The sequence below is a fragment of the Amycolatopsis australiensis genome, assembly GCF_900119165.1.
Classification (GTDB): Bacteria; Actinomycetota; Actinomycetes; order Mycobacteriales; family Pseudonocardiaceae; genus Amycolatopsis; species Amycolatopsis australiensis.
In genome coordinates, this window is sequence record NZ_FPJG01000006.1 from 4,563,959 (window position 1) to 4,619,701 (window position 55,743).

The window sequence follows — 55,743 nt, forward strand, 5'->3', positions numbered from 1 at the left end:
CAACACCCGCCACGCCGAAAGCACCCCCTCCGGCAGCTCCTACCACGCCGGCGACCCCGACATGGGCGACCTGCCCCACCGCGTCCACCCGGACCCCGACGGGCGCTACACCGTTGACGTCCACGTCACCCCCGATGGCCACGCCCGCATCGGCGACCGCCTCTACACCCCCGAACAATTCGCCGACATCCTCCGCCGCAACGCCGACTACGACGGCCGGCCCATCCGGCTCATCGGCTGCGACGCCGGTTCCAACGACTTCGCCCACCGGCTCTCCCGGGAGCTGAACACCGAAGTCATGGCCCCGACGAAGCCGGCGTGGACCGACTCGCACGGCCGGGTCTTCTCCTCCGACTACGAGATCGGCCCGGACGGCAAGATGCGCCCCCGCATCCCGCCCGACGGCGAATGGGCCGTGCACCGCCCGGACGGCAGCACCCACGCCGCCGGTGAGCACGGCTTCGCTCCCGGGACCGATCACCACGACGTCGACGCCGGCAGTGCCCGGCACCGCGGTGACGACGACAACCCCCGGCAGCGCGACGCCCCGCCGCCCGATGCCGATCCCGACAACCCGCGCCGGCGCCACGCTCCGCCGCCCGACGCCGATCCCGACGCCCAGCCGCGGGTGCCCAAAGACCGGAACCCGCTTTCGCAGCGGCAGGAACAGGAACTCACCGATCCGCAGCGGCAGCTGGAAACCCGCCGCAACCCGCAGCACGGCGCCGACTTCGCGCCCGCCGGCGGCGAGCACGTCCCGATGGGGCCCGGCAGCACGCACCCCGACGCGCCGCGCCCGCCGCACCCGCACGAGCGGTTCCCGACCGACCAGAAGCTGCTGCCCCACCGCTCTTACCAGGTCGTCGACAGCCAGGGACGCCCGCGCGGGACCTACCACACCGACGCGAGCGGCCGGGTCACCCACATCGACACGGCTCACCCGAACGTGCCGCCGCGGATCAAGGTCAAGGGGCAGCCCGGGTACCAGCCGAACCCCGCCTACCACCCCAACCCCGACGTCCTGCGGCCGCACGCGAACACGACCTACCGGGTCGAGATCGACGGCCACCACCAGACCTTCCAGACCGACGCCGACGGCGTGCCGCACCCGTCGGTGCGGTTCCACCGGCCCGACTTCGAAGGCGACCCGGTCACCATCGACCGGACGCACCCGAGCGCGCCCCCGCCCGGCAAGTCGTTCGCCGAAGGCGGTCCCTACGAGCCGCACACCCGCTACGAGGTCACCGGCAAGGACGGTGTCCCGCGCGGCACCTTCTACACCGACGCGGAGGGGCACGTCCGCTGGGCCGACGTCGAGTCGGGCCGGATCGGCCGCACCAACCCGGACTGGAAGGCGATCAACGACCCGCGGCTGGTGCCGCCCGGCGCCGAAGTCCGCGTGCGCCAGCGGATCGACCCGGGCGCCCCGGTGCCGGACGTCGAAAACCCGGAGCGGTTCCGCGGTGCCCGGCGCCACGACGTCAAGCTGGCCAAGGACGAGTCCTTCCTGGACTCCGTGCCGAAGAACGCGGACGGGCGGCCGAAGCTCGAGCCGAACTCCAAGTACGTCGTGGAAAGCGACTACGGCACGAAGAAGAAGGCCGATCCGCACGCCCGGTCGGTTTTCTGGACCGACGAGCACGGCAACGTCGCGGTGGTCGAGACGTTCCGCCCGCACAACCCGGAGCTGAACAACCCGTCGCCGAACATGGTCTACCGCGTCGACGACGGCCGGTTCGAGTACCAGACCGGGCCCGGCTCGCACGGCGACACCGACACGGTGCACGGCCGGTCGAACAACCCGGCGCTGGCCGACAGCGGCGAGCTGCCCCGGCGCGACCCGAAGGCGCAGGAGCTGTCCGGGCAGCAAGGGCCGGGCGGGGTCTACGACGGCGGGCACATCGCGGGCAACCAGTTCCGCGGCCCCGGCGAGCTGCTCAACATGCTCGCGCAGTGGCGTCCGCAGAACCAGGGCTGGAAGGTGGTCGGGCGCGGGGACAGCTGGCTCGGGTTCGAGATGGACCTGGCCGATCACCTGCGCAAGGGCGGCCGGATCGAAGGGATCGACGTGTTCCCGTTGCGCCACGACGGTGATCCGGTGCCGCACACGATCCAGGTACGCTGGGTCGAACTGGACGCGGCCGGCAGGCCCATCGTCCACCTGCGAAGCTTCGGCAACATCGTGCCGGCGACATGAGGGAAACGGCCGTGATGACAAGGGAAAGGACCGGCAGGCATGCCTCGTGACTCGTCGCAGTGGCGGGAGCGGTCGTACGAGATCGGGTCCGCGCTGGCCGACGCCGCGCCCGCGGGGTGGCGGCGGATCGACCTGCGCTGCCGGGTGAACGTCGACGTCCAGGACTACACGCTGACGGTCGTGTCGGAAGACGGCGACCAGCTCGCGATGCCGCTTCCGGAGGCGGTCGCGCCTGCCGTGCAGGCCATCCGCGAGGCCTACCACCAGCCGGACGACGGCACCTGGTTTTCGATGCGGTACCTGCTCGACCCGCCGGGCCGGTTCCACCTCGCCTTCAACCTGGACTGGGATCCCGGGTGGGGGGCCGGGCTGGCCCCGGCGAGCTGGGCGCGCGACCTGAAGGTGTACCCGCGGCGCCCGGAGCACGTCCGGCCGTGGCTGCGGGCCAAGCTCGCCGAGGCCGGGGAGCCGGTCCCGGACGACGTGCCGTTCGCGCGGCCGGAGCCGCCGCTGGATCCGGAGGGCCAGAACTGGTACTGGCAGCAGATCGCCAACCTGGTCGTGCTGGCCGTGCCCGCCGACTGGCAGCAGGTGCTGCTCACCTACCGGGCGGCCGGCGACCACGCGGAGCTGCCGGTCATGATCCGCCGCGCCAGCGACGGCGGCCTCACGCTGTGGGAGCCCCCGGAGGAGGTCGCCGAGCTGCTGGCCGCGCTGCGGGCCGGCATGTACCGGCCGGGCCGCGGCACGTGGTTCCAGGTGGCCGCGCACATCGGGCTCGATTCGAGCGCGGAGTACCACTACACGTGGGACGACGAACCGGCCTGGGACGAGCCGCGGCCCGCGGCGGAGTTCCCCCGCGAGCTGGCCACGTTCCCGCGGGATCCGGAGCGCACGCCGGACTGGCTGGGCACGGCGGCGCCGGATCCCGCGGCCGCGACGGCGCAGGCGCTGCGCACGGCCGAAGACGCCGCGGCCGAGCTGGAGCTTTCGCCCGCCCGGTACCGCATCGGCGAGGCCGCCGACGGGGCGTGGTGCCTGGTGGAGGAGCAGGGCCGGTGGGCGGTCTTCCAGGCGGCCGCGGGGGACCGCCGGGACGAAGCCACGTTCGCCACGGCGGCCGAGGCGGTGCGGTACTTCGTCGGGCACCTGTACCTGAACCGCGCGGAATTCCGCGACGAGCTGCCGCCCGACGCCGGCCGCCCGACGGCGGACTGGCCCATCCAGCCGGTGGGCGGCGACGTCGGGCTCCAGATGTACGGCGGGAAACGGCTGGTCACCCTGCCGCCGGGCACGGAGATGGACCGCTACGGCGACCCGTCCGGCAACACGCTCTACGCGGCGCGCACGGAATGGCCGTACCGCTCCGAACCGGACGAGATCCGCGCGTTGCCGCTGCACGTCTACCGGCTGCGCCGCCCGGTCCGCGCGCTGACCGGCACCGCGATCGCGTGGTACGACCAGCCGGGCGGCGGAACGGTGTACGTCCTGGAGCGCCCGGTGGCGGACCTGCTGGCGGACGGGACGCTCGAAGAGCTCCCGCAGGCGACGACCCGGCCGCCGGCGTAGCGCGGCGGATTTCCGGTAACGCCGGACGGGCGGATCGTCGGCGCTCTACGGTGTGCGCATGTACGTGACGCCGCCGACGCCGCCCGTCACGCGTCCTGGTGCGGCGCCGGTCTGGTGGCAGGTGTTCGGACCCGCGTTCGCCGCGCTGATCGGGCTGTTCATGCTGACCGTGCTCTACCGGTTCGACGGCATGTCCGACATCCAGCGCGACCTCGGCCTGTCCAGCCAGGCCGTGCTGCTGTCCGGGCTGGTCGCCTACCTGGCCGGGGCGGCGCTCGCCGCGCCGGCCGGGCTGCTGCTCGGCGCCCGTTTCCCCACCGGGATGGCGATCCCCGCGATCGGCTTCCTGCTGCTGGGTGCCGTGCTCACCGCCTTCGCCGACGCGGGCGCCCTGCTGCTGGCCGGCCGCGCCCTGTCCGGGCTGGGCACGGGCGCCGCCGCCGGCGCGACGGTCGCCGTGATCCTCAGGCTGCGGGAACGGCGTGGCGTCATCGCCGGCGTGGCCGCCGCGCTCGCCGTGCTCGCCCTGGTGCTCGCACCGGTCATCGGCCGGGTGATCTCCGATGCGGCCGGGTTCCGGTGATCCAGCTGATCGCGATCCCGTTCCTGCTCCTCGCGCTCGTCGTCAGCGGTGTCATCGGCCTGGTCCGGCTCACCGCGGCCAAGCGCCCGGTGCCGCCCGTCCCGTACCCGCCGGCCGGTCCCGGGCCCACCGGCGACCCGTGGCGATCGGCAGGCGGCTGACCCTCACGCGAGCAGCGGGACGACGTCGCGGATGATCCGCTCGGCGTCGTCGGGCAGCACCGCCGGGCGCAGCCGGGCACCCGCCAGCCCGTGCTCGTCGCGCCAGCGCGCCAGGACCTCGGCGAGCCGGACCGGGGAGCCGGTGAAGACACCCGTGTCCGTCGTCCACCGCGCGCCGGCCGTGCGGTCCAGCTCGGCGTGCCGGTCGCGGGCGTGCTCGTCGGTGTCGCCCAGGATCACCGCGAGGTCGGCGTACACCTCGGTCGCGGTGGCGTCCGGGGTCAGCTTCTCGATCTCGCGGAACGCCGGCAGCACCACCGAAAGCGGCTGGTCGCCGGTCGGCGTGACGAACACCCGGTCGGCGACCGCGGCGGCGAGCCGGTAGGGCTCGACGGCGTGGTGGGCGAGCGCGGCCACCGGCGGCACGGAGAACACCGGGACGTTCAGCGGCCCGGCGGCCGGTGCCGGCCCGGGCAGCGCCCCGACCCGGGACGGCTGCCAGAACGTGTCTCCCGAGCCGAGACCGTCGGCGGGGAACGTCGTCCAGAGATCACGCACGCTCCGGACGAAGGTTTCCGCGTCACGGAACAAGTCCCGCAGGCGGCGTGCGATCCGCGTCGGGACGTAGATGTCGTCCGGCCGCAATTCGGGCGTGGGTGTCCCGCCGACCGCCGTGGCGTCCCGCGCGTTCGCCGACACCTGGGGACGCCACACCACCCGGCCCGGCCCGATCGCCGACAGTGAGGCGAGCTGGGTGGCGACGTGGAACGGGTTGGCGTGCGTGACGTTCCGCGTGACCACGACCTCCTCGACGTCGGAGGCCGACAGCAGGACCGCCGCGGCCACCACCGGGTCCAACCGGCCGCGGACGCGGCTTTCCGCGTCTGCGGGGACGGCGCCGAACTGTTCGGTCTGGGCCGTCAAGCCGTCTTCGAGCGTGACGAAGCCGATGCCGCCGGCGGCGCTCGCCCGGCCCCAGTCGGCCCAGTACCGGCCGCTGAACAGGGTGGCGGGCTCGGTCACCGGCGACCGTCGCCAGGCCGCCGGATGCCACCCCGCTCCGTCGAGCGCGAGGCCGATGCGGAACGGGCGGGCCGGATTCGTCGTCATGGGCCGATTACAGGACCTTCACACCAGTGTGAGGGTCAACCGTTCCCGTCAGGCGGGCGGGAGGACGACGACCTTGCCGTGCACCGTGCCTTCGGCGGCCCGGGCGTGCAGCGCCGCCAGCTCGGCCAGCGGCACCCGCTCCGCGACGTCGACGCGCAGCTCGCCGCGGTCGGCCAGCTCCACCAGCTTCGCCAGCTGGCGGGCGTCGCTGCGGACGAACAGGTCGATGCCGCGCACGCCGCGTTCCTCGTCGGACGGCGCCGGCATCCACACCGTGGTGTTCACGACGGCCCCGCCGGGACGCACCAGCGTGACCAGCGCGGCCAGTTCGGCCGGGTCGACCGGCGCGAGGTTGAGCACCAGGTCGACCGGCTCGGTCACCGCCGCGGTCACGCCGGTCGTGGTGTGGTCGACGACCTCGTCGGCGCCGGCCGCCCGCACCGCCTCGGCGCTGCGGGGGCTCGCGGTGGCGACGACGTGGGCACCGGCGCCCTTGGCGAGCTGCACGGCGTAGCCGCCGACCGCGCCACCCGCGCCGTTGACCAGCACGCGTTGCCCGGCGGTCAGCTTCCCGTGGTCGAACAACGCCTGGTACGCGGTGAGGCCCACCACCGGCAGCGCGGCGGCGTCGGCCGGCGGGACGCTCCGCGGTGCCGCGGTCAGCACCTCGGCCGGTGCGAGGACGTACTGCGCGGCGGCGCCGGGCTTGTCCATCGGCAGGAAGCCGATCACCCGGTCGCCGGCCGCGAAGCCGTCGACGCCTTCGCCGAGCGCGTCGACCGTGCCGGCGACGTCGAGGCCGGGAGTGTGGGGAAGCTCGACGGGGATCGGGCCCTGCATGAAGCCGCCGCGGATGTTTCCGTCGACGGAGTTGAACGACGTCGCGGCCACACGGATCCGGACCTGGCCGGCCGCGGGGACGGGCGGCTCGACGTCTTCGTAGCGCAGGACGCCGGGATCGCCGTACTCGTGGAAGCGCACTGCCTTCATGGGAACGCTCGCTTTCGATGTCGTGCTGCTTCGAATTTGAAGCAACTGAGGTCACGCTACAGCTGCTTCAAATTCGAAGCAAGTGAGCTGCGACACGCTTCTTTGAATTCGAAGCAGTAGGCTGCGGGCATGCCTGACTCGCCGCCGTCGCTCGATGCCGTGCAGCTCGGTGCCTACTTCGACCTCATCGAGGTGACCAGCCTGCTCCGGCACGCGGTCGAGCAGCAGCTGCGCGAGGCGGGCGATCTCAGCTACGTGCAGTTCCAGCTGCTGGCCCGGCTCGGGGACTCGCCGACGGGCAGCCACCGGATGACCGACCTGGCCGACGGCGTGGTCTACAGCCGCAGCGGCCTGACCTACCAGGCGGGGCTGCTCGAGAAGACCGGCCTGGTCGTGCGGGCGCCTTCGGCGGACGACGAGCGGGGCATCACGGTCACCATCACCGACGCCGGGCGCGCGCTGCTCGCGCGGGTGCTGCCCGGGCACATCGAGGTGGTCAAGGGCCTGCTGTTCGAGCCGCTCTCGCGCGACGACGTCAAGGCGCTCGCCACCCTGCTGGCGCCGGTGCGCGAGCACATGCGCTCGACGCCGCCTCGGTCGGCGGCGCCGCGGCGCCGCAAAGACCGAGGCTGACGACGGCGGTCAGGGCGTCCAGGGGCCGATGCGGTCCAGGCGGCGGCGCTGCTGCTGCGCGGCGGCGGCGTCGAGCCCCTCGCCGCGGGCGGTGAGACGGCCGGCGACCGCGGCGCGGTGCTCGACCGGCTTGTGGTCGTCGTACTTGAACTTGGCCAGCACCTCGGTGACGGCCAGCCGGAGCCCGCGGATGCCGGGCAGCATCCGGCCGTAGGGCGGCTCGCCCACGGTCACCGGCGCGTGGTCGCCGCCGGGCTGGAAGTGGGCGAGCTGGCGGCGCAGGAGCTCGGCCTTGGCCGCCGGGTCGTCGACGATCTCCGCCCGGCAGGTGAACTGGACGGCCGCGTAGTAGCTGGTGGGGACGCCGTCGGTGGCCGGGGTGCCGGCCTTCGCGCGCCAGGTGCCGGGAACGAAGGCGTAGTCGCCGATGACCGTGAGGACGACGTGCGGGTCGCGCTCGATCGCCGCCCACACCGGGTTGGGCCGGGCGAGGTGGACCAGCAGGTGGCGGCCGTCGGCCACGAAATGGGTCGGGACGACCGCGGGTGGCCTGCCGGGCAGCCCGTTGACGCTCAGCTGCCCGAAGTCGTGCCCCTCGGCGAGCCACGTCTGCCATTCGGCGTCGTCCAGGCCGGCGTCCCAGGGCTGGACCCACATGCGGTGCTCCTCGCCGTCGGTTTATCGGAACGACTGTACGGTACATTGTACCGACCAAGACGGAGGAGCGGGATGGTCGAGACGGCGGCGGCGCTGCGGACGGTCGCGCACAACGTCCGGGCCGCCCGCACCCGCGCGGGCCTGACCCTCGACGAGCTCAGCCGGCGCGCCCGGGTCAGCAAGGGGGCGCTGGTGGGCCTGGAGAAGGCCCAGGGCAACCCCAACCTCGCCACGCTCGTCCGCCTCGCGGACACGCTCGGCGTCTCGGTGTCCGCCCTGCTGCAGGGGCCGCCCGAAGGCCGGGTGCGGATCGTCGCCGCGTCCGCCGCCGCTCCACTGTGGACGGGTGAGCAGGGGAGCGAAGCCCGGCTCGTCCTGACGACCGCCGGCCCGGCACCCGCCGAGGTCTGGCGCTGGCGCCTGGAGCCGGGCGAGGAGTACCCCAGCCACCCGCACCAGGCCGGCGTGGTGGAGACCCTCAGCGTCACGGCCGGGCGGATGGTGCTGGTGGTCGACGGCGCCGAGTACGCCGTCGAAGCGGGGCAGACGGCCACGTTCGACGGCGACGCCCCGCACGCCTACCGCGGCGCGGGCACCGCGTCCTGCGACTTCGTCATGACGGTCCACCTCCCGCCGGGACCCGCTCCGGCGGGCTGAGCGCGTTCCGTCCGCGGCGACGGATTTCCGGGGGCCCGGGTGTCTCTACTCGGACGACAACCCGCGCCCGCGCCTGGAGGTGCCGATGACGGTCCCCGGAATCGAAGAATTCACCGAGCTCACCGGCCGCTACCGGCCCGAGCTGCTCGCGCACTGCTACCGCATGCTCGGCTCGCCGCACGAGGCCGAAGACCTCGTCCAGGAGACCTACCTGCGGGCCTGGCGCTACTACGACCGGTTCGAGGGCCGGTCGTCGGTCCGCCTCTGGCTCTACCAGATCGCGACCAGCGTCTGCCTGAACGCGATCCGGACGCGGAAGCGCCGTCCGCTGCCGTCGGGGCTGGGCGCCCCGGCCGAAACCGCCACCGGCACGCTCGCTCCGGCCGGTCCGGACGTCCCGTGGCGGCAACCGGCTCCGGACAGCCTGTTCACCGGCTCGACCGGCGGCCCCGCCACCGTCGTGGCCCGGCGTGACGGGCTGAGACTCGCGTTCGTCGCCGCGCTGCAGCACCTTTCCGCCCGGCAGCGCGCGGTGCTGATCCTGCGGGACGTCCTCGGCTGGAGCGCGAACGAGGTCGCCGAGATCCTGGACACCACCGGCACGGCCGTGCACAGCGCCCTGCAGCGCGCCCGCAGCCGGCTCGCGGACGTCAGCCCGAGCGAGGACGACCTCGCCGAGCCGCCGGCCCCCGAGCTGCGGAAGCTGCTCGACCGATACGTGTCGGCGTTCGAACGCGCCGACGTCGCCGCGCTCGCCGGCCTGCTCAGGCTCGACGTCGAACTGGAGATGCCGCCGGTGCCCACGTGGTTCACCGGCCGGGCCGCGGTCACCGAGTTCCTCGCCGGCGCGGTGCTGCACACCCCGGGCAGCCTGCGCCTGATCCCCGCTCGCGCCAACGCGTCGCCGGCCTTCGCGGTGTACGCCCGCGCCGACGACGGCAGCTTCCGGCCCTACGGCGTCCAGGTGCTGTCCCTGATCGGCGGCCGCGTCGCCCGCGTTTCCGCCTTCATCGACCCCGGCCTGGTCACGGTGTTCGGGCTGCCGGACAGTCTCGGCGCGCGTCCCGCCGGCCGGGCCTAGCGGCCCTTCCTGTTCCTTCCGAAAAAACCGAAAGAGGAGATCACACCATGGTGGAAATCGCGGGCAAGACCGTTCTGGTGACCGGCGCCAACCGGGGCATCGGACGCGCCTTGGTCGACGAAGCGGTGAGCCGGGGAGCGGCGCGGGTCTATGCCGCGTCCCGCACACCTCTCGGCTATTCCGGTCCGGCCATCACGCCCCTGACATTGGACGTCACGGACGCGGAACAGATCCGCACCGCGGCCGACGCCGTCGAATCCCTCGACATCCTCGTCAACAACGCCGGCATCGCGGCGTACGACGACTTGACCGACCGCGCCGTGATCGACCGGCACCTGGCGGTCAACGTTTTCGGGTTGTACGACGTCACGCGGGCTTTCCTGCCGCTGCTGACCCGGACGGGCGGTGCCGTGGTGAACAACCTTTCGGTGAACGCCTTCGCGCCCCTGCCGCTGATTCCGGCCTATTCGATCTCGAAGGCGGCGGCGTTTTCCCTCACGCAGTCGTGGCGGTCGATCCTGGCGCGCCAAGGCGTGCGCGTGCACGCCGTCCTCACCGGAATCGTGGACACCGACATGTCCCGCGGGGTGGACCTGCCCAAGGCGGCACCGGAATCCGTCGCGCGGAGCGTTTTCGACGGCGTCGAAAAAGGTGAGGACGACATCTTCCCCGACCCCATGGCCGCCACCCAGGCCGAAAGCTGGCTCGGCGGGGCGGCGAAGGAACTCGAACGGCAGTACGCGGCCGTCGCCGAAGGCGTGTGGCGGCAAGGGTGACGACCGCCGTCACGGCCGGTATTCGGCGGCGGCCGACCGAAGAGCCTGCACGAGCCCGGCGGGCGCCGACCGGGTGACCAGCGTCGTGGGCACGGTGATCGCCGGGTCCGGGCGCCGGAAGGCCACCCGGCGGGCCGGGGTGTGCGCGGCGACGTCGGCGTAGACCAGCGTCCAGCACCGCCCGCCGGCGACGGGCCCGGCCAGGAGGTCCTGCAGGTTCGTGAACGGCGGACCGGTGAGTGGCCGGAATCCCGCCCGGACACAGGCATCGGCGATCAGCCGCGCGACCCCGGCCGCCGTGCCGGCCGGGGCCAGCGCCGCCGGCAGGTCGGCGAGGACGGCCAGCGGCACCACGGACTCGGCCGCCGCGGGATGGCTCGCGGGCAACGCCACGACCAGATCGGCGTCCCACAACGGAAGCACGGACAGGCCGTCCGTGTCGCGCGGGGCCCGCACGAAGGCCGCGTCGAGGTCACCCCGGCGGACCGCGTCGAGCTTGTCGCCGGTGTTCGCGGCGCTGAGGTCGACGCGCGCTTCGGGATGCCGTTCGGCGAGGACCGCCAGGATGCCTTCGAGGTGCCGGCCCAGGCCTTCGCTGGTCCCGACGCGCAGCGTCCGCCGCTCGCCCGCCGCGAGATCGGCGGCGGCGCCGCGGGCCGCGGTCACGGCGGCGAGCACGGATCGGGCGTGCGGCAGGAAAGCGGCGCCCGCGCCGGTCAGTTCCACCTGGCGGGGACGGCGGTCGAACAGGATGAGGCCCAGCTCGCGTTCCAGCCGCTTGACCTGCTGGCTGATCGCGGACTGGACGATGTGCAACGTCTCGGCGGCGCGGGCGAAGCCGCCTTCGTCGACCACCGCGACGAAGTATTCCAGCTGCCGGAGCTCCACCCGCGGTCCTTTCCGTCCTATCGCGATCCAAGATAGCTGGCGTCGCGTTCCGGTCCTGGTTCGCGGCCGGGGCACCGGCTTGACTTCGAGGCAAACAACGGTGAACGAAGGAGAAAAGCCATGCGGGCCTTGATGATCGTCGACGGCGAAGCCGGGCGGCTGGCGATGCGGGACGTCGAGCCGCCCGAGCCCGCCGGCGGCGAGGCCCTCGTCGCGGTGGCCGCGTCCAGCGTCAACCGGGGCGAGCTGAGCCTGATCGCCCGGCGCCCGGCCGGCTGGCGGCCGGGCCAGGACGTGGCGGGCGTGGTGCTCGAGCCCGCGGCCGACGGCTCGGGACCGGCCGCCGGCACCCGCGTCGCCGGGCTGGCCGACCAGGGCGCGTGGTCGGCGCAGGTGGCCGTGCCCGCCGACCGGCTCGTCGAGCTGCCGCCGTCGGTGACCGCCGAGCAGGCCGTGACGCTGCCGCTCGCCGGGGTCACGGCGTTGCGGACGCTGCGGCTGGGCGGTCCGCTGGCGGGCCGTTCCGTGCTGGTCACCGGCGCCGCCGGCGGTCTCGGGACGCTCCAGGTGCAGCTGGCCGTGGCCGCCGGCGCGCACGTCACCGCCGTGTCGTCCCGGCCGGAAGCGGCGGCGGCACTGGCGGAACTGGGCGTGCCGGAGGTCGTCGCCGACATCGCCGACGCGACGGGACCGTACGACGTGATCGCCGAGTCGGTCGGCGGCCGCAGCCTCGCGGCCGCGATCCGGGCCGTGGCGCCCGGCGGCACGATCGTCGTGCTGGGCAACAGCTCGGGGGAGCCGACGCCGGTCAGCCTGTACGACTTCATCGGTCACGAGGACGCCCGGCTCCAGACCTACTTCAGCTACGCCGACCACGAAGGCGTGGCCGGGGACCTGGCCACGCTGGTCGGCCTGGTCGCCGACGGCGGGCTCGTCCCGCGGATCGGGCTCGCCGAGCCGTGGGAACGGTTCCCGTCCGCGCTCGCGGCGGTGCGGGACCGGACGGTCACCGGCAAGGTCGTGCTGCGGATCGCCGGCTCACGCCGGTTCGTCACGGCACGTCCACCACGACCTTGCCCACCGCGCCGCCGTCGACGGCCCGGTGGGCGTCGGCGGTGCGCTCCAGCGGGAACCGGAGCAGCGGCAGCCCGTGTGCTTCGCCGACGGGCAGGGCGCCGTCGGCCACCGCGTCGCTGACGGCTTCGACGGCCGCCGAGCGGGCCCGGGGTCCGGCCGTGTGGAGCACGATGAACTGGAAGCGGGTGTTGCGCACCAGGTGCTGCCGCACGTCCAGCTCGACCGGCCGGTCACCTTGGTTGGCGTAGACGGAAATCGTGCCCCGGGACCGGAGCACGGCGAAGTCGAGTGCGAGGTTCGCGCCGAGCGCGACTTCGGCGACGACGTCGACGCCGCCGGGGGCGATTTCGCGAATCGCCGCCGCGGGATCGCCCTCGCGGTAGTTCACGACGTGGTGGGCGCCCGCGGCGGTGGCCAGCACGGACTTCGCCGCGTTGCTGACGGTGCCGATGACGGTCGCGCCGGCCCAGCGGGCGAGCTGGATCACCGCGTGCCCGACCGCGCCGGCCCCGCCCGCGGCCAGCACCACCTTGCCTTCGAGGGCACCGGGCCGCAGCCGGCCGGGGCCGTCCTCGGCGACGGTCAGCGCGCGGTGCGCGGTCAGCGCCGGGACGCCGAGGGCGGCACCGACGTCGAACCCGGCGGCGCCGGGCAGGGGAACGGCCTGGTCGGCCGGGACCACGGTGAACTCCGCGGCGGTGCCGGTGGGGCGTCCGGCGGCGGCCAGGAACACCCAGACCCGCTCGCCGATCCGGCTCCGGTCGACGCCCTCGCCGGCGGCGTCGATCACCCCGGCGCCGTCGTGGTGCGGCGTGACGTCCGGGAAGGTCTTCGCGTGGCCGTCGCCGGCGCGGGCCTGCCCGTCGGTCGGGTTGACGCCGGAGACGGCGATCCGCACGCGGACCTCGCCGGGGCCGGGCACGAGCGGGTCGCGGTCGACCAGCCGGAGCACCTCGGGGCCGCCGGTTTCGCGGTACATGATGGCTTTCACGCCGCCACCCTACGACGTCTGACTGACAGATTTCAAATTTTGTCAGTCAGTACGTCGCCGGTAGAGTGTGCGGGCAACCGGAGCAGTGAAGGAGCGCCGATGCGCGGGGAGCCGCTCGACGCGGAGACGATCGTGTCGGTCACCGAGGAGGTGCTGCGCCGGCACGGGCCGCAGAAGACCACGGTGCTGGACGTCGCGCGGCTGCTCGGCGTGAGCCACGGCAGCGTGTACCGCCACTTCCCGACCAAGGCGGCGTTGCGGGAGGCGGTCATCCGGCGGTGGCTCGACCGCGTGCGCGACGAACTCGCCGAGGCTGTCCGGCCGCCGGGCCTGACCCCGGCCGAGCGGCTGCGGAGCCTGCTCACCACCATGTTCCGGACGAAGTGGGCGAAGGCGCGCGAAGACCCGGAGCTGTTCGCCACGTTCCGCGTGCTGGCGGAGGAACACAGCGCCGTCTCCGCCGCGCACGTCGAGCACCTGCTCGGCGAGATCCGCGCCATCGTCGCGGACGGCATCGCCGCCGGGGACTTCGCGCCCGGCGAGCCCGCCGTGATCGCCCGGGCGATCCTCGACGCGACCACCCGGTTCCACGACCCGTCGCACGCCGCGGAGTGGGCGTCGCCGGATCTCGAAGCCGGGTCGGCGGCCGTGGTTGCCCTGGTTCTCGACGGCGTCCGGGCGCGCTGACTCAGGGCGCGGTCGGTGCCGACGGCGATCGTGCCCGGCTCGGTGCCGCGGTCGCGCCAGGCGTGCCGCCGGCCCGCAGCACGGTCTGTTCGCCGTCGTCGACCTCCAGCGTGACCGCACCCGCGAAGACCACGACGTAGGGCCGGGTCGCCGCTGGACCTGCTGGCCCGTACTACCGGAACTCGGCCTGCCGCCCGAGCGGGCGGAGTCCCGGGCCCGCGTCGCCTACGCGGCCATCCCCGGGCTGCTGCACCTGGCGCAGACCGGCCCCGGCCGCCCGCGCTCCGCCGTCCTCGCCGACGAGGCGATCGCGGTCTTCCCGCCCTGACGCCGGTCCGTCAGTCCTGGGCGTCCACCGGGAACTCCGGGGGCGCCTGCAGGTCGTGGGCGCGGAACAGGACGGCGTGCCCGGCACCCATCGCCTTGCCGTTCATCGCGGTGAACATCGGGATCATGTCCGCGGGCGCGGGATGCCCCGGAAGCGCGGCGAGGTAGGCGGCGTGCGCCTCGAGGGAGGCGACACCGCGGCGCAGGGGCTCGCCCGTGACGTCGACGCCGTGGGTGGCGCCCGAGGCCGCCATGCCGGGAACGACCAGCCAGCGCACGGCATGCGGTTCGAGGTGCTCGTCGTCGATCTGCTCCGGGAAGACCCAGCGGTTGCCCGCGTCGCGCACCGCGTCCAGCGTGGCGAGCCCGGCCGCGCGGTGGTCCGCCTGCTCGAAGCCGAAGGGTGTTTCGACCTGGTACCCGGTGCTCAGCACGACGTCGGGCCGGAAGCGGCGGATCTCCCGGCAGATGTCCCGGCGCAGGCCGAGGCCGTAGACGAGCACGCCGTCGGGGTGGTCCAGGACGGTCAGGTGCTCGACACCGACGGCGGCACAGGCGGCCCGCTGCTCGGCGACCCGCAGGCGCGCGGTCTCTTCGGGCGGGTTCGGCATGCCGGCTTCCCCGCGGGTCAGCAGCAGATAGCCGACTTCGATGCCACGCGCGGTCCACCGCGCGACGGCCGCGGAGGTGCCGTACTCCATGTCATCGGGATGCGCGACGACGCAGAGCACGCGGCGGAAGGACTCTTCGGGCAGCGCGGGCAAAGTCATGCCGGACATCCTGCCCCGCCGGGAGCGTTCCGGCGATGTGGAGGAAACCGCCGCCGTGGCACGGGGATCAGTGGACGATTCGCACCTCTTTCCCGGTCCCGGACCACCCCTAGGGTGACGTTCGCCAAGGGTCCACTCGCCCGAAGGAGGCCTCCGTCATGGACGGGCTGATGCAGCCGCGGCCGCTCACCATCGCGCACATCCTGGAGCGCGCCGAGCGGCTGTACGCGCACAAGGAAGTCGTGACGGCCGGGGAAGGGCGGCTGACCTACGCCGACGTGATCGGCCACGCCCGGCGGCTCGCGACCGTGCTGGACTCGCTCGGTGTCCCGGCCGGCGCCCGCGTCGGCACGTTCGCGGCCAACACCCGGCGCCACCTCGAGCTCTACCTCGCCGTCCCGGCCACCAAGCGGGTCCTGCACTCGATCAACATCCGGCTCTCGCCCGAGCACCTCGAATACGTCGCCGGCCACGCCGGCGACGACGTCGTGTTCGTCGACCGCGCGCTGCTGCCGCGGATCTGGCCGAGCGCCGTCCGGCTGCCCCGGGTGCGGCACTGGGTCGTGCTGCCCGACGGCAGCGACACCCCGCTCCCCGCCGATCCCCGCATCCTCGACTACGACCGGCTGATCGACGGCGCCGAGCCGTTCACGGGCTCCTTCGAGGACGCGTTCTCGCTCGCGGACGAAAACCTGGCGTCCGGCCTCTGCTACACCTCCGGCACGACCGGGCCGCCCAAAGGCGTGCTCTACAGCCACCGGTCGACGGTCCTGCACTGCCTGGGCACGCTCGCGGCCGGCTTCATCGGCCTCCGCGAAAACGACGTCGTGCTGCCGATCGTGCCCATGTTCCACGCCAACGCCTGGGGCCTGCCCTACGGCGCGATGATGGCGGGCGCTTCCCTCGTCCTGCCCGGCGCGTCCGCGGAGCCGGGCCACCTGCTGCGCCTGATGGCCGGCGAGCGGGTGACCGTCGCCGGTGCCGTCCCGACCGTCTGGACGAGCCTGGCGCCCGGACTGGCGCACCACGACCTGAGCGCGACGCGGTTCCTGCTCGGCGGCGGCTCGGCCGTGCCGCCCGCGCTGTCGGAGACCTACCGCGCCGCGATCGGCGTCCCCATCACGCATTCCTGGGGGATGACCGAGATCAGCCCCGTCGGCGCGATCGGCGGCACGCGCACCCAGCACCGGGACGCGACGGAAGCGGAGCAGGTCGCCGTGCGGGCCGCGCAGGGCCAGCCGCTGCCGCTGGTGAACCTGCGCATCGCCGACGTCGAGACGGGCCGGGAGCTGCCGCGCGACGGCCAGGCCGTCGGGGAGCTGCAGGTCGCCGGCCCCTGGGTGGCCGGCGGCTACTTCCGGACCGGCGAGGACGGCGGCTTCACCGCCGACGGCTGGCTGCGCACCGGCGACCTGGCCACCATCGACGCCCACGGCTACCTGCGGCTCGTCGACCGGATGAAGGACCTGATCAAGTCCGGCGGCGAGTGGATCTCCTCGGTCGAGCTGGAGGCCGCGATCTCCTCCCACCCCGACGTGGCCGAGGTCGCGGTGATCGGCCGCCCCGACCCGCGGTGGATGGAACGCCCGGTCGCCTACGTCGTCCTGCGCGAAGGCGGCACCGCCACGGCCGGCGAGCTCACGCGGCACATCACCCCGATGGTCGCCAAGTGGTGGCTGCCCGACGAGTTCGTCTTCACCGCGGCCCTGCCCAAGACCGGCACCGGCAAGCTGTCGAAGACCGAGCTGCGGGCGGCGGCGCGGATCGCCTGAAGTGCCTCACGACCCGGCGGCGACGCTCGCCCGCAGCTCGTGCAGCCGGAGCCCGAGCCGCAGCTCCAGGTCGTTGCCGTCCCGCCAGCCCTGGCCGAGGAGCGTTCCGGCGCGGTCCAGCCGCTTGAGCAGGGTGTTGACGTGCACGTGCAACGCCCGTGCCGTCGCGGCGACATTGGCGCGGTGGCGGTAGTACGCGGTGAGCGTGTCGACCAGATCGGTGCCGCGCTGCCGGTCGTACTCCACGAGCGGGCCGATCGAGCCGGCGAGGAACCGCTCGAGGTCGCCGGCCCGGTCGGCGTCGAAAACCATGGCGTACAAGGCATAACGGCGCGTGGTGGCGCCCAGGTCGGTGTGCCCGAGCGCCCGCATCACGGCGCCGCAGCGGCCGGCCAGCGCGAAGGCCCGCGACCAGTCGTGGCCCGCCGCGCGTTCCCCGGCGACGAGGACCGGGCCGCCCAGCGAGCGCCGGAGTCTGCTGTGGACTTCTTCGACCGTGCGGTCGTCGTCGGCGCTGGGCAGGATCATCGTCGCCCGGCCCAGGTGCTCGCCGGCGAGCCCGGCCCGCTCGCGGGCGATGTCGTGCAGGTGGCGGGCAAGATCCGCCGGTGACACCGCGGGGGTGTCCGCGACGACGACCAGGTCGAGGCGGTCCGCGTCGATGTTGCGCGCGCGGGTGCGGGCGCGCTGGGCCGGGCTGATCCCCGGGCCGCCGAGCATCAGCTCGGTCAGCAGCTCGCCGCTCAGCCGCTCGCTCGCCTCGGCCACCGCCTGCTCCTTGAGGATGAGCAGCCCGAGGATGTGGGTGGCCCGCTCCAGCGTGCGCAGGTCCGTGCCGTCCGGGACGGCGCCGTCCGCCCGGCGGCTCCACACCAGCGCGCCGAGGTAGCTGTCGCCCGCCTGTATCGCCGCCACGCTGCGGGTGATCCCGCCGGCCCCGGACGACGTCGTGGCGCGGCCCGAGCGGCGCGCCTCTTCGATGGCGGACGGCTCGGCCGCGGGCGGCCCCGGGCACGGATCCGCCGCCGCGTCCCGGTGCGCGAGGGCGGCGCCGATCCGGTCGAGGAGCGTGACGCTCCCGCCCAGCTGGTCGGCGAGCAGCTGCGCGACGTCGCCCGGGGTCCCGCCGGCCAGCACGACCCCGGTCAGGGCTTCGTGGATCGCTTGTGCCCGTTCGATTTTCCGGTAGGCGTCCTGCAGCTGCTGCAAGGCGGTCCGGCTCGCTTCGTAGAGCCGCGCGTTGTCGAGGGCGACCGCGGCGTGGTCGGCGAACGCGTTCAGCAGGGCGATTTCGTCGGCCTGGAACGAGCGTGCGGAGCGGTCCGCGGCGAACAGCGCCCCCACCGCCTCGCCGCGGATCACCAGCGGCACCCCGAGCAGCGCCACCAGCTTCTCGGGGCCGACCAGCCGGTCGAAGCTCGGGTCGTGCTCGATCAGCGTCGAGGTGGCGTAGTCGCGCACCCAGTGCGGGCTGCGCGAAGCCAGCACCTTGCCGCCGAGCCCCACGGTGGCCGGGATGGTCGCCGCGAGGAACTCGGCCGAGATCGTGCCTTCCGACGCACGGGCCGACAGCCTGCCGTCCGCGCCGACCAGCGACAGGTACGTGAAGTCGGTGCCGATCAGGTCGTGGGCGTGGTGGACGATCGACTGCAGGACCTCGTCGAGCTCACCCAGCGCGGTGAGCGACTTGACGGTCGCGTACAACGACGCCAGTTCACGCTGCCGCCGCGCGAGCGAACCCGGCTCCGCCGCACTGGTCACGGGCGCCGGCCTCCTCGGCACGGGGTGGGCGAAAGACCCACCGTTTCGGGGGAGGAGTGGACGGTCCACACCTCAGGCCGCAGCGTAACCGCGCCCTACCATCACCGCCATCACCTGGCTGCGCTCAACGACGAAGGCGGCATCCATGGCAATCCCGCTCACCCAACCCGAAGGGCCGGCCGGCGGCGTCGGCGCCGTCCCGGCCCCGGCCCGGCGCCGGGCCTTCCGCAAGCTGCTGGCCGTGGGGCTCGCCGGCAGCTCGATCGAGTGGTACGACTTCTTCCTCTACGGCACTGCGGCCGCGCTGGTGTTCCCCAAGGTGTTCTTCCCGCACTCCTCGGCGCTGACCGGCACGCTGCTCGCCTTCAGCACGTTCTGGGCGGGTTTCGTGGCGCGGCCGATCGGCGGGGTGCTCGCCGGGCACCTCGGGGACAAGCACGGACGCAAGCCCGTGGTTGTCACCTGCCTGGCGCTCATGGGCGCGGCGACCTTCCTGATCGGCTGCCTGCCCAGCGCCGCGGCCGTCGGCCCGCTGGCCCCGGTCCTGCTGGTGACCCTGCGGTTCGTCCAGGGCCTCGCGGCCGGCGGCCAGTGGGGCGGCATCGTCCTGCTGCTCACCGAGTCCGCCGGTCCCAAGCGGCGCGGGTTCGCCGGGACGTTCGGCCAGACCAGCGTCCCGGTCGCGGTGATCCTGTCGAACCTGATCTTCGTGGCGGCCAGTGGCCTGATGCCGGACTCCGCGTTCCTCACGTGGGGCTGGCGGATCCCGTTCCTGCTGTCGGTCGTGATGTTCTCGGTCGTGCTCTACATCCAGGCCAAGGTGGCGGACACCCCGGAGTTCCGCGAGCTGCAGCGCGCGGCGAAGCCGGAGAAGGCGGTGGTCCGCGCCCCGCTGGCCGAGGTCGTCCGCGGCAAGTGGGGCACGATCCTGCTCGGCTGCGGCCTGCTCTCGGCCACCAACAGCCTGTTCTACGTCAGCATTTCCGGGCTGCTGAGCTACGGCACCGGCTCACTCGGGCTGCAGCGCAACGCCCTGCTCGCGGTCGTGCTGCTCGGCTCGGCGGCGATGCTCGTGACCATCCCGTGGTCGGGCCACCTTTCGGACCGGCTGGGGCGGCGGCCGCTGATCCTCGTCGGCGGCTTGGGTGTCGCGGTGTGGGCGTTCCCGTACTTCGGGCTCGTCGGCACGGCGTCGCTGCCGCTGATCTTCGTCGCGGTGACGGTGGGTTTCGTGTTCCAGTGCCTGACCTACGGCCCGATCGCGAGCTTCCTCGGCGAGCTGTTCGCGCCCGCCGTCCGCTACTCGGGCGCGTCGCTGGCCTACCAGCTTTCCGCGATCGTCGTCAGCGGTGGCACGCCGTTCCTCATGACGGCCCTCATCGCCGGCACCGGGAGCACCCTGCCGGTCGCCGCCTACATCGCGCTGATGGGGCTGATCACCTTCGCCAGTGCCTGGTTCCTGCCCGAGACCAACCCGGCCGGGGTCCGCGCCGACCCGCACGCGGTGCCGGGCGCACACCTCTACCGCTGACCCCAGACCCGGAGGCCACAGTGGCACGACTTCCCCTGCTCGCCGCGGTGCTGGTGGCGAGCGCGGCCACGCTCGCCGGGACGGGACCGGCGGCCGCGGCGACGGCACCGGCGTGCGCCGCCCTGGACCGGCTGACCATCCCGGCGTCGGTGATGAGCCTGCCGACCACCGGCGGCCGTGTCACGTCGGCGGCGCTCCAGCGCGGCGTGACCGAGTACTGCCAGGTCGACGCCGACCTGTACCCCGTCGACCCGGCGGCGCCGGCCATCAAGATGCGCGTCGCGCTGCCCACCGCGTGGAACCGCAAGGCGATGATGTTCGGGGGCGGCGGGTTCGACGGCACGATTCCCGACGTGGCGTCGAACGTGCCGTTCGGCCCGGCGGGCGTGCCAGGGCCGCTGGCCCGCGGCTACGCGACGTTCGCGAGCGACTCGGGGCACCGGCAGAACCCGGCGGCGCCGCCGTCACTGGACGGGTCGTTCGGCGTGAACGACGAGGCCCTGGCCAACTTCGCCGCCGGTGACGCGCTGAAGAAGACGCGGGACGCGAGCCTGTACCTGATCCGGCTGGCCTACGGGAAGAAACCCGCCGAGGTGTACTTCGCGGGCGGCTCCACGGGCGGCCGCGAAGCCCTCGTCGCCGCCCAGCGGTGGCCGGCGGCGTTCGACGGCGTGATTTCGGCGTATCCCGCGTGGAACAACCTCAGCGAGATCCTGGACCTGGGCTACCTGACGCAGGTTCTTTCCCGTCCCGGCGCCTTTCCCGGGCCCGCGAAGCAGACGCTGCTCTACGACAGCGTCGTCGACGCCTGTGACGGTCTCGACGGCGTGACGGACAAGGTCGTCTCGAACTGGGCCGGCTGCCGCTTCGATCCGCGCGCGCTGCGCTGCCCGGGCGGGGCGGACACCGGGCCGTCCTGCCTGTCGGACCTGCAGATCGGGGCCGTGACCGCGATGGCGTCGCCGTTCCGGTGGCCGTACCGGATCGCGAGCGGGGAGACGGGCTATCCGGGCTTCCCGTTCCTGTCGGGAGCGGACATGCGGACGCCGTTCCTCGGGTTCGGCACGACGGCGCCGGCCGACCTGATGCCGCTGACGAGCGGGTACGGGATGCAGTACTGGGACCAGTGGGTCAAGTACTTCCTGACCCGCGACCCGCGGTACGGCCCGCTGGAGGTGGATCCCCGGCGGCCCGGCGCGTGGCTCGGCCGGATCAGCGCGCTGTCGGCGGTCGAGGACCGCAACAACGCGGACCTGCGCCCGTTCGCCCGGGCGGGCGGCAAGCTGATCCTGCTGCACGGCGCGGCGGACGAGCTGGTCTCGCCGTATTCGACGAGCGACTACTACGAGCGGGTGCGGGCGGTGGCCGGGCCGCGGGCGACCGGCGAGTTCCTGCGGTACTACGTCGTGCCGGGGGCGAACCACGCGAACTTCGGCACCCCGGCGTTCGTGGCGGGCTGGGACTCGCTCTCGGCGCTGGAGCGCTGGATCGAGAGTGGACAGTCGCCGCGGGGGCAGGTGGTGACGGACGTGGCGCACCACCGGACCCGGCCGTTGTGCGAGTACCCCGGCTGGCCCCGGTACCGCGCGGGGGACCCGGATCTGGCGTCGAGTTTCGTCTGCACGCGCTGATCCGGCCCGGGGCGCGCCGGGTGGTTGGCCCGCGCCCGGCCGGACTCGGGCGCCGGTCGCGGCTCTGACTCCGGCCTGCGGCGGGCGAGAGTCGTCCATCCGGCGGGGTCGTGCGTGGGGCCCGGGCGTGGTCAGCGCCCGCGCGCGGCTCCAGGGCGAGCGGCGAGACCGGCGCGCCGGTCGCGGCCACGGCGTTGCCCGGCGGAAGGCGAGAGCCGGCGGCGCGCGCCGGGTGGCCCGCCCGGAGCCGCATTCAGCGCGCCGGTCGCGGCTCTCGCTCCGCCCGGCGGCGGGCGAGCCGCCCATCCGGCCGGAGCCGCCCATCGCGAACCATTTTCGCGAACGCTCGTCCCAGAAAGTGTTTTCCTCACTGCCGCCGTGCTTCGTCCAGCCGACGCGCCTCGGCCGCCTGCTCGAACGGGGTGTCGCCCGCCGGATGGCGGTCGCCCAGTTCGGCGAACAGGGCCGCCACCCGTGCCGAGTCGTGGTGGGAGGCCAGCTCCGCCAATGCCGGGTCCGTTGCCGCGAGCACCTGGCGGAACCTCAGCTCCGCCAGCGGGCCGAGACGGTCGTAGATCTGCAGGAACACCTTCTGGGCCCGGTCGCGCGCCCAGCCGGCCGGGAGCAGTTCGGCGGGCAGGTCGGGGTCGGTCTCCGGGAACCGCCGCCAGTCCACGCGCAGCTCGGTGCGCGTGCGCAGCGCCTGTGCCGGGCTGATCAGCCCGGCGTCCAGTCCGGTGAGCACCTGCTCGTACCGCTCCACGAACCCCTCGTACTCGCGGGCCAGCGGCTCGAGGTCGAAGGCCGCGGCCGGGCTGACCGCGTCGCCCGGGACCTCGGTGGCGCGGAAGACCGTCGCGCTGCGGAGGTCCAGTTCGCGCAGCGCGGCCATGGCCGGTCCGGCCAGGTCGTGCGGGCTGACCCAGACCCCGTCGTAGAGCGCGGCGAACCGCAGGACGCGCAGCCGTGAGCGCAGTGCCGTGCGCAGCCCGCGGTCCTGCTCCGGCACGGAGAACGTGACCACGGTCCACCGCCCGTCCCACTCCGGCGCGGTCGTGCCGAAGGTCAGCATCCGGTGCGTGCGCTCGATGATGACTTCGGACGTGCGGGCGGGGATGCCGTACGCCGTCGTCCGCCCGCTGCGCGACACGGTCAGCAGGTCGCGCGCGGCGAGCCGGCGGATCGCCGCCCGCGCGCTCGCCGGGCTGATGTCGAACTCGCCCAGCAGCTGCACCAGCGCCGCCGACGGGATGTGCTCGTCGCGCCAGTACCAGAAGTCGCCGAGCAGCGAGGTCAGCAGCAGCTGCGGTTCGGCGCCCTGCTGTGCGCGGGGCAGCGGGCCCGTGGTCATCGCGCGCCTGCCTCTTCCGGAGTGGGCGGCCGTCCGGGGTCCGCCGCGGGCGTCCATGGTGGCAGTGCGGGCCGGGCCACCGAACCGAGGGGTTGAATCACGCGACACATCATGCGACGATCGGCGTCCAGATAGCAACCAATCGTTCTCCAGGTTCCCGCTTGCACCCCGCGCCGCCCGCCCCCCGGGCGGCCTCCCGCAGGAAGAAAACGACATGGGTTCCTCACTTCGTCAATGGCGTCGAAGCACGCTCGCCGCGGTCGCCGCGGGTCTCGCGCTGGCCGGCTGCACGGTCGACGACGGCGCGGCTTCCGCCCCCACGGCCGCCGCGCTCACCGTCGTCCCGGCGCTGCACGACCAGCTGCCGCAGGCGGTCAAGGACGCCGGCGTCCTCCGGTTCGCCGGTGACTCCCACCCGCCGTACCGCACCGTCGGCCCGGACGGCAAGACGGTCACCGGCATCGACCACGACTTCCAGCAGGCGCTCGGCCAGATCCTGGGCGTACGCACCGAAACGACCATCGTCAGCGGGCTCCCGGCCGCGCTGCAGGGCATGCTCAGCGGCCGGTACGACGCGTTCAACGGGCCCGTCAAGGCCACCGCCGAACGCGAGAAGCAGTTCGACACCGTCACGTGGATGACCACCCGGACCTCCTACGTCGTGCCCACCGGCTCGGCCGCCGGCATCAAGCAGGCCGCCGACCTGTGCGGCAAGCGCGTCGCGGTGGTCACCGCGAGCGTCGTGGAAGACCAGCTGGGCAAGCTGTCCGCGTTCTGTGAGCGTGAACATCGAGGTGCGGTGCAGGTGGTCGGGCTCGACGACACGAACGCCACGCTGCTGGCCGCGAAGTCCGGTCGCGCCGAGGCCGCCGGCATGACCCAGGCCGCCGCGATCGACGTCACCACCCAGCAGAAGGGGCAGTACGAGTACGTGACGCAGACCGAGGAGCAAGGAGCCACAAAGGACAACCTGGCGCTCTACACGCCGAAGTCCGCCAAGCTCGGCCCGGTGCTGCAGAAGGCGTTCGAGGAACTGTTCCGCAACGGCACCTACGCCCGGATCATGCACCAGTGGGGCCTGGACGAGGTCACGGTCCCGCAGCCGCTGTTCGACGTGGCGTCCGCGAAATGACCGCGATGTCCACAGTGGAGGAGACGACGACCGCCCGCGACGACGTCGCCGGGTCCCGCGCCCGGATCCGGCCGCTGCGCTGGCTGTCCGTGCTCGTGCTGGCGGTGCTCGCCGCGCAGCTGGCCGTGTTCCTGATCGGCAATTCCCGGTTCCAGTGGGACGTCGTCGCGAAGTACCTCTTCGAGAAGAGCGTGCTGGCGGGCCTCGGCACGACCGTGCTGCTCGCGGTCGCGGCCATGGTGCTCGGCTCGCTGGCCGGCGGCGTGGTCGCCGCGATGCAGCTGAGCGCGTTCGGCCCCGCGCGGTGGGTCGCGACGCTGTGGGTGGGCCTGTTCCGCGGCATCCCGCCGCTGGTGCAGCTGATCTTCTGGTTCAACCTCGCCTACCTGCTGCCGAAGCTGTCGATCGGCATCCCGTTCGGCCCGGTCTTCGGCACCTGGGACGCCAACACCGTCATCACGCCGCTGACCGCCGCGGTGATCGGCCTGTCGCTGGTCGAATCGGCGTACCTGGCGGAGATCTTCCGCGCCGGGGTGGCGTCGGTCGACCCCGGCCAGCGCGACGCGGCCCGCGCGATGGGCTACCCACCGGCGCAGACGCTGCTGCGGATCGTCCTGCCGCAGGCGATGCGGGTGATCATCCCGCCCGCCGGGAGCCAATTCATCAACGTGCTCAAGGGCACCGCGCTCGTGTCGGTCATCGCGATGTCGGACCTGCTGCACTCGGTGCAGGTGATCTACAACCGCACCTACGAGATCGTGCCGATGCTGCTGGTCGCCTGCTTCTGGTACCTCGTCGTGGTCACCGTCCTGACGGCCGGGCAGCGCCGGCTGGAACGCCGCTTCTCGCGCGGGCACCGGAGCAGCCGATGAGCGCGCCGGTGCTGCGGATCAGCGACGTCCGCAAGGAGTTCGGGACGGTGACCGCGCTGGACGGGGTCAGCCTCGACGTGCACGAGGGGGAGACGGTCGTGGTGATCGGGCCGTCCGGGTCCGGCAAGTCGACGCTCGTGCGCTGCGCCCACCAGCTGGAGTCCATCGACGGCGGCGCGATGTACCTCGACGGCGAGCTGCTCGGGCACCGGCGCTCGCCCGGCGGCCTGCGCGCGCTGAGCGAACGGAAGATCGCCGCCCAGCGGCGCCGGATGAGCATGGTGTTCCAGCAGTTCAACCTGTTCCCGCAGTTCACCGTGCTGCGGAACGTGACCGACGCGGCGGTCCGCGTGCACGGCCGCGAGCGGTCCGCAGTGGAGGCCGAAGCGCGGGAGCTGCTGGCGCGCATCGGCCTGGCCGGCCGCGAGGACCACTACCCGCGCCAGCTGTCGGGCGGGCAGCAGCAGCGGGTCGCCATCGCCCGCGCCGTGCTGGTCCGGCCGCGGATCATGCTGTTCGACGAGCCGACGAGCGCGCTCGATCCCGAGCTGGTCGAAGAGGTCCTGGCCGTGCTGCGCGACCTCGCCGCGGCGGGCACCACGATGGTCGTGGTCACCCACGAGATGGCCTTCGCGCGCGAGGCGGCCGACCGGTGCGTGTTCATGGAGGCGGGCCGGATCGTCGAGGAAGGCGCGCCGGACGAGCTGTTCGCCCGGCCGCGCACCGACCGGCTGCGGGCCTTCCTCTCCCGTCATCTGTCCGAAAAGGAGGGTGTTTCGTGATCACCGTCGGCGCCGTCGGCGACCTCATCCTGGACGAGCCGGACCCGGCGTCCTTCCTCGCCCCGGCCGCGCCGCTGCTGCGCGGGCTGGACCTGGCCATCGGCCACGTCGAAGTCCCGCACTCGACGACGACGGTCCAGCGCAGCACCGACGTCCCCGCCCCGCCGGCGGACCCGGCCGCGCTGAAGGCGGTGGCCGGCGCCGGATTCGCCGTCGTCACGCTGGCGGGCAACCACATCTGCGACGCGGGCGACGAAGGCCTCGCCGACACGATCGCGCACGCCCGCGCCGCCGGGATGGCGACGGCCGGGGCCGGCCCGGACCTCGCCGAGGCCCGGCGCCCGGCGATCGCCGAACGCGGCGGGCTGCGGATCGGGGTGCTGTCGTACAACTGCGTCGGCCCGCGCGACTCGTGGGCCACCTCCCGCAAGCCCGGCTGCGCCTACGTGCACGTGCTCACCCACTACGAGCTGGACCACGCCAGCCCGGGCGGCCCGCCGAAGATCTACACCTTCGCCGACCCGGACAGCGTCGAGGCGATGGCCGACGACGTGCGCCGGCTGCGGGAAGCGGCCGACGTCGTGCTCGTGTCGCTGCACAAGGGTGTCGGGCACACCCCGGCTGTCGTGGCGATGTACGAAAGCCCGGTCGCCCGCGCCGCGATCGGCGCCGGCGCCGACGCGGTGTTCTCCCACCACGCGCACATCATGCGCGGCATCGAAGTCCACCGGGGACGGCCGATCTTCCACGGGCTGGGCAACTTCGCCACCGTCACCCACGCCCTGACGCCGGGCGCGGGCGCCGGCGCGGACGAGCTGCGCGTGTGGGCCGAACGGCGGACGAAGCTCTACGGCTTCGCGCCCGACCCGGACATGCCGTTCTTCCCGTTCCACCCCGAAAGCCGCAACACCGCCATCGCCTTCTGCCGCTTCGACGAGACCGGGCTGCGCGAAGCCGGGTTTGTCCCGTGCTGGATCGACGACCGCGGCCGTCCGGTGCCGGTCGGTGGCACCGAGCGCGGCGAAGCCGTCACGAACTACGTCGAGCAGATCACCCGCGGGGCCCGGCTCAACGGCCGGTTCACCGCCCGCGGCCGCGAAGTGCTCGTCGATCTCACCGAGGGGGTTCCCGCATGACCGACCAGCCACTGGCCGGCCGCACCGTCATCGACCTGACCACCGCGCTCGCCGGGCCGTACGCGACGCTGCTGCTCGCCGGGCTCGGCGCGACCGTGATCAAGGTGGAAAACCCCGCCACCGGCGGGGATTCCTCCCGCAACAACGCGCCGTACGTCGGCCGCGACGGGCTGAACCTCGCCCGGCGGCACGAAGACGACCTCTCGGTGTCGATGCTGCTGCGCGGCCGCAACAAGCTCAGCGTCACGCTCGACCTGAAGAACCCGCGCTCGCACGCCGTGTTCACCGACCTGGTCCGCGACGCCGACGTGCTGGTGGAGAACTACAGCCCGGGCGTCACCGGGCGGCTCGGCATCTCCTACGACCGGGTCCGCGAGATCAACCCCCGGCTCGTCTACACCTCGATCAGCGGCTTCGGCGCCCAGGGCGGGCCGGGGTCCGGCAAGGCGATGGACTCGATCATCCAGGCGCTGAGCGGCGTGATGATGACCGCCGGCGAGCCCGACGAGGGCCCGGTCCGGTTCGGCCTGCCGATCGGCGACCTGCTCGCGCCGCTGTTCGCCGTCGTCGGCACGGTGTCGGCGCTGCTGCAGGCCGAGCACACCGGCGAGGGCCAGCACGTGGACGTGTCGATGCTCGGCGCGCTGACCTCGCTGGTGGCGTGCGAGCCGTTCGACGCCTTCGAAGCGGTCGGCCTGCCGCAGCGCACCGGGTCGATGGTGCCGCGGCTGGCGCCGTTCGGGATCCTGCCCGCCGCCGACGGGTACGTCGCGCTCTGCGCGCCGACCGACGCGTTCGCCCACGGCGTCCTCCGGGCCATCGGGCGCCCCGAGCTGGCCGATGACGACCGCTACCGCACGCGTGACCAGCGGGTCCGCGCGGCCGACGAGCTGCACGGGCTCATCCGCGAGTGGTGCCGGGCCCGGCCGCTGTCGGAGATCCTCGCCGCCTTCACCGCCGAAGGCGTTCCGGCGGCGGAGGTCCGGGAACCGCGTGACGCCGTCCGTGACCCGCTGGTCCTGGCGCGGGAGGAGGTCGTGCCGCTGCGGCACCCGCGCCACGGCGCGGTGGCCGATCTGGCCGGGACCGGCGTGCCGATCCGGTTCTCCGCCGCGCGCGTCTCGCTCGAACGGCCCGCGCCCGCGCTCGGCGAGCACAACGAGCACGTCTACCGCGAACTGCTCGGCTACAGCGAAGAGCAGCTGGCGGAACTGGTGGCGGAGGCCGTGATTTGAGCGCCGGGCATCCCACGATCGGGTACGTCGGCGCCGACGTCCCGGTCGAGCTGATCACCGCGGCGGGGCTGCGGCCACTGCGGCTGGCCGGAAAGCCCGGCGCCGGCAGCGAACCGGGCGACCGCTACCTGGGCCGCGGCGTGGACCCCGTCGCCCGCTCGGTCCTGACGCGGATCCTCGCCGGGGACTACGGGCCGCTGGAAGCCATCGTGGTCTCCCGCGACTGCGAGGCGTCGCTGCGGTTGTTCTACGCCCTGCGCGAGCTGCACCGGGTCGAGCCGGAGCTGCGGCTGCCGCCGGTGCGGCTGGTGGACGTCCTGCACCTGCCGCACCACACGACCACCCGGTACGTCCACGCGAAGATCGCGCAGCTGCGCGCGTGGCTGGGCCGGTGGCGGCCGATCGGCGACGACGACCTCGCCGCGGCCGTCACCGCGCACGACACGCTGCGGCGGTCGCTCGGCAGGCTCGCCGCGCTGCGCCGGGCCAACCGGCTGAGCGGCACCCGGTTTCTCGAGGTCGTCGCCGCGACCACCACGCTGCCGGTCACCGACGCCACGGCGCTCGTCGACCGCCTGCTGGCCGAAGCGGCCGACCTGCCGGCGGCCGGCGGGACGCGGCTGTTCCTGACCGGGAGTTCCCACGACTGCCCGGGCGTGTACGAAACGTTGGAGCGCAACGGTTTCCTCGTCGTGGGCGAGGACCACGACTGGGGCGAGCTGCTGTTCGCGCGCACCTGCGCGGAGCCGACGGAACTCGCGCTGGCCGAGCGCTACCAGCACAACGGCCCGGCCGCGCCCCGCGCGTCCATCCGGCAGCGCGCCGCCCACACCGCCGCGGCCGCCCGCGCTTGCGGAGCGGAGGTCTTGTTCTCCTACGCGCGCGTCCACGACGACGCGCCACCGTGGGACTTCCCGGCGCAGCGGGCCGCGACCGGGCTGCCGGCGGTGCTGGCGGAGCACCAGCCGTACGGCGAGCTGACCGCCGAAGCGCTGGCGGCGCTCGTCCCGGCGGGAGCCGTGGCATGACCGGGCGGCTGGCGTCGGCGACCACCGCGACCGCCCACCAGCGCGCGTGGTTCGCCCGGATGCGGGAGGAGGTCGCCGCCGGGGCACCGCTCGCGCTGGTCAACGCGGACGCGCCCCAGGAGGTCTTCCGCGCGATGGGGATCCCGTACGTCGTCAACCAGTGGTGGGCCTCGATCGTCGCGGCGAAACGCCGGACCCAGCGCTACCTGGGCCTGCTGCGCGCACGCGGCTACCCCGACTACGTCGAGCAGTACAGCGCGACGTCGCTGGCGTCGGCGTTCGAAGACGATCCCGGTCAGGCGCCGTGGGGCGGCCTGCCGAAGCCGTCGATCGTGCTCGGCGAGACCACCGGCGACGCCGCCCGCAAGATCTTCGACGTCTGGGCCGCGCAGCCCGGCGTGACGTACTACCCCTTGGAGAGCGCGGCGGAGAACGCCGTGCCCGAGCGGTGGTGGGAGCTCATGCCGCACCGCTGGGAGGAGGCGATCGGCCGCGACCGGCTCGACCTGCTGACCGGCGAGCTGACCGGGCTGATCCGGTTCCTCGAGCAGACCACCGGCCGGGTGTTCTCCGAGACGCGGTTCCGGCACGTCATGGCGCTGGTCAACGAGCAGCAGGAGTGGAACCGGCGCACCCGCGACCTCATCGCCGCCGCCCGGCCGTGCCCGATCGCGGTCACCGACGGCATCCCGAGCGTCATGGTGCCCCAGTGGCACCGCGGCACGGAGTGGGCCCGCGACGCCGCCCGCGCGTTCCACGACGAGGTGCGCGAGCGGATCGGCGCCGGTGTCGCCGTCTGCCCGGACGAACGCCTGCGGCTGATGTGGATCGGCCGCGGGCTGTGGTTCGACCTGGACTTCTACCAGCGGTTCCAGCGCTCGCACGGCGCGGTGTTCGTCTGGTCGATGTACCTGGCCATCGCCGCCGACGGCTACCTGCGCTACGGCGACGATCCGCTGCGCGCGCTGGCCGCCCGCTTCGCCGCCTTCGGCGACCAGCTCTACACGCCGCCGTGGTCGGCCGAGTGGTACGTCAAGGAAGCCCGCCACCACGGCGTCGACGGGGTGGTGCACCTCGTTTCCGACGACGCCCGCGGCAGCTACTTCACCACCCGCGCCCTGCGGGCCGCGGGCATCCCGGTGCTGGAACTGCACGCCGACAACGTCGACGCGCGCACCGGGGCCGATCTCACCGCGCGGATGAGCGCGTGGCTCGACGAACTGACCTGACCGTCCAGAAAGGACTCTCGATGGGCAAGGCTTTCCGCACCCCGGCTCTGGTCGCCGCGGCGACCGCCCTCGTCGCCGTGACCGCGGCGCTCGTTCCCGGCGCGCACGGCACCGGCACCGACGTCGCCGCGGCGGCCGCGCCGGCTCCGCCCGCGGCCGCGGTGTTCCACCCCGTGGTCCGCGAAGCCGCGGCCCGGACGGGGGACTACGCCGCCGAGTACACCGTCTACCGGCCCGCGGACCTGGACCAGCTGCGCGACCGGCTGCCGGTCGTGGTGTTCGGCAACGGCGCGTGCCGCCACGTCAGCAACGACGAGCTGCTGACGCTGGAGACGCTGCTCGCCGCGCACGGGTTCGCCGTCGTGGCCGTCGGCGGGTTCGCCGAGCCTGCGCTGACCGAGAACGGCAGCCCGGAGCCGTCGGTCATCACCGACGCGATCACCTGGGCCGAGCGGGAGAACGGCCGCCGGGGCAGTGCCCTGCGGGACCGGCTCGACACCCGGCGGATCGGGGTCGCCGGCCACTCGTGCGGCGGCATCGAAGCGCTCGTCGCCGGCGCGGATCCCCGGGTGAAGTCGGTGCTCTCGCTCGACAGCGGGTTCTTCGCCGACGGCACCCTCGGCTACGGCCGCGAGAACCTGCGCAACCTGCACACACCGGCGATGTTCGTCGACGGCGGCCCGAACGACGTCGCCTACCCCAACAGCGGCGCCAACTACGACCTCGTCACCGTTCCCGCCGTCCGGGCCACCAATCCGGCCGCGGGCCACACCGGCTTCGTCTACGGGCAGCGCGACGGCAACCCCGACCCGAGCGTCCGCGAGGAAGCCGTGCGCGTCCTGGTCAACTGGTTCGACTTCACCCTCAACGGCAGCCGCTCGGCGCGCGGCTACCTCCTCGGCGCGGAATGCGGCCTGTGCACGACACCGGGCTGGACCGTCACCAGCAAGAACTTCTGACAGGAGCACGACATGCGGAACAGATTCCTGGGCGGCCTGGCCGTGGCCACCGTGCTGGCCGCCGGGCTCCCCGCGACCGCCCACGCGGCGGAGGCCGGGAAGCCGTGCCCGGCCCCGCTCACGGCCGCGCGGTGCGCGGACGGGCAGCTGACCGACGGCACGCCGTACGCCTTCGCCAAGCCTGCCCGGTGGAACGGTGCCGTGCTGGTGGACCTCGACTTCGCCGCGGGTGGTCTCACCAGCCCGCTGACGGCGAGCCTGCTGGACCACGGCTACGCGGTGGGCGGCACCACGCGCACGATCAGCAGCTGGAACATCGCGCGGGCCATCGACAACCAGGCCGAGGCGCTCGGCCGCTTCGAAACCGCGTTCGGCCGGGCCCGGTACCCGATCGCCGAGGGCCGCTCGATGGGCGGCATGGTCGCCGCCGGGGTGGCCCAGACCTACCCCGGCCGGTTCGCCGCGGCCGTGCCGATGTGCGGCGGCCTCGGCGGCTCGGTGGGCCAGTGGAATCAGAAGCTCGACACCGTCTTCACGCTGAAGACCCTGCTGTTCGGTGACACGGCGCTGCCCGTGACCGGCATGCCCGCCGACGTCCCCGGAACGCAGGCGAAGTGGATTTCGGCGGTGGCGTCGGCCCAGTCGACCCCCGCGGGCAAGGCGCGGATCGCGCTCGCGGCGGCGATCGGCCAGCTGCCGGGCTGGGGCCTGGCCGCCGACGGCTCGCCGACCCCGGTCCCGGCCGACCGCGACGTCGACGGCGTCGAGCACGGGATGTTCCTGGCGCTGGCGGGTGGCCCGCTGCCGTACCTGGGCCAGGCGGTCAGCAGCAGGCGGACGATCGAGCAGCTGGCGGGCGGGAATCCGTCCTGGAACACCGGAGTCGACTACGCGCGCCAGCTCGCGAAGGCGGCACCCAGCGCACAGGACGCCGTGCGGCGGCTGTACGAGCGCGCCGGGCTCGACCTGCGTGCCGACCTCGGTGTGCTGGCCGCCGCACCGCGCGTGCCGGCCGACCCGGCCGCGGTGGCCTACCTGGCCCGCGGGATCGTGTTCACCGGCGACCTGCGGATCCCGGTGCTGACGGTCAACGGCACCGGTGACCAGATCTCGACCGTGGCCCAGCAGCAGTCCTACGGCGCGCTGGCCCGCCAGGCGGGCAACGCGTCCCTGCTCCGGCAGACGTACGTGCAGACGGCCGGCCACTGCACGTACACGACCGGAGAGCAGCAGGCGGCCGTCGACCGGATGCTGGCCCGCCTGCGCACCGGCCACTGGCCGGACACGGCGCCGGCCACGATGAACCACCTGGCGGCGGCCGTGGACGGCACCCCCGGCCGGTACCTGAGCTACACCCCGCCGCAGTTCAACCGGCCGTACCCGGCCGGCCGCTGACCCGGCCCGCTGTCGCGGTGGCCCGCCGTGCCGCCGGCACCCCTCGTGCCGGCGGCACGGCGACCCGGTCAGCTCGCGGAACAGGCCGACGTGATGCCGTCGGCGCTGCCGGTGCCCTGGAAGCCGAACTCGGTGTACCGCCCGGCCGGGACCGCGCCGTTGTACGACACGTTGGTCCACGTCACCGCGCCGGAAGTGCCGCTGTGGCCGGCGTTCCAGCCGTTGGCGACGGCCGCTCCCGCGGGCAGGGTCGTCGTCACCGACCAGCCGGACAGCGCCGTGGACCCGGCGGTGACCCGCACGGTCGCCACGAAACCGCCGTTCCACGAGTCGAGCGACACCGAGCTGGTGCACCCGCCCTGGCCCGGCGGAGTCGTCGTCGTGGTGGGAGCGGTCGTGGTGGTCGGCGTGGTCGTGGTCGTCGGCGTGGTGGTCGTGCCGCCGGCGTTGAGGGCGTCGAGGACGCTCGTGTAGGCGGGCTTCTTGTCGCCGTTGGCGTCGAACAGCAGCGGGTTCTCCCCGGTGCGCCACGAGTCGCTGTCGCGGATGCCCCAGACGGTGATGCCGGCGCAGCGTGCGACGGCCAGGCAGGCACGGGTGACGGTGCCGTACACGGCGGCCTGGTTGCTGCCGGAGATGTCCAGCTCGGTGATCTGCACTTCGACGCCGAGGTCGGCGAACCGCTGGAGATTGGCCTGGTAGTCGCTCGGCGCGGAGCCGGACAGGTGGGACTGGAAGCCGACGCAGTCGATCGGGACGCCGCGGGCCTTGAAGTCCCGGACCATGGTGTAGACGCCCGTGCTCTTGGCGTTCACGCCGTCGGTGTTGTAGTCGTTGTAGCAGAGCTTCGCGCCGGGGTCGGCGGCCCGCGCGGCGCGGAAGGCGGCTTCGATCCAGTCGTCGCCGGTGCGCTGCAGGTCGGAGTCGCGCCGTCCGCCGCTGCCGCCGTCGGCGAACGCCTCGTTGACCACGTCCCACGCGTAGATCTGGCCGCGGTAGTGGGTGGCGACCTGCGTGACGTGGTTGATCGCGGCCTGGCGCAACGCCGAGCCGCTCAGGCCCTGGACCCAGCCCGGCTGCTGCTGGTGCCACAGCAGCGCGTGCCCGCGCACCCGCTTGCCGGTGCTCACCGCCTGGTTGAGGATCCGGTCGCCGCCGCTGTAGCTGAACTGGTTCTGGCTGGGCTCGGTGGCGTCCCACTTCATCTCGTTTTCCGGGGTCACCATGGTGAACTCCCGGTTCAGGATGCCGACGTAGGTGGCGTCGCCGAGCTTGCCGGCCGAGACGGCGGTGCCGAAGTACCGGCCCGTCTGGGCGGCCGACGCGCCGAGCGTCGTGGCCGCGCCGGCGGAGGTGGCGAGCAGCAGCGACGCCCCGAGCGACGCCGCCAGCAGCGTCGAAGCGAGCGCGGCGCGGGACAAGGACCGCGATGTCATCCTCATGGTCACACCTTCGATTCGTGGGGAGGGGAGGCGCCGTCAGGGGCTGGCGCAGGTGGCCGCGGGCAGGCTCGCGGCGCCCGGTCCGGCGACCAGGAAGCCGAAGGTCGTCGACGCGCCGGCGCCGAGCGCGCCGTTGTAGACGGCGTTGCGCACGGTCACCGGGCCCATGCCGGTCGCCGTGCCGCTCCAGATCTGCGTGACGGCCTGGCCACTGGGCGGGGTGAAGCGGACCGTCCAGCCGTCGAGGGCGGTGCGCCCGGTGGCGGCGACCGTCACCTCGCCCGGGAATCCGCCGTTCCAGCTGCCCACCACGCGCGGGGTCGCGGTGCACGTGCCGTCGCCCGCCGGGGGCTGCGGGTCGCCGCCGATGCTGCCGGGCACGGCCTGCAGTGCCCGGTACCGGGTCGCGGCCATCTCGCGGTAGCCCGCCGCGTCGGGGTGGATGCCGTCGGGCAGGTCCGGAATCGCGACGGCGGGGTACATGCCGACCGGGTGCACGTGCTTGCCCGCCGCGGCCTTGGCGCGGATGTCGGGCGCGATGGCCGCGTCGAAGGTGCGGACCGCCTGGTCGGCGAACCGGATGGTGGCGACGAAGACGTCGGCGTCCGGCGCCTGGGCGGTGATCCGGTCGACCAGGGCCGGCAGCCGCCGCGGCGCGCCGGCCGGGTCGCTGCCGTACATGTCGTTCGTGCCGATGTGGAGCAGGATCGTGCGGGGGCGGTAGGTGGCCAGCCGGCCGGTGACGTTCGCGTCGATCTGCGCGATGGTCCAGCCGGGGTGTCCTTCGTGCTCGCGGTCGGGCATGCCGGCCGGCCCGTCGGTCATCGAGCCGACGAAGTCGACGGCGCGGCCGTCGGCACGCAGCTTCGCGCCGAGGTCGAGGCGGTAGCCGCCGGTCGTGCCGCCCTGGGTGATCGAGTCGCCCAGCGGCATGATCCGCACCGGCTCGGGCGCGGCGGCGGCCGGGCCGGGGGACGCCGCCGTGGCCGGGCCGGCACCGAGCGCCGCGCAGGCTGCCGCCAGCACGCCGGCGACCGCCTTGAGCAGGTTCATGACGTCCCTCGTTACCGCTAACACTGCCCCGGAAGGCGGCGCAGGGAGCGCCCTGCGCCGCCGTCACGGCGTCAGTTGACGGAGGCGGAGAACGAGTTGACCGCCAGGCCGACGCCGCCGCTCCACGGCTCGAACCCGGCCTGGATGCTGGTCAGGTACCACGAGCGGTCCACCCGGGTGCGGGCGTCGACGTCGTTGACGAAGTCCATGACGTTGAACGACCAGCCCGCGATCGGCGACTGGGCGACGTAGGACAGCACGTCGTTGCCGCCGTTGTTGCCCTGCCAGACGTCCCACGTCCGGCCGCCGATGCTGGTGGTGCCGACCCGGCCGCCGACCGGCTGCACGTTGCCCGTGTGGTTGAACCAGATCATCAGTTCCATCTGGTTGACGCCGGTCCGCTTCGCGGTCGGGTCCATCCAGATGTCGTAGGAGGCGTCGAAGACCGAGCCGCCGACGTAGGTGTAGGAGATCGACGACGGCGCGCTGCCGATCTGGCTCAGCTGCCGCGGCAGGTTCGTGCCGGGCGAGCAGTTGCCGTAGTGGCACCCGACGTAGATCGCGGGGTAGGACAGCGGGGCGCCACCACTGGTGGAGCCCTGCTGGGTCTGGATCCGGAATCCGCTGCTCGTGACGTTGATGCACTGCTGGGCGCTGCTGCCCCAGCGGTTGTTCATGACGACGTACCGGCCGCCGATGGTGGTCGAGCCGTACTGGTCGCAGATGAGCGTGTCCGCGTGCGCGGCCGGTGCCGCGCCGACGGCCGGAGCCACCAGCCCGGCCGCGATCAGGGCCACCGCGGACAAGGCGTGCTTCAGTTTCACGTGCCGCCTCCACATCGTTGTGTCGGAAGCGCTCTGGGAGCGCTCTCAGGTCGGACAGCATCCGATGAAACCACACCGGACCCGGGGAGCAAAGCCCTCCGCCGTGATCAATTTTCCGGTGCCCTTCGAAAGTTTCGCCGGTCATTGCCAACGGTGACCGGAAGCGGTTACCGTCCCTTGGGAGCGCTCTCAGTCCGGATCCACCATCGGCACGCCGACGAAGACGAGGAGATGGCGAATGCGGGCAAGAAAGTCGCGGGCCGGGCTGGCCTTGCTGACCGCGGTGGCGCTCGGGCTGGTGACGGGCACGGTGCCCGCCTCGGCCGCGGAGTACGAGCGCCTCATCAACGGCACGTTCTCCAGCGGCACCCTGGACCCGTGGTGGGCCGGGGCCGGCACGACCGGGCACGTCACCGACGGGGAGTTCTGCACCGACGTCCCCGGCGGCACGGCCAACGGCTACGACGCCCTGGCCGGGCAGAACGGCGTGCCGTTCGAGGCGGGACAGCAGTACACGCTGACCTTCGACGCGCACGCGACGACCACCCAGCAGATCTCCGCCGTCGCGGGTGAGGCGGTCTCGCCCTACCGGCAGATCTCGCGGACCGACCTGACGGTGACCCCGTCGACGCAGCACTTCACCGTGACGTTCACGTCCACTTTGGACTTCCCGGCCGCCGGCAACGGCCAGCTGGCCTTCTGGTTCGGCGGCCAGGCCGCCGCGAACACCGTGTGCCTGGACAACATCTCCCTCGTCGGCGGCGTCCTGCCGCCCGGTGGCCAGCAGCCGCTCAGCGGCATCCAGGTCGACCAGGACGGCTACGTGCCCGGCCTGCCCGAGCGGGCCACCCTGGTGAGCGACTCGACGACGCCGGTGCCGTGGACGCTGAAGAACTCCGCCGGTGTCGCCGTCGCGAGCGGGCAGACGACCGCGCGGGGGGCGGACGCCGCGTCCGGCGCGAAGGTGCACGAGATCGACTTCTCCGCCTACACCACCGTGGGCACCGGCTACACGCTCAGCGCCGGCGGCCAGACCAGCTTCCCGTTCGACATCTCCCCGGACGTGCGGCAGAAGCTGCGGTACGACTCGCTGGCGTTCTTCTACCACCAGCGCAGCGGCATCGCGATCGACGCCGCGTACGTCGGGGCGGCGTACGCGCGTCCGGCGGGACACGTGAACGTGGCGCCGAACCAGGGCGACAACAACGTCCCGTGCCGGTCGGACCTGAACTGCGGCTACACGCTCGACGTGCGCGGCGGCTGGTACGACGCCGGCGACCACGGCAAGTACGTCGTCAACGGCGGCATCGCGGCGTGGGAGCTGCTCGACGAGTACGAGCGCGCCGTCCGGCTGGGCGACGCGAGCGCGCTGGGCGACGGGAAGCTGGCGATCCCGGAGCGGGCCAACGGCGTGCCCGACATCCTCGACGAAGCGCGCTGGGAGGTCGACTTCCTGCTCTCGATGCAGGTGCCGGACGGCAAGCCGAACGCGGGCATGGTCCACCACAAGATCCACGACGCCCAGTGGACGTCCCTGCCCACCCGGCCCGACCAGGACAGCCAGCCGCGGCGGCTGTCGGCGCCGAGCACGGCCGCGACGCTCAACATGGCCGCGGTCGCGGCGCAGGCGTCCCGGCTGTGGCGGACCATCGACCCGGCCTACTCGGCGAAGCTGCTCGCCGCGGCCGAAAAGGCGTACGCCGCGGCGAAGGCCAACCCGAACGTGCTGGCCGACCCGAACGACGGCACCGGCGGTGGCACCTACAGCGACAGCAACGTCACCGACGAGTTCTACTGGGCGGCCGCGGAGCTGTTCGCCACCACCGGGAAGAGCACCTACCGCGGTGACGTCACCGGCTCGTCGCTCTACCGCGGCGTCAGCTTCAACACCCACGGCTTCGACTGGGGCTCGACCGGCGCGCTCGGCGACATCACGCTCGCCCTGGTGCCCACCGACCTGCCCGCGGCGGACGTCGCGGCGATCAAGTCGGCGATCACCACGACCGCCGACAGCCACCTGACGCAGATGAGCTCCATGGGCTACCCGGCGCCGTACCGGACGGCCGACGGGACCTACGAGTGGGGTTCGAACGGCCTGGTGGCCAACAACGGCGTGGTGCTGGCACTGGCGTACGACTTCACGAAGCAGGACAAGTACCGCGACGGCGCGTTCGCGGCGATGGACTACCTGCTGGGCCGCAACCCGGCGAACTACTCGTACGTCTCCGGCCACGGTGACCGGCCGGTGCAGAACGTGCACCACCGGTTCTGGGCGCACGAGCTGGACCCGTCGCTGCCGATCGCCCCGCCCGGCGCGCTGTCCGGCGGGCCCAACAGCGGCCTGCAGGACCCGACCGCGGCCCGGCTGCTCGCCGGCTGCGCGCCCCAGCGCTGCTTCGTCGACGACATCCAGGCGTACTCGGTGAACGAGGTCGCGATCAACTGGAACTCGGCGCTGGCCTGGCTGTCCGGCTGGGTCGCCGAGAAGTCGCCGTCCGGTGTGGACACGACGCCACCGGCCGCGCCGGGCACGCCCGCGGTCTCCGCCGTGTCGAGCAGCGGCGCGACGCTGACCTGGGCGGCGGCCGCGGACCCGGAGAGCGGCGTCAAGAGCTACGACGTGGTCCGAGTGAACGGCTCGGCCCGAACGGTCCTCGCCACGGTCACCGGCACGACGGCGACCCTGACCGGCCTCTCGGCCTCGACCGCGTACACCGTGGTCGTGGTGGCCCGCAACGGCGTGGGCCTCACGAGCCAGGACTCGCCGTCCGCGCAGTTCACGACGAAGCCGGCCACCCCGGCGGGCGGGTGCGCCGTGACGTACACGACCAACACGTGGACCGGCGGGTTCACCGCCGCCGTCACGGTGAAGAACACCGGCACGACCGCGTGGTCCGGCTGGAAGCTCGCCTTCACCTTCCCGGGCAGCCAGAAGGTGACGCAGGGCTGGTCGGCGACGTGGGCGCAGTCCGGCGCCGACGTGACCGCCACGGCGATGCCGTGGAACGGCTCGGTGGCGCCGGGCCAGTCGGTCTCGATCGGCTTCAACGGCAGCTACACGGGGACCAACACGAACCCGGCGGCGTTCACGGTCGACGGCAGGGCCTGCGGCTGACCGGTCCGCCACGGACCCGGCCGCGGCGCGCCGCGGCCGGGTCCGGCCACTGTGGACGGACCAGGGTGGCTGCCCGGGCCGCCCGCCCGCACTGCTACAGTCGCCTGGCCCGGGATGTTCGGGTTTTTTTCGTGCTGGACCAGAGGATTTTCGGAATGGAAGAAGAGGCTGCGCTCGAAGCGGCCTTCCGCCGGCGGATCGCGCGGGCGAGCCGGAACGTGGCGGACGCGAAGAAGACCGGCGACCACGCGGTGGCCGGCAGGCACGCCGCGCGGCTCGAGGACGCCTTCGAGCTGGCGCTGCGGTTCAAGCTCGACGACCGGGTGCCGAACCCCGGCCGGACGGCGATCCCCCGGCCCCGCACGGCGCTGTCGCCGGCCTGACGATCGGGTCCCCCGTGCGGGGGTCGCCCGCGTGGGCGCCGGATTGGGAGTAACCGGGCTCCTCACGCAGACTGACCGCGTGAGCCAGGCGGGGACGACGGCGAAACGGAAGCAGGCGGCCGCGGCGTGGATCGGATTCCGGGCGGCGATGCACCTTCCGCTCCGCGTCAGCGTTCGGTGACGTCCAGCGGCCGGCTGCTCCGCCGCGGTAGGAACGCGGTCAGGACGCCGGCGATCGCGGACGCGAGGCCGAGGACGGCCAGCGCGCCTCGGAGCCCGCCGGTGCCGGCGCCGATCGCGGCGACGACGAGCGGGCACGCGAACTCGCCGAGGAACAGCGTGCCGGTCCACAGGCCGGTGCCGCGCCCCCGCTGGTCGAAGCCCGTTGACCGCCCACGTCAGCAGGTCGGCAGCAGCATGCCGGTCCCGAAGCCGGTGAAGACCGCGCCGACGGTGATGACGACCGGCGAGGCGGTGGCGAACACCAGGAGGAGGCCCACGGCGGCGAGACCGAACTCGACGGGCAGCAGGATCCGCGGCGTCCGGCCCGACAGGCGGCTGAACCCGGCCGCGCCTGCCGCCGTCGCCAGGGACATGACCGCCGAGACCGCGCCGATCGTCCGGGTGGCGGTCACGCCGACGCCGGTGAGCACAGAGGACAGTTCGACGATCAGGGCGTAGAAGACGACGCCGCCGAACAGCGTGACGAGGCAGGGCGCGGCCAGGTGCCGCCAGGGCAGTTTCGCCAGGCGACCGCCCGCGGCCGGCCCGCGGCGCGGCGTGGGCTGCCAGAGCTTGAGCGCCATGGGAACGGCCAGCGGAGCGGCGACGGCGTACATCCAGAACGGCGTCCGCCAGCCCGACGCGCCGAGCACCCCGCCGAGGGCGACGAACGCGGTGGCCGACAACGTGGCGACCACGGTCTGCAGGCCCAGGTAGCGTGCCCGGCGCGCGCCGGACCAGTAGTCGCCGATGAGCGTGGTGCAGCACGTCATGATGGCGCCCTCGCACAGCCCGGCGAGCACGCGGCTGGCGAGGATCGCGCCGAGCGAGTCCAGGTAGAGCGGCGCGGTCCCGAACCGGTGTAGGCCGGCATGACCAGCAGCAGCAACCGTTTCCGGTCGATCCGGTCGGCGACGACGCCGGCGAGCGGCGCGGTCAGCACGACGGGGACGAGGACGCCGGCGCCGGGCGTGCCCGCGAACGCCAGGCTCAGCTGCGGCAGGACGGGCGCGATGAGGACGGCGCCGAGCACCGACATGCAGCTCCCGGCGAGCAGCAGGAGCAGCTGGACACCACCGGCGGTCGCACGGCGCTCGTCGGCGGTGTCGGCCGGGGGCAGGTTCACGGCTGGGCTTTCGGGCATTTCGGCACCTGAGTTCCGTCGTCGGTTCACCGGAGGTGCCGAAAGTGGGAATTCCGCGGCGGGGCAGCGGAAATCACTTCTGGCGAACCCGGGTATCAGCGCGGTGGATGGCCGGTGACGCCGGCGGCGACCCGCGCCAGCAGTTCGCGCAGGTACCGGTGCTCGGGATCGTGCTCGTACATCGGGTGCCACCAGACCGCCTCGACCAGGGGACCGGCTTCGAACGGGCACGGCAGCGCCCGCACGTTCGCGTCGGCCGGGATGCGGTCGGCGAGCCGTCGCTGCAGCAGCGCGACCCGGTCGGTCCCGGCGACGAGACCCGGGACGGTCAGGAAGTTCTCCGTGACCACCTGGACGTGCGGTTCGATGCCGAGGATCCGCATCTGCAGCGCGGCCGGCGTCGACGCGGTGGGCCCGTGGTAGGTGGCCACCCAGGGCATGGTCCGCAGCTGCTCCACCGTGAGTCCCGTCTCGGCCGCCGGGTGGCCGGCGTCGATCAGGCAGACCCAGTCGTCGCGGTGGAGGTCCTGGTGCGGCAGGCCGTCGAGGAAACCGTGCGGCAGCACGAGCAGATCGATGCCGGTGAGGGACTGGCGCGCGTTGTCGACGATCGCCGGGGTGTTGGCGACGAACCGCACGCGGGCACCGGGTGCCTCCTGCGTCAGGGCGGCCGCGAGCGCGACGCCGAGCACCGCGACGCCGTAGTCGCTCATGGCGAGGGAAAACTCCCGGGAGGTGGTGGCCGGGTCGAAGTCCGGTTCGGCGGCGAAGACGCGTTCGACGCCGTTCACCGCGGTTCGCACGCGTCCGCGCAGCTGGACGGCCAGCGGCGTGAGGCGGTACTGGTTGCCGTGGCGGGCCAGCAGGTCGTCGCCGAAGTGCCGGCGCAGCCTGGCGAGCTGCGCGGAGACCGCGGGCTGGCTGAGGCCGACCTGGTCGGCGGCCCGGCTGACGCTGCGGTGTTCGAGCAACGCGTCGAGCGTCACCAGCAGGTTCAGGTCCAGGCTCGCGAGGTTCACCCACCGAGCGTATCCATCGGGCTGATAACCCGCATCAGCTATTTCGTCTTCCCTGATGCCCCGGGGATGCCGGACCGTGAGCGGCATGGACCGCACCGATCCCGAAGCCGCGATCGCCGCCGCGGCGAAGCGCTGTTCGAACTGGGGCCGCTGGGGCGCCGACGACGTCCTCGGCACCCTGAACTTCCTCGACGACACCAAGCGCCGCGAAGGTGCGGCCCTGGTCCGTCGCGGCGTCAGCTTCGCGCTGTCGCAGCGGTTCGAGGCGGACGGCCCGCAGAAGGGCTGGCGACGGCGGACGAACCCGGTGCACACCATGCTGGACACCGGCCTCGACGCCGAACGCGGCACGCAAGGCTTCCCGCACGGGATCGGCGGCGCCGACGACGTGGTGTTCATGCCGCTGCAGGCGTCGACGCAGTGGGACGGGCTCGGGCACATCTTCGACCACGGCGTGGCGTGGAACGGCCGCCGGGCCGGGGACGTCGTGACCGGTGAAGGCGATCGCGTCACCGGGATCGAGACGGCGTCGGGCCGGATCGCCGGACGCGGGGTCCTGCTCGACGCCGGCCGCGCGCTCGGCACGGACGGCGAGCTGCCGGACGGGTTCGCGATCACCGTGGCGCACCTCGAGGAAACGATGGCCGCGCAAGGGGAAACCGCGCGCGTCGGCCGGGGCGACCTGCTCCTGGTGCGGACCGGGCGGCTCGCCCGGGCGCGCCGCGAGGGCTGGGGCGACTACGCGGGCGGCCCCGCGCCCGGGCTCTCGTTCACCACCGCGGAATGGCTCCACGACACCGAGATCGCCGCGATCGCCACCGACACCTGGGGGTTCGAGGTCCGGCCCAACGAGTTCGACGACGCGTTCCAGCCGCTGCACCAGGTCGCCATCCCGCACATCGGGTTGTTCCTCGGGGAGATGTGGGATCTCGACGCCCTCGCGGCGGACTGCGCCGCCGACGGCCGCTACGAATTCTGGCTGACCGCCGACCCGCTTCCGGTGACCGGGGCGGTCGGCGCGCCGGTCGCGCCCATCGCCGTCAAGTAGCTCCCGGACCGGACGAAGGAGTCCCATGCCCGCCGTGCACACCGTCCTCGTGGTCGGCAGTGGTCTCGCCGGCGCCGCCGCCGCGATCCATCTCGCCGGTCACGGCGTCGCGGTCGACCTGATCGAGCTCAAGCCGGACATCACCGCCATCGGCTCGGGAATCACCCTGCAGGGCAACGCCTTGCGCGAGCTGCGCAAGCTCGGCGTCTGGGAACCGGTCCGGGAGCAGGGCTTCGGTTTCGACAGCCTCGGGCTCCGCGCCGCGGACGGCACCCTGCTCGCGGAGTTCCCCGATGCGCGCACCGGTGGCCCGGATCTGCCCGCTTCGCTGGGGATGCCTCGGCCGGCCTTGGCGCGGATCCTGCACGAGCGCGCCGCCTCGGCCGGGGTGAAGGCCCGGTTCGGGCTGACCGTGACCGCGCTGGCGCAGCGCGCGAGCGGGGTCGACGTCACCTTCTCCGACGGCTCGGCCGGCCGCTACGACCTCGTGGTCGGCGCCGACGGGATCCGCTCGGCGGTCCGCCGGCTGGTGGGCGTCGAGGCGGAGATCCGGCCGACGGGCATGGGCATCTGGCGCGCGTTCGGCCCGCGTCCGGCGTCGGTGACCCGGACCGACCTGTTTTACGGCGGCCCGTCCTACATCGCGGGCTACTGTCCGACCAGCGAGGACACGCTCTACGCCTACGTCGTGGAGGACGCGCAGGACCGCAGCGGCCTGTCCCCGGCGGACCAGCTCGCGACCATGCGGGAACTCGCTGCCGCGTACCACGGCCCGTGGGACGACATCCGGGCCACGCTCACCGACGCGTCGCGGGTCAACTACACCTTGTTCGAGACCCACGTCCTGCCGGCACCGTGGCACCGGGGGCGGGTGGTGCTGATCGGTGACGCCGCGCATTCCTGCCCGCCGACCCTGGCCCAGGGCGGGGCCCAAGCGCTCGAAGACGCCGCGGTCCTGACCGAGCTGCTGCTCACCGCCGGCACCCTCGACGACCACGTCTGGTCCGCGTTCACCGAGCGCCGCTGCGCGCGGGCGGCGACGGTGGCCGAGGCGTCCGTCCAGCTCGGACAGTGGCTGCTCGACCACGAGCAGGGCGACGTCCCCGGGCTGATGGGCCGGATCGCCGCCCTGGTCACCCAGCCCGCCTGACTCCGGAGGAGAACGAGATGATCACCCACCTGCGGCACGTCGACCTAGCCGTGCCGGACCTGGCCCGCCAGCGGGACTTCTACACCGGCGCCTGGGGCCTGAAGACCGAGCACACCGACACCGGCGTCGCGTTCCTCGCCGCCGAAGGCTCGCCCGAGCAGTACGTGGTGCGGCTGCGCCAGGCCGGCGACAAGCGGATCGACCTGATCGCGTTCGGTGTCGCCACTTCGTCCGATGTGGACACTTTCGCGGACCGGCTGACCACCGCGGGCGTGACGCTCGTCCACGAGCCCCGTGCCCTGCACACGCCGGGCGGGGGCTACGGGTTCCGGTTCTTCGACAACGAGGGCCGCACGGTCGAGATCAGTGCCGGCGTCGCGGTCCGCGCGCACCGCAAGATCGAGGCGGGCGAGTCCGTGCCGGTCCGCCTGTCCCATGTCGTGATCAACTCGGCGAACCCCGAGGCGACCCGCGCGTTCTACGAGAAGCACCTCGGGTTCCGGCTGTCGGACATCCTGATGCACCCCCGGATGGGGGAGATGATGTGGTTCCTGCGGATCAACTCGTGGCACCACAGCATGGCCATCGCCCGCTGCCCGCACCCGTCGCTGCACCACGTGTCGTTCGAGATGCGCGGGCTGGACGAGTACATGCGCGGCACCGGACGGCTCCTGCGCGCGGGCGTCGAGAAGATCTGGGGACCCGGCAGGCACCTGGCCGGCAACAACACCTTCAGCTACTTCCTCGACCCGCACGGCAACACGATGGAGTACACCACCGAGCTGGAGCACGTCGACGAGGACACCTGGCACCCGCACCGCTACGACTTCAGCGATCCCGAGGTGTCCGACCAGTGGGGAACGGCGAACGCGATGAACGAGTTCGTCGCGCGGCGGTCCTTCAACGACCCCGACAAGGGCCTGTTCGTGGCCCCGCCGGTCTGATGCGGTTCGCCACCTACGAGCACGGCGGAACCGTGCACGCGGGCGTCGTTTCCGGCGACGGCGTCCACGCGTTCCCGGCCGGGGTGACCGTGCTGGACCTGGTTCGCGGTGGCCTGCCCGCCGCCCTCGACGCCGGCGCGTCCGTCCTCGGCGGACCGGCGGTGCCCTTGGCGGCGGTGCGGCTGCTGCCGCCACTCGACCCGCCGAGCGTCCGCGACTTCGTCGCCTTCGAGGAGCACGTCGAGGGCATGGTCGCGCCGGGTGCCGTGCCCCCGGAGTGGTACGAGGCGCCGACGTTCTACTTCACCAACCCCACCGCGCTGGTCGGCGCGCACGACGACGTGCCGATCCCGCCCGGGGCACGGCTGTTCGACTTCGAGCTGGAGGTCGCCGCCGTGCTGGGGCCCGGCGAGATCTTCGGCTACACGATCTTCAACGACTGGTCCGCCCGCGATCTCCAGCGCCGCGAGATGAAGGTCAACCTGGGGCCGGCCAAGGGCAAGGATTCGGCGACGACGCTCGGGCGTGGCTGGTCACGGCCGACGAACTGCAGCCGTACCGCGACGCGGACGGCTTCCTGGCCCTCGGCATGCGGGTGGCGGTCAACGGCCGCGAAGCGGGCCACGACCTGCTGTCCAACATGGGCTGGCCGTTCGAGGAACTGGCCGCCTACGCGGGCCGGGGCACGCGGCTGCGCGCCGGTGACGTCCTGGGCTCCGGGACCTGCGGCAACGGCGGTTGCCTGGCGGAGCTGTGGGGCCGTCGCGGGACGCCGGATCCGCCGCCGCTGCGGCCCGGCGACGTCGTGGAGATGACTGTCGAGGGCATCGGGACGATCCGCAACACCGTTGTCGAAGGCGTCACGCTGCCGCCGGTCCGGCCCGCCCGGCCCCGGCCGAGACGGCGGTCCCGGTGACCGGCAACGCCGGCGCCGCCCGGGTTCCGGGCCGCGCCACCCGAACCTGAAAGGAAGATCCGTGTTCGAATACTTCCCCGGCAACTACGTGTGGAACCTCGGCGTGGTCGCGGCCCTCAACAGCGGGGGCCTGATCGACGAGGTGGACCGCGCCTGCCGGCCCATCCGCGAAGCCGCGGCCCGGGGCTCGGACGCCGGGACGCCGGATTTCCTGCGCGCCTGGACCGCACTCACCGACCAGCTCGTGACCCAGGCGGAACAGGCCGAAAAGGCCGGGCACACCCGCACCGCCGGTGACCTGTACTTCCGGGCCGCGAACTACCTCTGCCAGGCCGAGCGCATGCTCGCCCACTCGGACCCGGACCGGCTGCCGACCTACCGGCGCGTCCTCGAACTCGCGCAGAAGTCCTTCGACCTGCGCGACCGGCGGATCTCCCGGGTCGCGGTCCCGTACGAAGGAACGACCCTGCCGGGCTACCTTTCCCTCGCCCCGGCCACCGACGCCGGGCCGGCGCCGGTGATCGTCCTCGTCAACGGCCTGGATTCGACCAAGGAGCACATGTACAGCTCCGCGCATTGGCGGGAGCTGGCCGACCGGGGTGTTTCGTGCCTGATGCTCGACCAGCCCGGCACGGGTGAAGCCTTGCGCCTGCAGGGCCTCATCGCCCGCATCGACGCCGAAGCCTGGGCGGGCGCCGCTGTCGACTGGCTCGAAACACGGTCCGAAGTGGACAGGAGCCGGATCGGCATCGTCGGCTGGTCCCTGGGCGGTTACTACGCACCGCGCGCCGCGGCGTTCGAGAAGCGGTTCGCGCTCTGCGTCGCCTGGGGCGCCAACCACAACTGGGGCGCGGTGCAGCGCCGCCGTCTCGAACGCGAAGGCGAGCGGCCGGTGCCGCACTACTGGGAGCACGTGCTGTGGGTGTGGGGTCACGACGACCTGGACGAGTTCATCGCCTTCGCCGACGACGTCCACCTGGACGGCGTGGCGGAGAAGATCACCGTGCCGTTCCTGATCGCGCACGGCGAGAAGGACCGCCAGATCCCGCTCGAGTACGCCCACCGCTCCTACGACCAGGCCGTCAACTCACCGCGGCGCGAGCTGCGGGTGTTCACCCCGGAGGAGGGCGCGACCGAGCACATCGGACTCGACCACCTGCCCCACGTGAGCACGTTCGTCGCGGACTGGGTCGCCGACACCTTCGAGGCGATCGGCTCCCGTCAGGAGACGGCGGTGTAGCCGGGGTCGCGAGCGCGGGGCCGTTAACCGGATCGTGACAGGCCGGGGCGCGCGGGGTAAAACAACGCGCGAATGCTGGCCGCATGAGCGAAGCCGAGGTACCACGAAAGCGCGCCCGGACGTCGATGAGCCGTGAGCTGGTCGAACTCGCGGCCCTGTTCATCGCCACCGGGGTCGCCGATCTGTTCGTCAGCACGTTGTCGCACAACCGCGTCGGGCCGGTCGTGTTGTTCGGGCTCGGGGTGCTGCTGATCGTCACCGCCGCGGGGCGCCGGTGGATCCACCGGCCGGTGCCGGCGCGCGGCCGGCCGCCGCGGACCGGGGTGGCGTGGCGGGTGCGCGCCACGGTGCGGGACGTGCCGGGCAGCTTGGCGGCGGTGACGGCCGCGCTGGCGGCGCACCGCTACGACATCGTCTCGTTGCAGGTGCTGGCGGTGCCGGCGGGAGTGGTCGACGAGTTCCTGGTCCGGGCCCCGGAAGGCACGACGGCGGCGGACATCGCCTCGGTGACGGAACGCGGCGGCGGCCGGGAGGTCCGGGTGGTCGCGGCGGACGTGCACGAGTTCGTGGACCTGCCGACCCGGGTGTTGACGATCGCGGCGGCCCCGGACCTCGACCGGGACCGGCTGCTGCGCGCGGTCCTGGGCGATTGCCGGATCGAATCGAGCCCGGCCGGCCGCCGGGCGAAGGGGGCGGATGGCGCGGTGTTGCGGTTGCCGGACCGGGACGGCGGGTTGGTGGTGACGCGGTCGTTGCCGTTCACGCCGGTGGAGTGCGCGCGGGCCGAAGCCGCGCTGGCGCTTGCGCGCCGCCTCGCGGAGCTCCCGGCTGATGGCCGGGGTTAGCGGGCGCCGGCGCTGATCAGGTGCAGGCTGCCGTCTCGTGCGCTGATGGCTCGGCCGAGCCGGGTGTCACCGGCGCGCGTGGCGTCCCGACCGGGCGTGCGTCCCGGCGCCGGGCTGGCGGCGAGGAGCACTTTCCGTGTCGTCCTCGTCGGCGACCGGCCGGTAAGCCGGCTGGAGGAACAGGCTCCCGTAGCGGTCGTCCTGTGGCTTGCTCAGTCCGCCCGCGCGGGGCTCTTCGACCACGGGATGGCTGAACAGCGAAATGTCCATTGTGGAGGTGATGAGAAATTCCTTCCTGGTGCCACCGCAACCGGAATCAGACCGCGAGGTGGCAGGTGATCCGCCCGCCGATGAACCGGCACGAGCGTGATCCGATGACGAGAAGCCGAAACAGCTCCCCGAAGGCCGCGGGAAAGCGGCCGGGCTCCCTCAGCCTACACCGCCGCGGCCCTCAGCACAGCCAGCGGCCCACCCCGCCGGCCGTGACGACGAAGATCCGGTGGCCCGGCACCGGTACCGCCCACTCGGCGACGCCGTGGCCCATCGCCACTCCCGCGGTCGCGTAGACGTCGGCGCGGGTGAGGGACGGGCCGGTCACCGTGACCGCCGCCAGGTCGCGCGCCGGGGCTCCCGTCAGCGGGTCGATGATGTGCGTGCCGCGCTCGGCGGTGCCGGACGTCGCGACTGCGATGTCGCGGCCCGTGACCGTCGTCAGGATCCGGTGGGGGTCGGCCGGGTCGGTGACGCCCACCCGCCACGGCCTGCCCGGGGCCGCTTCGCCCGCGAGCCACACGTCGCCGCCGCCGTTGATCGCGTGGTTCGGGCTTCCGTGGCCGCGCAGCAGCGCGGCCGCCCGCTCGATCGCCCAGCCTTTGACCAGGCCCGTCGGGTCCGGGGCGCCGCGCCAGCGTGCCGTGAAGTACCCGCCCGTCTCGGCCTCGTAGCCGTCGCACAGCGCGAGCACCTCCGCCACGAGCGGGTCCGCGTCCGCGAGCCGGAGCGTGCCGTCGCGGTACCGGCTGAGGTCGCTGCCGGGCGAAAACGTGCTGAACAGCGCGTCGGCCCGGTGCAGCCAGGCGACGGCTTCGGCGATCGGCGCCGCCCAGTCTCCCGGGTCGCGGACGTCGATGGTGAACACCGTGCCCATGCAGTGCTCGACGTGCACGGTCCGCGCGGTCACGAGATGCCGGCCTTGTCGAGCGCGCTCTGCAGCGACCTGACGTAGCCGTCGGAGGTGTACGTCGCGCCGGACACCATGTCGATGTCGGCGTTGCCCGCCCGCGCGGCCTCCTGGTTGAGCTGCGGGATGGCGTAGGCGTTGATCTCCTGGTCGCGCGGGTTCTCGGTCGGGTATTCGACGGCCGACACCGCGGTGACCTTGCCGTTCTCGACGGTGATCCGGACCTGGACGGGACCGAACCGCGTGTCGGCGGCGTCCCCGGTGACCGTGCCGCCGCCGGTGGCGGCCGTGGCGCCGCTGCCGCCGCTGACCGCCGACGGCGGGGTGGCCGCGGCCGTCGTCGTCGGGTGGGTCTTGAACGACAGCAGCAGCACCAGCCCGGTGATCGTGCCGGCGAAGGCGAAGAGGACCCGTTTCATGGGGAGGCCTTTCTCAGAATTCGAAGCTCTCGTGGTGGATCTGGCGCCGGGGCACGCGGGCGGCCCGCAGTTCGGCGCGCACGGCGTCGGTCATGCCCGGCGGCCCGCACAGGTAGACGTCGTGCTCGGCGAGGTCCGGCACCTGCCGCCGCAGCAGGGTCAGCGGGTCGCCGCCGTGCTCGGCACGGGTGCCGGTGAGGATCCACAGGCGCGCGCCGCGCTCGGCGGCCAGCTGCTCGAGCTCGCGGCGGAACAGGACGTCGGTGTCGCGGCCGGCGCGGTAGAGGAGCGTGACGTCGCCGGGCGCGGCGGGCAGCGCCGGGAACAGCGCGCGGATCGGCGTGATCCCGACCCCGCCGGCGACGAGCAGCACCTTCCGCCGTTGCCGGGCGGACGGCGTCATCGCGCCGTACGGGCCTTCGGTGACCACCCGGGTGCCCGGGCGCAGGGCGGCGAGGGCGGCGCTGTGGTCGCCGAGCGCCTTCACGGTGATCCGCATCCGGCCCGGGTGCACGGCCCCGGACAGCGAGTACGGCGCGGAGACCCACCACAGGTCCCGGGTGAGGAACCGCCAGCGGAAGAACTGCCCGGGCTCGGCACGCAGCTCGTCCAGGTGCCTGCCGGTGACCACGATGCTCACGACGCCGTCGGCCTCCGGGTACACCGCGCCGACGCGCAGCCGGTGGCGTACCGCCTGCCGCACCGGGGTGACGAACCGGTACCAGAGGATCGCCGCGCCGGTCGCGGCGTACAGCGTGGACCAGGCGATCCGGGCGGGCAGGTCGGCCATGAACTGGGCGCCGGTGGCGAACTGGTGGCTGAACGCCAGTGCCATCGCGAGGTAGGTGTAGAAGTGCAGGAAGTACCAGGTTTCGTAGCGCAGCCGCCGGCGCGCCGCGCGGGCGGAGCTGATCCCGACGCCGACGAGCAGCAGCCCGGCGACGGTCGCGGCGAGCACGTCCGGGTAGCTCAGCAGCAGCGTCGTGGCCTGGCCGAGCACGCCGGTGTGCGCCGAAACCGCATAGCCCCAGGTGATCAGCAGCCCGTGGGCGACGACGAGGGAGACGACGTAGCGGCCGCCCATCGCGTGCCAGCGGGCGAGCCGGTCGGCGCCGATGCCGCGTTCGAGCGGGGGGATGCGCGCCATCAGGGCGACGAGCACGACGAAGCCGTAGCCGGCGAGCAGGCCGGTGATCCGCCCGGCGTTCGTGAGCCAGTCGCCCGGCCCGTGGATCGAGGGCGTACCGGCCCACCAGAGGCCGATGGCGCCGAGCGCGCCCGCGGCGACGAGTGCGAGCACGGCGCCGGGACGCGCCCGGGCCGGCGCGGGCGTGGCGGCCGGTGCCGCCGCGCCCGGCCGGAGCGGGGCGGGGTGAACGGTGGTCATGCCCCCTTTGTCCGGCACGGACCTGTACCGGAGGTGGGCGGTTCCTGTGGGAATCCTTTGAAGCCGCTACATCGCGACGCGGATCCGGGGTTCGGTCTTCGCCTGGACCTCGTCGAAGGTGACGCCGGGCGCGAGTTCGGCCAGCTCCAGCCCGGCCGGGGTGACGTCGAGGACGCACAGGTCGGTGATGATCCGCTGGACGACGCCGCGGCCGGTGTAGGGCAGCGAGCACTCCTCGACGATCTTGGCGCTGCCGTCGCGGGCGACGTGCTCCATCAGCACGATGACCTGCTTCGCGCCGTGGACCAGGTCCATCGCGCCGCCCATGCCCTTGACCATCTTCCCGGGGATCATCCAGTTCGCCAGGTCGCCGGACGCGGAGACCTGCATGGCGCCGAGGATGGCGGCGTCGATCTTGCCGCCGCGGATCATGCCGAACGACAGCGCGGAGTCGAAGAACGACGCGCCCTTGCGGACGGTCACGGTCTCCTTGCCCGCGTTGATCAGGTCGGGGTCGACCTCGTCCTCGGCCGGGTACGGGCCGACGCCGAGGATGCCGTTCTCCGACTGCAGGACGAGCTCGACGTCGTCCGGGACGTGGTTCGGGACCAGCGTCGGCAGGCCGATCCCGAGGTTGACGTAGTCGCCGTCGCGCAGTTCGGCGGCGGCGCGGGCGGCCATCGCGGTGCGGGTCCAGGCCATCTCAGGCGACCTCCCCGGTACGCACGGTGCGCTTCTCGATCGGCTTGTCCGCGGCCTGCTCCGGCGTCAGCGGCACCACGCGGTGCACGAACGCGCCGGGCAGGTGCACGGCGTCCGGGCCGAGTTCGCCGGGCTCGACGAGCTGCTCGACCTCGGCGATCGTCACCCGCCCGGCCATCGCCGCGAGCGGGTTGAAGTTGCGGGCGGCACGGGCGAAGACGAGGTTGCCGTGCCGGTCGCCGCGCCACGCGCGGACCAGCCCGTAGTCGGCGACGATCGCGTGCTCGAGCAGGTATTCCCGGCCGCCGAACGTCTGCTTCCGCTTCGGCGGGCTCGCCTTCTCGACGGCGCCGGTGGCGTCGTACTTCCACGGCAGGCCGCCGTCGGCGACCTGGGTGCCGATGCCGGTGGCGGTGAAGAACGCGGGGATGCCGGACCCGCCGGCGCGCAGCCGCTCGGCGAGCGTGCCCTGCGGGGTCAGCTCGACCTCCAGCTCGCCGGCGAGGTACTGGCGCGCGAACTCCTTGTTCTCGCCGACGTAGGAGGCGACGACCCGGCGCAGGCGGCCGGCGCCGAGCAGGACGCCCAGGCCCCAGCCGTCCACCCCGGCGTTGTTCGAGACGACTTCGAGGTCGGCGGTCCCGGCCTCGAAGAGGGCGTGGATGAGGACGGCGGGCACGCCGCACATCCCGAACCCGCCCACCGCGAGCGTGGCGCCGTCCGGGATGTCGGCGACGGCTTCCGCGGCCGACGCGATCACCTTGTCCATGGCCGTCATCTCAGGGCACGGGCTGCCGGGCGGTCAATCAGTGAACGCGGTCCACCAGCGGATTGTTCGCCTCACGGTCGTAATCAGTGGGGTAGTGTCCATTCAGTGGACGCACCCGCAGACCTGGTCGGCCGGACCCACCGCGCGTTGCGCGCCGTGGCGGCGCACGAGCCCGGCGGCGCGACGACGACGGCGGTGGCCCGCGCAGCCGGGCTGCCCCGGCCGACCGTGCACCGGTTGCTGACGTCGCTGCAGGGCGTCGGCCTGGTCGAGCGCGAGCCGGAGACCGATCACTGGGTGCTGGGACCGGAGCTGTACTTCCTGGGCGTGGCGGCGGGCCGGCGGTACGACGTCACGGAGGCGGCGCTCCCGGTCGTCCGGCGGCTGGCGCTGGCGACTGGGGAGAGCGCGTTCTTCTCGGCGCGGCGCGGGGAGGAGACGATCTGCCTGATCCGCGAGGACGGCCCGTTCCCGATCCGCAGCCACGTCCTGTTCGAAGGCGCGCGGTTCCCGCTGGGCGTGGTCTCGGCGGGCATGGTGATCCTGGCCCACCTGCCGGAGCGCGAGGTCGCGGACTACCTGCGCCACGTGGACCTGACGGCGGACTACGGGCCACAGCACGCCCCGGCGGAGATCCGCCGGCACATCGCGGCGACGAGGAAGAACGGCTACGCGCTGAACCCGGGCCTGGTGGTGGAGGGCAGCTGGGGCCTGGCGGCCGCGGTGTTCGACCAGGCGGGTTCGCCCCGCTGGGCGCTGACCCTGACGGGCGTGGAACACCGCTTCGGCGCGGCGCGGGTTCCGCAGCTGGGTGCGTTGCTGCTGCGGGAGGCGCACGCGCTGTCCGAGACGCTGGCCCGCCGGTCGTGAGCCCGAACAGGGTCAGAACCCGGTTTCTCACTCACGACCTCAGCCGAGCAGGGCGCTCAGCCGTTGCGCCGCCGCCATCACCAGGTGGCCCAGCGCGTCCGGATCCGGGGCTTCGAACAGGGACAGGCCGATGCTCGTCTCCGGCTGGTCGCGGCCGGTGCGGACGACCGCCGAAATGCCCGTGATGCCCGGGGCGATCTCGCCCGTCGACACCGCGAACCCGCGCTCCCGCGCCCGCGTCACCTCGGCGCGTTCGCCGGGCACGGGCGGGCCGGCCGCCAGGATGGCCAGGCCCGCCGAGCCGCGGGTGATCGGGTCCAGCTGGCCGGTGCGGAACGCCACGTGCATCGCCGCCCGGCGGGGCTCGACGATCATCAGCATCCGCACCTGCTCCGCGTTCTCCCGCACCACCAGGTGCGCCGACGCCTGCGCCGAGTCCGTCAGCTCCTCCAGCACCGGCCGGGCCAGCGTGCGCAGGTCCTGCTCGACCGGCTCGGCCAGCCGGACCAGGCCGGTGCCCAGCGAGATGCGCTTGAACCGGTCACGACGGCACAGGTAGTGCGCCTCCAGGGTCCGCACCAGCCGGTGCGCGACCGTGCGGTGCACGCCGATGCCGTCGGCGATCTCGGTCAGCGTCAGCCCCCGCGGGTGCTGCACCAGCAGTTCCAGCACCTGCAGCCCGTGGTGCAGCGTCTTCGAGGTCCCGGACGCGGGCAGCGTCGATTCCACACACGGCTCCCTTGACTCCGCCAAGACGGCGACCTACTGTCTCACACATATTCGCACGCTGCGTGCGAATATAGCACATTAAGCCGGACGGGACAACGGAGGTTCCGCATGCAGGTGGCGACCGAGGACGTCGTGGCCGTGCACCAGCTCTACGGCCGCCAGAGTCACGCCATCGACTCGGGCGACGCCGCCGGCTGGGCCGCCACCTTCACCGCGGACGGCGAGTTCCGCTCGCCCACCTATCCCGAGCCGGCCACCGGCACGGCGGAGCTGACCGCGTTCGCCGAGCGCTTCCACGCGGCGGGCGAACACCTCCGGCACGTGGTCAGCACGATCCACGTCCGCCCGGGTGCCACCCCGGACACCCTCCGCGCCGACGCCTACCTGCAGATCGTCGCGAGCACGCACCTGGTGCGCCTGACCGTCCTCGACGACGAGCTGGCCCGCACCGGCGGCGGCTGGCGCGTCCGGCGGCGGACCGTCCACCGCGATTCCTGATCCACGAAAGAGAGAAGAGCACCATGACGACCCACGAGCCCACCGGTCCCGGGCGGGTCCTGCACCAGCCGGTCACGGCGCGGTACCCCGAGTTTCCCGGCAAGGTCGCCGTGGTCACCGGCGCGGCCCGCGGGATGGGCGCCCGCTTCACCGCCGCGCTCGCCACGCGCGGGGTCGACGTCGTCGGCGGCGACATCGACGGCGACGCGATGGCCGCCACCGCCGCCGAGCTGGCCGGCGCGCTCGCCGAAAGCTCACTGGAGGCCAAGCCCGGCCGGATCGTGCCCGCCACCCTCGACGTCACGAAGGCCGAAGACCACCTCGCCCTGGCGCGGCAGGCGACCGACGAGTTCGGGCGGCTCGACTTCTGGGTCAACAACGCCGGCATCTTCCCGTTCGCCGAGGTCCCGGACATCACGCCGGAGCAGATCCGCGCGACGCTGTCGGTCAACGTCGAAGGCGTGCTGTTCGGTGCCCAGGCCGCGGCGAAGCACCTGAAGCCCGGCGGTGCAATCGTCAACATGTCCTCGGTGTCGGCGGTGCGCGTCCGCAAGGGCCGCGGCGCCTACTGCAGCTCGAAGGCCGCCGTCGCGCACCTCACCGAATCCCTCGCCGTCGAGCTGGGTGACCGGGGCATCCGCGTCAACTCGATCGCGCCCGGCTACATCGACACCGAGATGACCCGGTGGATCCAGGACGACGCGCCGGCACTGGCCAGGGCGCTCGACGCCGTCCCGCTGCACCGGATCGGCTCGCCCGAGGAGGTCGCCGGCGTGCTGCTGTTCCTGCTGTCGGACAGCGCCCGGTACGTGACCGGGCACAGCATCGCCGTCGACGGCGGGTCCCGCCATGTCTGAGTACCCGGACGTCGTGCTG

At 73.3% G+C, this 55,743-nt stretch carries 53 protein-coding genes and 2 pseudogenes (2 of these 55 only partly in view); 34 read left to right on the forward strand and 21 right to left on the reverse strand.

Translation table 11 applies throughout. From position 1 onward, the window contains the following. The 4 genes in view from BT341_RS22630 to BT341_RS46620 are tightly spaced (at most 58 nt apart) and all read left to right on the forward strand, a layout consistent with a single transcriptional unit that may run on beyond the window. Positions 1-2,197, forward strand: partial view of a DNA/RNA non-specific endonuclease gene (locus BT341_RS22630; RefSeq protein ID WP_072478187.1) — the 3' end only. Its footprint begins 2,543 nt before the window's first position; the window shows 2,197 of its 4,740 coding nt (coding positions 2,544-4,740); its start codon lies off the left edge, out of view; its stop codon occupies positions 2,195-2,197. A gap of 39 nt (positions 2,198-2,236) precedes the next feature. Then, complete coding sequence (locus tag BT341_RS22635) at positions 2,237-3,766, forward strand: TNT domain-containing protein (RefSeq protein ID WP_072478188.1); 1,530 nt, start codon at positions 2,237-2,239, stop codon at positions 3,764-3,766. Between the two features lie 58 nt (positions 3,767-3,824). Next, a complete protein-coding gene (locus tag BT341_RS22640) occupies positions 3,825-4,349 on the forward strand; it encodes a multidrug transporter (RefSeq protein ID WP_072478189.1) in 525 nt (174 codons plus the stop codon). Beyond that, a complete protein-coding gene (locus BT341_RS46620; protein ID WP_245805066.1) occupies positions 4,346-4,510 on the forward strand; it encodes a hypothetical protein in 165 nt (54 codons plus the stop codon). Before BT341_RS22640 ends, BT341_RS46620 begins: the two co-directional genes overlap by 4 nt. A gap of 3 nt (positions 4,511-4,513) precedes the next feature. Here BT341_RS46620 and BT341_RS22645 read toward each other — a convergent pair whose 3' ends face one another. Continuing rightward, positions 4,514-5,620 carry an LLM class flavin-dependent oxidoreductase gene (locus BT341_RS22645; protein ID WP_072478190.1) on the reverse strand — a complete coding sequence of 369 codons (1,107 nt, stop codon included), beginning with the start codon at positions 5,618-5,620 and terminating at the stop codon, positions 4,514-4,516. A gap of 48 nt (positions 5,621-5,668) precedes the next feature. Then, on the reverse strand, positions 5,669-6,610 hold the full coding sequence (locus BT341_RS22650) for an NADP-dependent oxidoreductase (protein WP_072478191.1): 942 nt from the start codon (positions 6,608-6,610) through the stop codon (positions 5,669-5,671). Between the two features lie 129 nt (positions 6,611-6,739). Here BT341_RS22650 and BT341_RS22655 point away from each other — a divergent pair, with 129 nt between their 5' ends. Continuing rightward, positions 6,740-7,243, forward strand: a complete 504-nt coding sequence (locus tag BT341_RS22655; protein WP_072478192.1) for a MarR family winged helix-turn-helix transcriptional regulator — start codon at positions 6,740-6,742, stop codon at positions 7,241-7,243. A gap of 9 nt (positions 7,244-7,252) precedes the next feature. Here BT341_RS22655 and BT341_RS22660 read toward each other — a convergent pair whose 3' ends face one another. Next, positions 7,253-7,900, reverse strand: a complete 648-nt coding sequence (locus BT341_RS22660; RefSeq protein ID WP_072478193.1) for an FMN-binding negative transcriptional regulator — start codon at positions 7,898-7,900, stop codon at positions 7,253-7,255. Between the two features lie 72 nt (positions 7,901-7,972). Here BT341_RS22660 and BT341_RS22665 point away from each other — a divergent pair, with 72 nt between their 5' ends. From BT341_RS22665 to BT341_RS22675, 3 genes are all read left to right on the forward strand, one after another. Next, positions 7,973-8,557 carry a helix-turn-helix domain-containing protein gene (locus BT341_RS22665; protein WP_072478194.1) on the forward strand — a complete coding sequence of 195 codons (585 nt, stop codon included), beginning with the start codon at positions 7,973-7,975 and terminating at the stop codon, positions 8,555-8,557. An 85-nt stretch (positions 8,558-8,642) separates the two neighbouring features. After that, positions 8,643-9,638 (forward strand): sigma-70 family RNA polymerase sigma factor, encoded by a 996-nt coding sequence (locus BT341_RS22670; RefSeq protein WP_072478195.1) that lies wholly within the window; start codon positions 8,643-8,645, stop codon positions 9,636-9,638. Between the two features lie 47 nt (positions 9,639-9,685). Next, a complete protein-coding gene (locus tag BT341_RS22675; protein ID WP_084742969.1) occupies positions 9,686-10,414 on the forward strand; it encodes an SDR family NAD(P)-dependent oxidoreductase in 729 nt (242 codons plus the stop codon). A gap of 9 nt (positions 10,415-10,423) precedes the next feature. Here BT341_RS22675 and BT341_RS22680 read toward each other — a convergent pair whose 3' ends face one another. Then, positions 10,424-11,302 carry a LysR family transcriptional regulator gene (locus BT341_RS22680; RefSeq protein WP_072478196.1) on the reverse strand — a complete coding sequence of 293 codons (879 nt, stop codon included), beginning with the start codon at positions 11,300-11,302 and terminating at the stop codon, positions 10,424-10,426. 165 nt (positions 11,303-11,467) lie between these two features. Between BT341_RS22680 and BT341_RS46625 the strand changes: the two are divergent. Next, a pseudogene (locus BT341_RS46625) lies at positions 11,468-12,316 on the forward strand (zinc-binding dehydrogenase); the annotation flags it as partial. Positions 12,317-12,353: 37 nt separating this feature from the next. Here BT341_RS46625 and BT341_RS22690 read toward each other — a convergent pair. Then, positions 12,354-13,370, reverse strand: a complete 1,017-nt coding sequence (locus tag BT341_RS22690; protein ID WP_072478198.1) for an NADPH:quinone reductase — start codon at positions 13,368-13,370, stop codon at positions 12,354-12,356. 99 nt (positions 13,371-13,469) lie between these two features. Between BT341_RS22690 and BT341_RS22695 the strand changes: the two genes are divergently transcribed. Next, positions 13,470-14,057, forward strand: coding sequence for a TetR/AcrR family transcriptional regulator (locus BT341_RS22695; protein WP_072478199.1), 588 nt, complete (start codon positions 13,470-13,472; stop codon positions 14,055-14,057). 338 nt (positions 14,058-14,395) lie between these two features. Here BT341_RS22695 and BT341_RS22705 read toward each other — a convergent pair whose 3' ends face one another. Continuing rightward, on the reverse strand, positions 14,396-15,163 hold the full coding sequence (locus tag BT341_RS22705) for a PIG-L deacetylase family protein (protein ID WP_072478200.1): 768 nt from the start codon (positions 15,161-15,163) through the stop codon (positions 14,396-14,398). A 149-nt stretch (positions 15,164-15,312) separates the two neighbouring features. Here BT341_RS22705 and BT341_RS22710 point away from each other — a divergent pair, with 149 nt between their 5' ends. Beyond that, positions 15,313-16,926 (forward strand): long-chain fatty acid--CoA ligase, encoded by a 1,614-nt coding sequence (locus BT341_RS22710; RefSeq protein WP_072478201.1) that lies wholly within the window; start codon positions 15,313-15,315, stop codon positions 16,924-16,926. 6 nt (positions 16,927-16,932) lie between these two features. Here the strand turns inward: BT341_RS22710 and BT341_RS22715 are convergent, their stop codons facing one another. Beyond that, complete coding sequence (locus BT341_RS22715) at positions 16,933-18,687, reverse strand: helix-turn-helix domain-containing protein (protein WP_072478202.1); 1,755 nt, start codon at positions 18,685-18,687, stop codon at positions 16,933-16,935. Positions 18,688-18,832: 145 nt separating this feature from the next. Between BT341_RS22715 and BT341_RS22720 the strand changes: the two genes are divergently transcribed. Together BT341_RS22720 and BT341_RS22725 are read left to right on the forward strand one after the other, a co-directional pair. After that, positions 18,833-20,218, forward strand: a complete 1,386-nt coding sequence (locus tag BT341_RS22720; protein ID WP_072478203.1) for an MFS transporter — start codon at positions 18,833-18,835, stop codon at positions 20,216-20,218. Between the two features lie 47 nt (positions 20,219-20,265). Further along, positions 20,266-21,849: a tannase/feruloyl esterase family alpha/beta hydrolase gene (locus BT341_RS22725; protein ID WP_072478204.1), complete on the forward strand. Its 1,584-nt coding sequence runs from the start codon at positions 20,266-20,268 to the stop codon at positions 21,847-21,849. A gap of 367 nt (positions 21,850-22,216) precedes the next feature. Here BT341_RS22725 and BT341_RS22730 read toward each other — a convergent pair whose 3' ends face one another. After that, positions 22,217-23,200: a PaaX family transcriptional regulator gene (locus tag BT341_RS22730; protein WP_072478205.1), complete on the reverse strand. Its 984-nt coding sequence runs from the start codon at positions 23,198-23,200 to the stop codon at positions 22,217-22,219. Positions 23,201-23,414: 214 nt separating this feature from the next. Here BT341_RS22730 and BT341_RS22735 point away from each other — a divergent pair, with 214 nt between their 5' ends. The 9 genes from BT341_RS22735 to BT341_RS22775 are packed head-to-tail and all read left to right on the forward strand — an operon-like array spanning position 23,415 to position 32,968. Next, on the forward strand, positions 23,415-24,332 hold the full coding sequence (locus tag BT341_RS22735) for a transporter substrate-binding domain-containing protein (protein WP_072478206.1): 918 nt from the start codon (positions 23,415-23,417) through the stop codon (positions 24,330-24,332). Next, positions 24,329-25,204: an amino acid ABC transporter permease gene (locus BT341_RS22740; RefSeq protein WP_425426399.1), complete on the forward strand. Its 876-nt coding sequence runs from the start codon at positions 24,329-24,331 to the stop codon at positions 25,202-25,204. The genes BT341_RS22735 and BT341_RS22740 overlap by 4 nt, the downstream gene beginning before the upstream one ends. Beyond that, on the forward strand, positions 25,201-25,986 hold the full coding sequence (locus BT341_RS22745; RefSeq protein ID WP_072478207.1) for an amino acid ABC transporter ATP-binding protein: 786 nt from the start codon (positions 25,201-25,203) through the stop codon (positions 25,984-25,986). Before BT341_RS22740 ends, BT341_RS22745 begins: the two co-directional genes overlap by 4 nt. Then, positions 25,983-27,122, forward strand: a complete 1,140-nt coding sequence (locus tag BT341_RS22750) for a CapA family protein (RefSeq protein ID WP_072478208.1) — start codon at positions 25,983-25,985, stop codon at positions 27,120-27,122. Before BT341_RS22745 ends, BT341_RS22750 begins: the two co-directional genes overlap by 4 nt. Beyond that, positions 27,119-28,357 (forward strand): CaiB/BaiF CoA transferase family protein, encoded by a 1,239-nt coding sequence (locus BT341_RS22755; RefSeq protein WP_072478209.1) that lies wholly within the window; start codon positions 27,119-27,121, stop codon positions 28,355-28,357. The genes BT341_RS22750 and BT341_RS22755 overlap by 4 nt, the downstream gene beginning before the upstream one ends. Beyond that, on the forward strand, positions 28,354-29,385 hold the full coding sequence (locus BT341_RS22760; RefSeq protein WP_072478210.1) for a 2-hydroxyacyl-CoA dehydratase family protein: 1,032 nt from the start codon (positions 28,354-28,356) through the stop codon (positions 29,383-29,385). The genes BT341_RS22755 and BT341_RS22760 overlap by 4 nt, the downstream gene beginning before the upstream one ends. Further along, the gene (locus BT341_RS22765; RefSeq protein ID WP_072478211.1) at positions 29,382-30,614 is read left to right on the forward strand and encodes a 2-hydroxyacyl-CoA dehydratase family protein; all 1,233 of its coding nucleotides are present in this window, start codon (positions 29,382-29,384) and stop codon (positions 30,612-30,614) included. Before BT341_RS22760 ends, BT341_RS22765 begins: the two co-directional genes overlap by 4 nt. Before the next feature lie 20 nt (positions 30,615-30,634). Continuing rightward, positions 30,635-31,573 (forward strand): poly(ethylene terephthalate) hydrolase family protein, encoded by a 939-nt coding sequence (locus BT341_RS22770; RefSeq protein ID WP_072478212.1) that lies wholly within the window; start codon positions 30,635-30,637, stop codon positions 31,571-31,573. Between the two features lie 12 nt (positions 31,574-31,585). Continuing rightward, positions 31,586-32,968, forward strand: coding sequence for a hypothetical protein (locus tag BT341_RS22775; protein WP_072478213.1), 1,383 nt, complete (start codon positions 31,586-31,588; stop codon positions 32,966-32,968). A 68-nt stretch (positions 32,969-33,036) separates the two neighbouring features. Here BT341_RS22775 and BT341_RS22780 read toward each other — a convergent pair whose 3' ends face one another. The 3 genes from BT341_RS22780 to BT341_RS22790 form a co-directional block, all read right to left on the reverse strand. Beyond that, on the reverse strand, positions 33,037-34,410 hold the full coding sequence (locus BT341_RS22780; protein WP_177328882.1) for a glycoside hydrolase family 10 protein: 1,374 nt from the start codon (positions 34,408-34,410) through the stop codon (positions 33,037-33,039). A 36-nt stretch (positions 34,411-34,446) separates the two neighbouring features. Further along, positions 34,447-35,463, reverse strand: coding sequence for a cellulose binding domain-containing protein (locus tag BT341_RS22785; RefSeq protein WP_072478215.1), 1,017 nt, complete (start codon positions 35,461-35,463; stop codon positions 34,447-34,449). A gap of 71 nt (positions 35,464-35,534) precedes the next feature. Next, the gene (locus tag BT341_RS22790) at positions 35,535-36,287 is read right to left on the reverse strand and encodes a GH12 family glycosyl hydrolase domain-containing protein (protein WP_245805067.1); all 753 of its coding nucleotides are present in this window, start codon (positions 36,285-36,287) and stop codon (positions 35,535-35,537) included. A 238-nt stretch (positions 36,288-36,525) separates the two neighbouring features. Here BT341_RS22790 and BT341_RS22795 point away from each other — a divergent pair, with 238 nt between their 5' ends. Continuing rightward, complete coding sequence (locus tag BT341_RS22795) at positions 36,526-39,402, forward strand: glycoside hydrolase family 9 protein (RefSeq protein ID WP_072478216.1); 2,877 nt, start codon at positions 36,526-36,528, stop codon at positions 39,400-39,402. Between the two features lie 155 nt (positions 39,403-39,557). Then, on the forward strand, positions 39,558-39,785 hold the full coding sequence (locus BT341_RS22800) for a hypothetical protein (protein WP_072478217.1): 228 nt from the start codon (positions 39,558-39,560) through the stop codon (positions 39,783-39,785). 398 nt (positions 39,786-40,183) lie between these two features. Here BT341_RS22800 and BT341_RS46630 read toward each other — a convergent pair whose 3' ends face one another. From BT341_RS46630 to BT341_RS22810, 3 genes are all read right to left on the reverse strand, one after another. Next, on the reverse strand, positions 40,184-40,810 hold the full coding sequence (locus BT341_RS46630; protein WP_245805068.1) for an MFS transporter: 627 nt from the start codon (positions 40,808-40,810) through the stop codon (positions 40,184-40,186). Then, entirely contained in the window at positions 40,777-41,151 is a 375-nt protein-coding gene (locus tag BT341_RS46635) for a hypothetical protein (RefSeq protein WP_245805069.1), read from the reverse strand. The genes BT341_RS46630 and BT341_RS46635 overlap by 34 nt, the downstream gene beginning before the upstream one ends. A 95-nt stretch (positions 41,152-41,246) precedes the next feature. Continuing rightward, positions 41,247-42,170: a LysR family transcriptional regulator gene (locus tag BT341_RS22810; protein WP_072478218.1), complete on the reverse strand. Its 924-nt coding sequence runs from the start codon at positions 42,168-42,170 to the stop codon at positions 41,247-41,249. 85 nt (positions 42,171-42,255) lie between these two features. Between BT341_RS22810 and BT341_RS22815 the strand changes: the two genes are divergently transcribed. The 6 genes and pseudogenes from BT341_RS22815 (at position 42,256) to BT341_RS22840 (ending at position 48,313) form a co-directional block, all read left to right on the forward strand. Further along, on the forward strand, positions 42,256-43,218 hold the full coding sequence (locus BT341_RS22815) for a cyclase family protein (RefSeq protein WP_072478219.1): 963 nt from the start codon (positions 42,256-42,258) through the stop codon (positions 43,216-43,218). Between the two features lie 25 nt (positions 43,219-43,243). After that, a complete protein-coding gene (locus BT341_RS22820) occupies positions 43,244-44,368 on the forward strand; it encodes an FAD-dependent oxidoreductase (protein ID WP_072478220.1) in 1,125 nt (374 codons plus the stop codon). A gap of 17 nt (positions 44,369-44,385) precedes the next feature. Beyond that, positions 44,386-45,312, forward strand: a complete 927-nt coding sequence (locus tag BT341_RS22825) for a VOC family protein (protein ID WP_072478221.1) — start codon at positions 44,386-44,388, stop codon at positions 45,310-45,312. Then, a pseudogene (locus BT341_RS22830) lies at positions 45,312-46,228 on the forward strand (fumarylacetoacetate hydrolase family protein). The gene BT341_RS22825 and the pseudogene BT341_RS22830 overlap by 1 nt, the downstream one beginning before the upstream one ends. 61 nt (positions 46,229-46,289) lie before the next feature. After that, complete coding sequence (locus BT341_RS22835) at positions 46,290-47,468, forward strand: alpha/beta hydrolase family protein (RefSeq protein ID WP_072478222.1); 1,179 nt, start codon at positions 46,290-46,292, stop codon at positions 47,466-47,468. An 83-nt stretch (positions 47,469-47,551) separates the two neighbouring features. Next, entirely contained in the window at positions 47,552-48,313 is a 762-nt protein-coding gene (locus BT341_RS22840; RefSeq protein WP_072478223.1) for a hypothetical protein, read from the forward strand. A gap of 66 nt (positions 48,314-48,379) precedes the next feature. Here BT341_RS22840 and BT341_RS22845 read toward each other — a convergent pair whose 3' ends face one another. The 6 genes from BT341_RS22845 to BT341_RS22870 all read right to left on the reverse strand — a co-directional run bounded on the left by BT341_RS22845 (position 48,380) and on the right by BT341_RS22870 (position 52,770). After that, on the reverse strand, positions 48,380-48,583 hold the full coding sequence (locus BT341_RS22845) for a hypothetical protein (RefSeq protein WP_072478224.1): 204 nt from the start codon (positions 48,581-48,583) through the stop codon (positions 48,380-48,382). 181 nt (positions 48,584-48,764) lie between these two features. Beyond that, the gene (locus BT341_RS22850; protein ID WP_218177759.1) at positions 48,765-49,493 is read right to left on the reverse strand and encodes an FAD:protein FMN transferase; all 729 of its coding nucleotides are present in this window, start codon (positions 49,491-49,493) and stop codon (positions 48,765-48,767) included. After that, positions 49,490-49,912 carry an FMN-binding protein gene (locus BT341_RS22855; protein WP_072478225.1) on the reverse strand — a complete coding sequence of 141 codons (423 nt, stop codon included), beginning with the start codon at positions 49,910-49,912 and terminating at the stop codon, positions 49,490-49,492. Before BT341_RS22855 ends, BT341_RS22850 begins: the two co-directional genes overlap by 4 nt. Before the next feature lie 13 nt (positions 49,913-49,925). Continuing rightward, positions 49,926-51,299: a ferredoxin reductase family protein gene (locus tag BT341_RS22860; protein ID WP_084742971.1), complete on the reverse strand. Its 1,374-nt coding sequence runs from the start codon at positions 51,297-51,299 to the stop codon at positions 49,926-49,928. Between the two features lie 66 nt (positions 51,300-51,365). Then, positions 51,366-52,001, reverse strand: a complete 636-nt coding sequence (locus BT341_RS22865; protein ID WP_072478226.1) for a 3-oxoacid CoA-transferase subunit B — start codon at positions 51,999-52,001, stop codon at positions 51,366-51,368. Between the two features lies 1 nt (position 52,002). Beyond that, the gene (locus BT341_RS22870; protein ID WP_072482130.1) at positions 52,003-52,770 is read right to left on the reverse strand and encodes a CoA transferase subunit A; all 768 of its coding nucleotides are present in this window, start codon (positions 52,768-52,770) and stop codon (positions 52,003-52,005) included. A 105-nt stretch (positions 52,771-52,875) separates the two neighbouring features. On the opposite strand from BT341_RS22870, the gene BT341_RS22875 reads away from it, so the two are divergent. Continuing rightward, entirely contained in the window at positions 52,876-53,640 is a 765-nt protein-coding gene (locus BT341_RS22875; protein ID WP_072478227.1) for an IclR family transcriptional regulator, read from the forward strand. 39 nt (positions 53,641-53,679) lie between these two features. Here the strand turns inward: BT341_RS22875 and BT341_RS22880 are convergent, their stop codons facing one another. Next, a complete protein-coding gene (locus BT341_RS22880; protein ID WP_245805070.1) occupies positions 53,680-54,369 on the reverse strand; it encodes an IclR family transcriptional regulator in 690 nt (229 codons plus the stop codon). 108 nt (positions 54,370-54,477) lie between these two features. On the opposite strand from BT341_RS22880, the gene BT341_RS22885 reads away from it, so the two are divergent. The 3 genes in view from BT341_RS22885 to BT341_RS22895 are tightly spaced (at most 23 nt apart) and all read left to right on the forward strand, a layout consistent with a single transcriptional unit that may run on beyond the window. After that, positions 54,478-54,867 carry a nuclear transport factor 2 family protein gene (locus BT341_RS22885; protein WP_072478228.1) on the forward strand — a complete coding sequence of 130 codons (390 nt, stop codon included), beginning with the start codon at positions 54,478-54,480 and terminating at the stop codon, positions 54,865-54,867. A gap of 23 nt (positions 54,868-54,890) precedes the next feature. Next, the gene (locus BT341_RS22890) at positions 54,891-55,724 is read left to right on the forward strand and encodes an SDR family NAD(P)-dependent oxidoreductase (protein WP_072478229.1); all 834 of its coding nucleotides are present in this window, start codon (positions 54,891-54,893) and stop codon (positions 55,722-55,724) included. Further along, positions 55,717-55,743, forward strand: the 5' portion of a protein-coding gene (locus BT341_RS22895; protein ID WP_072478230.1) for an SDR family NAD(P)-dependent oxidoreductase. The gene runs 750 nt beyond the window's last position; the window shows 27 of its 777 coding nt (coding positions 1-27); its start codon is at positions 55,717-55,719; its stop codon lies off the right edge, out of view. Before BT341_RS22890 ends, BT341_RS22895 begins: the two co-directional genes overlap by 8 nt.

What these genes read in the sequence shown, in the direction of transcription:
- BT341_RS22635 (WP_072478188.1), top strand. Translation starts at nt 2,237, where the DNA reads ATGCCTCGTGACTCGTCGCAGTGGCGGGAGCGGTCGTACGAGATCGGG.
- BT341_RS22640 (WP_072478189.1), top strand. Translation starts at nt 3,825, where the DNA reads ATGTACGTGACGCCGCCGACGCCGCCCGTCACGCGTCCTGGTGCGGCG.
- BT341_RS22645 (WP_072478190.1), bottom strand. Translation starts at nt 5,620, where the DNA reads ATGACGACGAATCCGGCCCGCCCGTTCCGCATCGGCCTCGCGCTCGAC.
- BT341_RS22650 (WP_072478191.1), bottom strand. Translation starts at nt 6,610, where the DNA reads ATGAAGGCAGTGCGCTTCCACGAGTACGGCGATCCCGGCGTCCTGCGC.
- BT341_RS22655 (WP_072478192.1), top strand. Translation starts at nt 6,740, where the DNA reads ATGCCTGACTCGCCGCCGTCGCTCGATGCCGTGCAGCTCGGTGCCTAC.
- BT341_RS22660 (WP_072478193.1), bottom strand. Translation starts at nt 7,900, where the DNA reads ATGTGGGTCCAGCCCTGGGACGCCGGCCTGGACGACGCCGAATGGCAG.
- BT341_RS22665 (WP_072478194.1), top strand. Translation starts at nt 7,973, where the DNA reads ATGGTCGAGACGGCGGCGGCGCTGCGGACGGTCGCGCACAACGTCCGG.
- BT341_RS22670 (WP_072478195.1), top strand. Translation starts at nt 8,643, where the DNA reads ATGACGGTCCCCGGAATCGAAGAATTCACCGAGCTCACCGGCCGCTAC.
- BT341_RS22675 (WP_084742969.1), top strand. Translation starts at nt 9,686, where the DNA reads ATGGTGGAAATCGCGGGCAAGACCGTTCTGGTGACCGGCGCCAACCGG.
- BT341_RS22695 (WP_072478199.1), top strand. Translation starts at nt 13,470, where the DNA reads ATGCGCGGGGAGCCGCTCGACGCGGAGACGATCGTGTCGGTCACCGAG.
- BT341_RS22705 (WP_072478200.1), bottom strand. Translation starts at nt 15,163, where the DNA reads ATGTCCGGCATGACTTTGCCCGCGCTGCCCGAAGAGTCCTTCCGCCGC.
- BT341_RS22710 (WP_072478201.1), top strand. Translation starts at nt 15,313, where the DNA reads ATGGACGGGCTGATGCAGCCGCGGCCGCTCACCATCGCGCACATCCTG.
- BT341_RS22720 (WP_072478203.1), top strand. Translation starts at nt 18,833, where the DNA reads ATGGCAATCCCGCTCACCCAACCCGAAGGGCCGGCCGGCGGCGTCGGC.
- BT341_RS22730 (WP_072478205.1), bottom strand. Translation starts at nt 23,200, where the DNA reads ATGACCACGGGCCCGCTGCCCCGCGCACAGCAGGGCGCCGAACCGCAG.
- BT341_RS22735 (WP_072478206.1), top strand. Translation starts at nt 23,415, where the DNA reads ATGGGTTCCTCACTTCGTCAATGGCGTCGAAGCACGCTCGCCGCGGTC.
- BT341_RS22740 (WP_425426399.1), top strand. Translation starts at nt 24,329, where the DNA reads ATGACCGCGATGTCCACAGTGGAGGAGACGACGACCGCCCGCGACGAC.
- BT341_RS22745 (WP_072478207.1), top strand. Translation starts at nt 25,201, where the DNA reads ATGAGCGCGCCGGTGCTGCGGATCAGCGACGTCCGCAAGGAGTTCGGG.
- BT341_RS22755 (WP_072478209.1), top strand. Translation starts at nt 27,119, where the DNA reads ATGACCGACCAGCCACTGGCCGGCCGCACCGTCATCGACCTGACCACC.
- BT341_RS22765 (WP_072478211.1), top strand. Translation starts at nt 29,382, where the DNA reads ATGACCGGGCGGCTGGCGTCGGCGACCACCGCGACCGCCCACCAGCGC.
- BT341_RS22770 (WP_072478212.1), top strand. Translation starts at nt 30,635, where the DNA reads ATGGGCAAGGCTTTCCGCACCCCGGCTCTGGTCGCCGCGGCGACCGCC.
- BT341_RS22775 (WP_072478213.1), top strand. Translation starts at nt 31,586, where the DNA reads ATGCGGAACAGATTCCTGGGCGGCCTGGCCGTGGCCACCGTGCTGGCC.
- BT341_RS22780 (WP_177328882.1), bottom strand. Translation starts at nt 34,410, where the DNA reads ATGAGGATGACATCGCGGTCCTTGTCCCGCGCCGCGCTCGCTTCGACG.
- BT341_RS22785 (WP_072478215.1), bottom strand. Translation starts at nt 35,463, where the DNA reads ATGAACCTGCTCAAGGCGGTCGCCGGCGTGCTGGCGGCAGCCTGCGCG.
- BT341_RS22795 (WP_072478216.1), top strand. Translation starts at nt 36,526, where the DNA reads ATGCGGGCAAGAAAGTCGCGGGCCGGGCTGGCCTTGCTGACCGCGGTG.
- BT341_RS22800 (WP_072478217.1), top strand. Translation starts at nt 39,558, where the DNA reads ATGGAAGAAGAGGCTGCGCTCGAAGCGGCCTTCCGCCGGCGGATCGCG.
- BT341_RS46635 (WP_245805069.1), bottom strand. Translation starts at nt 41,151, where the DNA reads ATGCCCGAAAGCCCAGCCGTGAACCTGCCCCCGGCCGACACCGCCGAC.
- BT341_RS22815 (WP_072478219.1), top strand. Translation starts at nt 42,256, where the DNA reads ATGGACCGCACCGATCCCGAAGCCGCGATCGCCGCCGCGGCGAAGCGC.
- BT341_RS22820 (WP_072478220.1), top strand. Translation starts at nt 43,244, where the DNA reads ATGCCCGCCGTGCACACCGTCCTCGTGGTCGGCAGTGGTCTCGCCGGC.
- BT341_RS22825 (WP_072478221.1), top strand. Translation starts at nt 44,386, where the DNA reads ATGATCACCCACCTGCGGCACGTCGACCTAGCCGTGCCGGACCTGGCC.
- BT341_RS22840 (WP_072478223.1), top strand. Translation starts at nt 47,552, where the DNA reads ATGAGCGAAGCCGAGGTACCACGAAAGCGCGCCCGGACGTCGATGAGC.
- BT341_RS22845 (WP_072478224.1), bottom strand. Translation starts at nt 48,583, where the DNA reads ATGGACATTTCGCTGTTCAGCCATCCCGTGGTCGAAGAGCCCCGCGCG.
- BT341_RS22855 (WP_072478225.1), bottom strand. Translation starts at nt 49,912, where the DNA reads ATGAAACGGGTCCTCTTCGCCTTCGCCGGCACGATCACCGGGCTGGTG.
- BT341_RS22860 (WP_084742971.1), bottom strand. Translation starts at nt 51,299, where the DNA reads ATGACCACCGTTCACCCCGCCCCGCTCCGGCCGGGCGCGGCGGCACCG.
- BT341_RS22865 (WP_072478226.1), bottom strand. Translation starts at nt 52,001, where the DNA reads ATGGCCTGGACCCGCACCGCGATGGCCGCCCGCGCCGCCGCCGAACTG.
- BT341_RS22870 (WP_072482130.1), bottom strand. Translation starts at nt 52,770, where the DNA reads ATGGACAAGGTGATCGCGTCGGCCGCGGAAGCCGTCGCCGACATCCCG.
- BT341_RS22885 (WP_072478228.1), top strand. Translation starts at nt 54,478, where the DNA reads ATGCAGGTGGCGACCGAGGACGTCGTGGCCGTGCACCAGCTCTACGGC.
- BT341_RS22890 (WP_072478229.1), top strand. Translation starts at nt 54,891, where the DNA reads ATGACGACCCACGAGCCCACCGGTCCCGGGCGGGTCCTGCACCAGCCG.